The following is a 57282-nucleotide window of genomic DNA, read 5'->3' on the forward strand; positions in this document are numbered from 1 at the left end:
CTTGTTCTGCACCGGATGTCCTCCTGGGGGTTGGCCAGGAAGAGACGCGGCCCTGGGGGGGGGGGAGGGGGGGAGGAAGGGGGGGGGGGGGGCACGCGCGCGTCCCCCCGCTTCGCCCTGTCCTACTGCGGGTCCGCGCCCACCGCCACCGGCCGGGACGGGTCCGAGGACCACTCGGACCAGGAACCGACGTACAGGGCCGCCGGGATGCCCGCCACCGCGAGCGCCAGGACCTCGTGCGCGCCGGAGACGCCCGAACCGCAGTACACGCCCACCTCGGTGTCCGGCGAGACACCGAGGGCCTTGAAGCGGTCGCGCAGCTCCGCGCCGGGCAGGAAGCGGCCGTCGGGGCCCACGTTCTCCGTGGTCGGCGCCGACACCGCGCCCGGAATGTGCCCGCCGACCCGGTCGATCGGCTCCACCTCGCCCCGGTACCGCTCCCCCGCGCGCGCGTCCAGCAGGACGCCCGTACGGGCCAGCGCCGCGGCCCCGTCCGCGTCCAGCAGGCCCACCGCGCCCGGCTCCGGGGTGAAGTCGCCCTCGGGCACGGTGTGTTCCCCGGTCTCCAGTTCGCCCTGCCAGGACGGCAGACCGCCGTCCAGGACCCGCACGTCCGGGTGACCGGTCCAGCGCAGCAGCCACCACGCGCGCGCGGCAGCCCAGCCCTGTCCGCCGTCGTACACGACGACCGGACGGGACCTCGACACGCCCGCGCGGCGCATCGCCGCGCCGAACTCCGCGAGGTCCGGCAGCGGATGCCGGCCCCGGGGCCCGGGTGCGGAGGCCAGCTCCCGGTCCAGGTCGACGTAGACCGCGCCGGGCAGATGCCCGGCCGCGTACTCGGCCCGGCCGTCGAAGGCGGGGGCGCCCGCCGCCTTCGCCAGGCTCAGCTGCCAGCGGACGTCCAGCAGCACGGGCGGGGTCTGCGCGGTCAGCTCGTGGGCCAGATCGGTTGCGGTGATGATGGCTGTCATGGCGTCCATCCATACGCCAGGGGTGGCCTCGGCGTCCAGGTCCGGCTACTCTGCTCCGCCGACACCTCGATCACGAGGCGTAGGGGATCGAGCACGTGCTGTACAGCCGAACAGGCAGCCGCCGGCCATCCTCAGGAGAGCGGCGAAAGACGGCAGATCTGGCATTCTCCCGGATACACCGCCGGGTCGCGGCGCGGTAGGGCCCGCGGCACCGGAGAGGATGCGGGCACCGGCACGGGCGGACACGCGAGCCGCGTGGACACCCCTTCCGGGGAGCGGAAGCGACACGGCCCCCACGAGGGGCCGAGGAGAGAGTGATCGATGACCGAGGCACGGGAGTCGGCCGGTCCGCACGCGTGGTGCGTGCCCGGCGCACCCTGCTGGGTGAGCCTGATGGCGCACGGGCTGACCGCCACCGAGGAGTTCTACGGCGAGCTGTTCGGCTGGGAGTTCCGGCCGGGCCCGCAGCAGCTCGGCCCGTATGTGCGGGCGCTGCTCGACGGGCACGAGGTGGCCGGCATGGGCCAGCTGCCGCCGGATTACCGGCTGCCGATCGCCTGGACGCCGTACTTCGCCTCGGACGACGTGGACCGGACGGCGGACGCGGTCCGGCTGTGCGGGGGCACGGTCGCGGTCGGCCCGCTGGACGCGGCCGACGCCGGGCGGATGGCCATCGCCGCCGACCCCTCCGGGGCGGTGTTCGGGATCTGGCAGGGCTCCGCGCATCTGGGCACGGCGATCACCGGGGTGCCCGGCACACCGGCCTGGAACGAGCTGCTCACCTTCGAGACCGAGGGCGTCGCCAAGTTCTACGAGACGGTGTTCGGTTACGAGGAGGAGCCGATGGTCTCCCCCGGCTTCGACTACGTCACGCTGCGCGTCGGCGGCCGTCCGGTGGCCGGTCTGCACGGCGTGGGGCACGCCCTGCCCCGGGACCGGGGCCCGCACTGGCAGACGTACTTCGAGGTCGCCGACACCGACGCGGCGCTGCGGCAGGTCGCCGGCCTCGGCGGCCGGGTGCTCAGCCCGGCCCACGACAGCGCGCACGGCCGGGTCGCGACGGTCGCGGACCCGGAGGGCGCGGTCTTCTCGGTGCTCCAGAACCCGCGCTGAGCCGCTGCGCGATCAGGCCGGCTGGACCGGCAGGACGTCCGGGGAGAGGGCCGCCGCGTGGGAGGACGCGGCGGTCATCCGGCGCCGGTGATGGCGGCGGCACAGCACCTCGTAGCCGACCTCGCCGGCGGACTGGTTGACGTCGCCCACGACCACCTGGGCGCCCTCGACCACCATCGCGCCGCCGACCGTGCGGGCGTTGTGCGTGGCGCGGGCGCCGCACCAGCACAGCGCCTCCACCTGGAGCACCTCGATGCGGTCCGCCAGCTCGACCAGCCGCTGCGAGCCGGGGAAGAGCTTGGAGCGGAAGTCGGTGGTGATCCCGAAGGCGTAGACGTCCAGCCCGAGATCGTCCACCACGCGCGCGAGCTGGTCGATCTGCTCGGGGGCGAGGAACTGCGCCTCGTCCGCGATCACGTAGTCCACCCGGCCGCCCTGCGAGAGGTGGTCGACGATGTACGCGTACAGGTCCTGGTCGTCCGCGACCTCCACCGCGTCGGTGACCAGCCCGAGCCGCGAGGACAGCTTGCCCTCGCCCGCGCGGTCGTTCCGAGTGAAGATCATGCCGACGAGGCCGCGCGCGGAGCGGTTGTGCTCGATCTGGAGAGCCAGCGTCGACTTCCCGCAGTCCATCGTTCCGGAGAAGAACACCAGCTCGGGCATGAGGAGTTGAGCACCTTTCGGTGAGAGGTCACAGCGGTGGGAAGGGTCAGGAGCGTACTTCGAGCAGCGGGACGAACTGCTCGGCGGGCGTCATCGAACCGTGGTTGCCGACGAGCGCGGACTCCTTCGGCTCCCGCTCGGAGGCGATGATCAGCACGTCGTCGTGCGCGGCCGCGATCACATCGCCGAGGCGCGCGAGGACCCGGTCGTCGACCCGCGGCCCGAACCAGCCCGCCGCGACCGCCTCGTCCCGCGAGGCCACCCAGAACTGCTCGCCGAGCACCTCGCGCCAGCAGGCCAGTACGTCGTTCTCGGCGCCCGGCACCGCGTACACATGCCGTGCCCGGCCCTCCCCGCCCAGCAGGGCGACCCCGGCGCGCAGCTCCCAGTCCGTGTCGAAGTCGAGGCGGTGCTCCTCGTCGAAGGGCACGTCCACCATGCCGTGGTCGGCGGTGACGTAGAGCACGCTGCGCGGCGGCAGCTGCTCGGCCAGGCGCTGGGCGAGCCGGTCCACGCACATCAGCTGGCCGCGCCAGGTGTCGGAGGCGACGCCGTAGCGGTGGCCCGCGCCGTCCAGCTCGGAGTAGTACGTGTACACCAGCGAGCGGTCCCCGGCGGCGAGTTGCGCGGCCGCGAGGTCCATGCGCTCCTCACCGGTGAGCCGGCCGTGGAAGGTGCCACCGCTGAGCGCGACCTTGGTGAGCGGGGTGTTCTCGAACAGCGGCGAGGAGACCTGGGCGGCGTGCACCCCGGCCTCGTGGGCCAGCTGGAAGACGGTCGGGTACGGCTGCCAGGGGCGCGGGTCGGTGTACGGCTGCCAGCGGAGCTGGTTCATCAGCGCGCCGGTGGCCGGGTTGCGCACGGTGTAGCCGGGCAGGCCGTGGGCGCCCGGCGGCAGCCCGGTGCCGACGGAGGCGAGGGAGGTCGCGGTGGTCGCCGGGAAGCCCGCGGTCAGCGGGCGGCCGGTGCCGCCGCGCGAGCCGGCGAGCAGGGAGGTCAGGAAGGGGGCCTCGGCGGAGTGCGCACGCAGCTGCTCCCAGCCGAGCCCGTCGATCAGGAAGACGCAGACCCGGTCGGCCGCGGTCAGCTCCGGGATGGTCGCGGTCAGGCCGGGCACGCCCATCCCGGCGGCCAGCGTGGGCAGCAGGTCGGCGAGGGAGCCGGTGCCGTACTCGGGCAGCGGTGCGGTGTCCAGGGCGAGCGGTTCCGGGTGGTCCCAGGCGGAGAGCTGGGACATCAGCGGGCGATGTCCGCGGTCGCCTCCGAGATGGCCTGCGCGAAGGCGAGCGCCTGGCGCACCGTCTCCGGGCCGTCCCCCGCCTCGCTGACGCGCAGGCTGAGGTCGTCCGCCGTGGAGCTGCCCGTGTAGCCGTGGTCGGCGTCGCAGTTGGGGTCGCCGCAGGCCGCGGGCTCCAGGTCGAGGCGGTTGACCGCGCCCCAGCCGATGGTCAGCACGACCTCGCGGGGCAGGGTGCCCGGGGTGTACTGCTCCGGGTTCGCGACGACACGGCTGACCACGACCGACGAGATCCGGTCGAGCTTCACGGACTCGGTGGAGGTGGTGGCGTACGGCGTCGGGGAGGTGTTGTCGGCGGCCTGCTCGTCGGTGTGGCTGACGATGAAGCGGTTGGTGCTGAGGACCAGCACGGTGACGTGCCGGCGCACCTCGTTCTGGTCGAACGTGGTCTCCTGGTGGACCAGGTACGACCGGATGGGCTCGCCGCCCACAGCGGCCTCCACCGCCTCGGCCACGAGGGCCGGGTAGTAGCCGCTGCGCTCGATCGCCGCGCGCAGCCCCTGGGTCGTCGTACTGGTCTTGGCCATGGCGTCCATCCTAGTCCGTGGGCAAGGGGGGTCCGGGACAGTCGTACAGACCCGGGGCGGGCCGCGCGGGCGCGCTCCGGGGCCTCGGGGCGGTTCCCGGCGGCTCCCCGGAGAGCCTCGCCGGCCGTCCCGGTCGCGGGCGGCGGGTCAGTACGCCGGCAGTGTGCGCGGGCCGAGGTCGTCGCGGGCGGGGGGCGGTGCGAGCCGTACGGTGGCGCCGAGGACGCTCGCGCCGTGCGGGGCGACGACGACCGGTTCCAGGGTGACCGCCACCACCTCCGGGTGGTCGTCCACCAGCCGGGAGACGCGCAGCAGCAGCTCCTCCAGCGCGGGGGTGTCCACGGGGGTGGACCCGCGCCAGCCGAAGAGCAGCGGGGCGGTGCGGATGGACCGCACCAGGGAGGCGGCCTCCCGGTCGGTGACCGGGATCAGCCGGTGCGCCATGTCCCCGAGCAGCTGTGAGGCGGCCCCGGCGAGCCCGAAGGACAGCACGGCCCCGGCCGCCGGGTCGATCACGGCGCGTACGACGGTGTCGACGCCGCGCGGTGCCATGCCCTGCACCACCGGGCGCAGCTCCTCCGGCGCTCCGAACAGCTCGGTCAACTCGGCGTACGCCCGGCGCAATTCCTCCTCGCCGGCGAGGTCCAGCCGGACCCCTCCGAGGTCCGCGCGGTGCCTGAGGTGCGGGGCGGTGGCCTTCAGGGCGACCGGGTAGCCGAGGGTGCGGGCGGCCTCGGCGGCGGCGTCCGGGGTGGGCGCGGGCAGCGCCCGGCGCACGGGGATGCCGTACCTGCCGAGCAGCTCGCAGGTCTCCGCCTCGGAGATCGTGAGGCCCTCCCCGCGCGCGAGCAGCTCCCCGATGAGCCGGGCGGCCCCCTTCTCGTCGATGTCGTCGTATTCGGGCACCTTCCCGGGATCGGCCGCCTCCCGCCGCCACTGCGCATACCGCACGGCCTCGGCGAGCGCCCGCACGGCACGCTCGGCGGCGGGGTAGGCGGGAATGAGACGGCCGTCGTCGGGGAGGACCGGGCCGGGCGGGGGGACAGCTGGGCCGGCCGGGGGAGGCGCATCCGCGACTGGGCTGGGCGGCGCAGCCGCTCCGGGGGTGGGCCGCGCATTCGTTCCCGTGGTGGGCGGCGCGTCCGCCGCCGGGGTGGGCCGCGCATTCGCTCCGACGGTGGGGGGCACACCTGGTCCCGCGGTGGGCCACGCTTCCGCTCCCGCGGTGGGCGGCGCACCTGGTTCCGCGACGGGCGGGCGGCCGGAGGGACGGCGGGGCTCCTGGGCGACGCGCTCGGCGCCGGGGGGCTCGGATGCGGTGCTCGCGGCACCGGCCTCGGTGCCCTGCCCCACTGCCACGGCCCGCGGCGCGGTGCCGGGGGCCGATGAGGCGGCCTCGGTGCCGGGTGCCGGTGTTGCGGGTTGGGGGGCCGTGCTCGTCGCGGCCGAGAGCGCTTCCGCCAGGCCGCCCAGTTCCACGTGCACCACCAGGACCGGCTTTCCCGGCACCGCGGCCGAGGCCGACCTGAGTGCCTCCGCCAGCTCCGCGTCCCCCGGCGACCCCTCACCGATCGCGGGGATCGCCGTCACCACGACGGAGTCGACCGTGTCGTCCGCCAGCGCGGCGCCCAGCGCCCGGTGGAAGTCCTCCGCCGTCGCCGCCGTGGTCAGGTCCACCGGCCGCGCCGGCCGCAGCCCCTCCGCCAGACAGCGGTCGTACGTCAGCACGCCCAGCGACTCGGAGTTGCCGAGGATCGCCACGCGCGGGCCGGCGGGCAGCGGCTGCCGGGCGAGCAGCAGGCCCGCGTCGACCAGCTCGGTGATGGTGTCGACGCGGATCACCCCGGCCTGCCGCAGCAGCGCGGAGACGGTCGCGTACGGCAGCCGGGTGGCCCGTACCGCGTGGCCCTGCGGCGCCGTGCCGGTGCCCTGCACCACGACCAGCGGCTTGGCGGCGGCCGTGCGCCGGGCGAGCCGGGTGAACTTGCGCGGGTTGCCGATGGACTCCAGATACATGAGGACGACGTCGGTGTCATGGTCGTCGTACCAGTACTGGAGGACGTCGTTGCCGGAGACGTCGGCGCGGTTGCCGGCGGACACGAAGCTGGACACGCCCGTCACCCCGGTCACCCCTCCACCGCGCCGGTGCAGCCGGGACAGCAGGGCGATGCCGATGGCGCCGGACTGGGTGAACAGGGCGATGCGGCCGGGGCGGGGCATCTCGGGCGCCAGGGAGGCGTTCAGCCGGACGCCGGGGGCGGTGTTGATCACCCCGAAGGCGTTGGGGCCGAGGATCCGCATGCCGTACGTGCGCGCCTGCCGGACGAGCGCCCGCTGGCGTTCGCGTCCCTCGGTCCCGCTCTCGGCGTATCCGGCGGAGAGCACGACGAGTCCCTGGACGCCGTGTTCCCCGCACTCGGCGACCACCCCGGGCACGTGCTCTGCCGGTACGGCGACCACGGCGAGGTCGACAGGGCCCTCGATGTCCCGCACCGAGCGGCGCGCGGGCACGCCGTCGACCTCCTTGAGATCCTCGGGGAAGGCCCGGTTCACGGCGTACAGGCGGCCGGGGAAGCCGGCGTCGCGGATGTTGCCGAGGACGCTGCGGCCGACCCCGCCGGGGGCGCGGCCGACGCCCACGACCGCCACGGAACCGGGGACCAGGAGCCGGCGTACCGAGTGGGCCTCGGCGCGCTGTTCCCGCGCGCGCTGGACGGCCAGGGACCGGTCGGTGGGTTCGAGGTCGAACTCCAGGCGGACGACGCCGTCCTCGAAACTGCGCTTCTGGGTGTACCCGGCGTCCGTGAACACCTTGATCATCTTGGTGTTGGCGGGCAGCACCTCGGCGGCGAAGCGGCGGATGCCCCGCTCGCGCGCGACCGCGCCGATGTGCTCCAGGAGCGCGGAGGCGACTCCGCGGCCCTGGTGGGCGTCCTGCACCAGGAAAGCGACCTCGGCCTCGTCGGCGGGGGCGGAGGCGGGCATACCGTCGGCGCCGATGCGGTCATAGCGTACGGTGGCGATGAACTCGCCGCCGACAGTGGCGGCGAGCCCCACCCGGTCCACAAAGTCGTGGTGCGTGAAGCGGTGGACGTCCTTGGCGGACAGTCGTGGGTACGGCGCGAAGAAGCGGTAGTACTTCGACTCGTCCGAGACCTGCTCGTAGAAACTGACCAGGCGGTCGGCGTCATCAACGGTGATGGGCCGGATGCGCGCGGTACCTCCGTCGCGCAGCACCACGTCCGCCTCCCAGTGGGCGGGGTACTCGTACCGGCCGTGCCGGTCCGCCGAGGTCTGCATGGGCCCCAGAGTACGGCTCGCGTACGACAACGGCGCGAGGCAGTCTGTGGAGGACGAAAACCCGGACCGAGGCCGCGGTCCGGGGACACACCGGGGTGGGCGCGGGTCCGCCCCGGGCACGCTTCACGATATGGGAAACTGGTCTAGACAACCCTGAACTCCGAAGGGCAGCAACACATGGCTGAGCGCCGCGTCAACGTCGGCTGGGCCGAGGGCCTCCATGCCCGCCCCGCCTCCATCTTCGTCCGAGCCGCCACGGCCGCAGGCGTCCCGGTGACGATCGCCAAGGCCGGGGGCAACCCCGTCAACGCGGCCTCGATGCTGGCTGTCCTGGGCCTGGGCGCCCAGGGCGGCGAGGAGATCGTCCTCGCCTCCGACGCCGAGGGCGCGGACGCCGCCCTGGACCGGCTGGCCAAGCTGGTCGCCGAGGGCCTGGAAGAGCTGCCCGAAACGGTCTGAACATCGGCCCACTGAATGCCGGAGCCGCGCCGCCCTTTTCCGGGCGGCGCGGCTCCTTCGTTTTCCGCGACGATGCGAGCACACCGTAATTCGGGCAGCGGAAATACACTGCCACCGAATTACTCTTCTTTGTATACGGCGTCCGTGTTAATGCCGCAGGCTCGGCGTGTTTACGGCGTGTTGCGAAGTCCTCACACGTTCCGCCGCGGCGGAGAAACGGAGGCGGTGCGCGGCCGTGGTGCGTTCGGTGTGCAGGGCGGTGAGCGCACGCGCGCGCTCGCCGTCGCCGCGCGCCACCGCGTCCACGATCGCGCCGTGCTCCGCCCAGGAGTCCACCGGGCTCGGCGTGGCGTCCACCGTGTACATCCAGGCGATCTTGTGCCGCAGCTGGGTGAGCATCGAGGTCAGCGAGGGGCTGCCGGAGGCCTGGGCGAGCGTCTCGTGGAACCAGCCCCCCAGCGAGCGCAGATCCTCGCTGTGACCTCGCCGGGCCCGCTCCTGGCCCAGCCGGACGAGGCCGCGCAGCACCTTCAGATGGGCCTCGGTGCGCCGCTGCGCGGCCCGCGCCGCCCCGAGCGGCTCCAGCAGCATCCGCATCTCCAGCAGGTCGGCGGCCTCCTGCTCGGTCGGCTCGGCCACGCACGCGCCCGCGTGCCGGCGGGTCACCACGAAGCCCTCGGCCTCCAGGGTCCGCAGCGCCTCGCGGACCGGGACCCGGGAAACGCCGTAGCGGCGGGCCAGGACATCCTCGGTGAGGCGGCCGCCGCGCTCGTAGACACCCGCGACGATGTCGTCCCGGATGGCCGTGCACACCGAGTGCGCCGGAATACGCATGACCGACCTCCGCCTTAATCCCCGTGAAACGTCGACGATGGACGTGTGTTCCGTGACTCTATTGCAATGAGCCGGAATTTCCGATGGCGGGCCGGAATCCAGGGATATTTTTTGGACAGCGGATCAGGCGGACACTGCGAAAAACGGCGAAAGCCCCGGCCGATGGGCCGGGGCCGCCGATGCCGGGCGAGGCCGGGTCAGACGTTCACACCGTGCGTGCGGAGGTAGGCGACGGGGTCGATGTCGGAGCCGTACTCCGGGGTCGTACGGGCCTCGAAGTGCAGGTGCGGTCCGGTGACGTTGCCGGTCGCGCCGGACAGCCCGATGTGCTGGCCCGGGGTGACCTTCTGACCGACCGTGACGCCGATGGACGACAGATGCCCGTACTGGGTGTACATGCCGTCGGCCATCCGGATCACGATCTGGTTGCCGTACGCGCCGCCCCAGCCGGTGGAGACGACGGTGCCGGAGCCGACCGCGAGCACGGGCGTGCCGGTCGCCGCGTGGAAGTCGATGCCGGTGTGCGAGCCGGAGGACCACAGGGAGCTGCTGGCCTTGTAGCCCGTGGAGACGTAGGAGTGCGCTATCGGCGCGACGAAGGCGTTCAGCCGCGCGCGCTCGGCCGCGCGGGCGGCACGGGCCGCGGCCACGCGCTCCTGCTGGGCCTTCTGCGCCGCCGCCCGCTCGACCGCCTGCTGCTGCGCGGCCTCCTTCTGGGCGGCCGCCTGCGCGTCGATGTGCCGGGCGACGTCGTCGCTGACGGTGAGGACCGGGGTGAGGCCGGTCTGCTCGACGGAGTTCTCCGTGGCGAGCGCCGGAGAGGCCGCGAGGGTGCCGATGACCCCGGTGGTGGTGAGGGCCGCGACACCGGCCGCCTGAGCGGTGGTGCGCTTGACCCGGCCGGGCTTGCGGTGCTTCCCGGTGGCGCACATGAACGCCATGAAGTGGCTGTTCCTTTCCTTCCCTCTCGCCTACCGGGTTAGCTGACGGGTTCGGAGCAGGAAGGTCTCCTACGGACCCCCTCGCTCACGCGCGGGCGTCCGATTCACCCCAGGGACTGCTGTGGGTCCCCGGCTCCCCTGGCTCGCGCCGTACGGGGACTCGGCGATGGCTGTCCGGTGCCGCGGGCGCGGCGCACTGTCTACCGACGAACAGCCCGGACGACGCTAAGGGGCGGCGAAGTCAAACCCCAAACAGATCACCGTTTTTGTAGTGCATCCCACAGGGCAGACGGGCAACCTCCGCCCCAAACCGGGCATCTGGGGAACACGGTGCAACAGCCGGGAATGCCGTGGGGCCCTGACGGCCCGTAGGTCGTCAGGGCCCCACGCCCGTGCACTGCCGCCAGGCCGTGCCCGGCCGCCGCGCGGCGTTCGGCTACTCGGCCGCCACCACGGTGACTTCGCCGATGCCGAGCGCCTCGACCGGCGCCTTGATCTGCGCAGCGTCACCGACGAGCACGGTCACCAGGCGGTCCACCGGGAAGGCGTTCACGACGGCCGCCGTGGCCTCCACCGTGCCCGTCGCGGCCAGCTGCTGGTACAGCGTGGCCTGGAAGTCGTCGGGCAGGTGCTGCTCGACCTGGTCGGCCAGGGTGCTCGCGACGGCCGCCGCCGTCTCGTACTTCAGCGGCGCCACACCGACCAGGTTCTGCACGGCGACGTCCCGCTCGGCGTCGGTCAGGCCCTCCGCCGCGAGGGTGCGCAGCACCTTCCACAGGTCGTCCAGGGCCGGGCCGGTGTTCGGGGTGTCCACCGAGCCGCTGATCGCGAGCATCGACACGCCCGTGCCGTCCGGAGCCGACCTGAGGACCTGTCCGAAGGCGCGCACGCCGTAGGTGTAGCCCTTCTCCTCGCGCAGGACGCGGTCCAGGCGGGAGGTGAGGGTGCCGCCCAGGCAGTAGGTGCCGAGCACCTGCGCGGGCCACACCCGGTCGTGCCGGTCGGAGCCGGCCCGGCCGATGAGCAGCTGGGTCTGGACGGCGCCGGGCCGGTCCACGATCACCACGCGCCCGGTGTCGTCGGCGCTCACCGGCGGCACGGGGCGCGGCTCGCCCGGGGTGCCGGTCCAGGCGCCCAGGGTGTCGCCGAGCAGCGCGTCCAGGTCGACACCGGTGAGGTCGCCGACCACCACCGCGGTGGCCGTACCGGGGCGCACATGGCGGTCGTAGAAGGCGCGCACGGCCGCCGCGTCGATCTTCTCGACGGTCTCCTCGGTGCCCTGCCGCGGCCGGGACATGCGCGAGGTCGCCGGGAACAGCTCCTTGGAGAGTTCCTTGGCGGCGCGCCGGGAGGGGTTGGCCAGCTCGTGCGGGATCTCGTCCAGGCGGTTGCGGACCAGCCGCTCGACCTCGCTCTCGGCGAAGGCGGGCGCGCGCAGCGCGTCGGCGAGCAGGCCGAGGCCCTTGGCCAGACGGGAGGCCGGGACCTCCAGGCTGAGCCGGACACCCGGGTGGTCGGCGTGCGTGTCGAGGGTGGCACCCGCGCGCTCCAGCTCGGCCGCGAACTCCTCGGCGGAATGCTTGTCGGTGCCCTCGGAGAAGGCCCGCGCCATGATCGTGGCCACGCCGTCCAGGCCGGCCGGCTCGGCGTCCAGCGGCGCGTCCAGCAGCACCTCGACGGCGACGACCTGCTGTCCGGGGCGGTGGCAGCGCAGCACGGTCAGGCCGTTGCCCAGCGTGGCGCGCTCCGGGGCCGGGAACGCCCACGGCCTGGCCTCGCCCGGCTGCGGCTGGGGGTGGAACTCCATGGTGGCGAGCTCGGTCACTTGGCCGTCTCCTCGTTCTCGTTACCGGCCTCTACGGTGGCTTCCTGCTCCGGGTCCTCGCCGCGCCCCGCCTCCTCGGTGTGCTCGGCGGACTCGGCGGACAGCGGCTCGTAGACCAGCACCGCGCGGTTGTCGGGGCGCAGCCGGGCCTTGGCGACCTCCTGGACCTCCTCGGCGGTCACCTCCAGGACGCGCTGGACGGCGGTGAGGGCGAGCTGCGGGTCGCCGAACAGGACGGCGTACCGGCACAGTTCGTCGGCGCGGCCGGCGACCGTGCCGAGCCGGTCCAGCCACTCGCGCTCCAGCTGGGCCTGGGCGCGCTCCATCTCCTCCGGCGTGGGGCCCTCCTCGGCGAACCGGGCCAGCTCCTCGTCGATGGCGGCCTCGATGACCGGCACCTCGACGTCACCGGAGGTCTTCACGTCCAGCCAGCCCAGGGAGGGGGCGCCCGCCAGGCGCAGCAGGCCGAAGCCGGCCGCGACGGCCGTACGGTCGCGGCGCACCAGACGGTTGTACAGCCGGGAGGACTCGCCGCCGCCGAGCACGGTCAGGGCCAGGTCGGCCGCGTCGCACGCGCGCGTGCCGTCGTGCGGGAGGCGGTAGGCGGCCATCAGGGCGCGCGCCGGGACCTCCTCGACGACGACCTCGCGCAGCTGCTCGCCGATGATGTCCGGCAGCGAGCCGTCGCGCGGGGCGGGCTTGCCGTCGTGGGACGGGATCGAACCGAAGTACTTCTCGACCCACGCCAGGGTCTGCTCCGGGTCGATGTCGCCGACCACGGAGAGCACCGCGTTGTTCGGCGCGTAGTAGGTGCGGAAGAACTGGCGGGCGTCCTCCAGGGTGGCCGCGTCCAGGTCCGCCATCGAGCCGATCGGCGTGTGGTGGTAGGGGTGGCCCGCCGGGTAGGAGAGGGCGGTCAGCTTCTCGAAGGCGGTGCCGTAGGGCACGTTGTCGTAGCGCTGACGGCGCTCGTTCTTGACGACGTCGCGCTGGTTCTCCATGGACTCGTCGTCCAGGGCGGCCAGCAGGGAGCCCATGCGGTCGGCCTCCAACCACAGGGCCAGCTCCAGCTGGTGGGCGGGCATGGTCTCGAAGTAGTTGGTGCGCTCGAAGCTGGTGGTGCCGTTGAGCGAGCCGCCGGCGCCCTGCACCAGCTCGAAGTGACCGTTGCCCTTGACCTGCGCCGAACCCTGGAACATCAGGTGCTCGAAAAGGTGAGCCAGGCCGGTACGCCCCTTGACCTCGTGGCGGGAGCCGACGTCGTACCAGAGGCAGACCGCCGCCACGGGGGTCAGGTGGTCCTCGGAGAGCACCACGCGCAGACCGTTGGCCAGGCGGTGCTCGGTCGCTGTCAGGCCCCCGGAGCCTGCCTCGGCTGTGGTCGTGTGACCCATGGGCATGTACGTCCCTTCGCGAGCGGAGGCGGTTGTGGAAACCGCGCTTTTCCTGCCGGTCCTGCCACTGTATGCAAAGCGTGCGGGGGCCCGGCGAAGTTCCCGCGGGACGTACGCCCACAGCGGATCACGTAGCCTGCGACACGCGCGCCGCGCGGCGGCTCACCGGCACCGGCCGGGACCGCACGGACCGGGCCGTGCCCGCGTTGTCGGTGGCACGGTCCACAATGGTCCGCGACAGATCCGTCAACCGCTTCAGCAGCACGAGCGAGCCGAGGGGTGCGCGTCCCGTAGGCGAGCGAACCGATCAGGAGGAGCCGGCAGCGATGGCCCGCCGCAGCACGAAGACCCCGCCGCCCGACGATTCGTACGAGGAGAAGATCCTCGACATCGACGTCGTGGACGAGATGCGTGGCTCCTACCTCGAGTACGCCTACTCGGTCATCTACTCGCGCGCCCTGCCGGACGCCCGTGACGGTCTCAAGCCGGTGCACCGCCGGATCGTGTACCAGATGAACGAGATGGGCGTGCGTCCCGACCGCGGCTATGTGAAGTGCGCCCGCGTGGTCGGCGAGGTCATGGGCAAACTGCACCCGCACGGCGACGCGTCGATCTACGACGCCCTGGTGCGCATGGCGCAGCCGTTCTCCATGCGCCTGCCGCTCGTCGACGGCCACGGCAACTTCGGCTCGCTGGGCAACGACGACCCGCCGGCCGCCATGCGGTACACCGAGTGCCGGATGGCCGAGGCGACGGGCCTGATGACGGAGTCGATCGACGAGGACACCGTCGACTTCACGCCCAACTACGACGGCCAGGAGCAGGAGCCGGTGGCCCTGCCCGCCGCCTTCCCGAACCTGCTGGTCAACGGCGCCTCCGGCATCGCGGTCGGCATGGCGACGAACATGCCGCCGCACAACCTGCGCGAGGTCATCGCCGCCGCCCGGCATCTGATCAAGTACCCGAACGCGGACCTGGACGCGCTGATGCGGCACGTCCCCGGCCCGGACCTGCCCACCGGCGGCCGGATCGTCGGGCTGGCCGGCATCCGCGACGCGTACGCGACCGGCCGTGGCACCTTCAAGATGCGCGCGACCGTCTCGGTCGAGGCGGTCACCGCCCGCCGCAAGGGCCTGGTGATCACCGAACTGCCCTTCGCGGTCGGCCCCGAGAAGGTCATCGCGAAGATCAAGGACCTGGTCAACGCGAAGAAGATCCAGGGCATCGCGGACGTCAAGGACCTCACCGACCGCGAACACGGGCTGCGCCTGGTCATCGAGATCAAGAACGGCTTCGTGCCCGAGGCGATCCTGGAGCAGCTGTACAAGCTGACCCCCATGGAGGAGTCCTTCGGCATCAACAACGTCGCCCTGGTGGACGGCCAGCCGCTCACCCTGGGCCTGAAGGAGCTGCTGGAGGTCTACCTCGACCACCGCTTCGACGTGGTCCGCCGGCGCAGCGAGTTCCGCCGCGGCAAGAAGCGGGACCGGCTGCACCTGGTCGAGGGTCTGCTGACCGCGCTCGTCGACATCGACGAGGTCATCCGGCTGATCCGGTCCAGCGACAACTCCGCGCAGGCCAAGGAGCGCCTGATGCAGCGGTTCTCGCTGAGCGAGGTGCAGACGCAGTACATCCTCGACACGCCGCTGCGCCGGCTCACCAAGTACGACCGCATCGAGCTGGAGGCGGAGAAGGACAAGCTCACCGCGGAGATCGCGGAGCTGACCCGGATCCTGGATTCCGACGCGGAGCTGCGCAAGCTGGTCTCGGCCGAACTGGCCGCGGTGGCGAAGAAGTTCGGCACCGACCGGCGTACGGTGCTGCTGGAGTCCGCGGGTGCCCCGACGGCCACGGTGCCGCTCCAGGTGGCCGACGACCCGTGCCGGGTGCTGCTGTCCTCGACGGGCCTGCTGGCCCGTACGTCGACCGCCGAGCCGTTCGCGCAGGAGGAGGGCGCCAGGCGGGTCAAGCACGATGTGATCGTCTCGGCGGTCCCGGCGACCGCGCGGGGCGAGATCGGCGCCGTGACCTCGGCGGGCCGGCTGCTGCGGATCAACGTGGTCGACCTGCCGCAGCTGCCGGACACCGCGGCCGCGCCGAACCTCTCGGGCGGTGCGCCGCTGGCGGAGTTCGTCTCCCTGGAGGACGACGAGACGGTGGTCTGCCTGACCACGCTGGACGAGTCCTCCCCGGGCCTCGCGCTCGGCACCGAGCAGGGTGTGGTCAAGCGGGTGGTGCCCGACTATCCGTCCAACAAGGACGAGTTGGAGGTCATCACGCTCAAGGAGGGTGACCGGATCGTCGGCGCGGTGGAGCTGCGCACCGGCGAGGAGGACCTGGTCTTCATCACGGACGACGCCCAGCTGCTGCGCTTCCAGGCCTCCATCGTCCGTCCGCAGGGCCGCCCGGCGGGCGGTATGGCGGGCGTCAAGCTCACCGAGGGCGCGAAGGTCATCTCCTTCACGGCGGTCGACCCGGCCACCGACGCGGTGGTGTTCACCGTGGCGGGCTCGCGCGGCACGCTGGACGACTCGGTGCAGACGACGGCCAAGCTGACCCCGTTCGACCAGTTCCCACGCAAGGGCCGGGCCACGGGTGGCGTGCGCTGCCAGCGGTTCCTGAAGGGCGAGGACTGTCTGGCGCTGGCCTGGGCCGGCCCGGCTCCCGCGCGCGCGGCGCAGAAGAACGGTTCCCCGGCGGAGCTGCCGGAGCTGGACCCGCGCCGCGACGGCTCGGGCACCTCGCTGCCGAAGACGGTGTCGGTGGTGGCGGGGCCGGTGTTCTAGTACGCCTCGGCGCCGGCGTTCTGGTACGCGTCGGCGCCTGGCTCCTCCTCGGAGCCCTGCACATAGCGCAGGACGCCCCACATGCCGTGCTCGTCGGCGTGTGGGGCGTCGTTCACGCACCCCTTAAGCTCCTTGCCGAGGGCGTCCGTCTCGATGCCGGAGCCGATCAGCACGAGCTTGCTGCCCCGGGCGTCCCCGGCCGGCCAGGGCTCGGGGTAGAAGCGCAGGAACCGGCCGACGGCGTGTACGGCGTACCGGTTGCGGGTGTCGTACGGCCCGAAGTCGACATAGCCCTTGATCCGGTACAGCCCGTCGGGCCGGCTGTCCAGGAAGCGCATGAGCCGGCGCGGCTCCATCGGCTGCTCGGAGGCGAAGGACAGGCTGTCGTAGCCGGTGTGGAGATGACCTGCGTGCTCCTCGTCACCGGTGTGTTCGTGCAGGTCGTCGAAGGACAGCTGCCCGATCCGCTCCTCACTGGGCCGGCAGTCGAACAGGAACTCGGGGTCGATGCGCCCATAGGTGGCGGGCACGACGGCGGCACGGTCGGTGAGCGAGCGGACGAGGCCGAGGACGCGGTCGGCATCGGTGGCCCGGTCGAGCTTGTTGACCACGACCAGGTCGGCGAGGGCGAGATGCCGGTCGATCTCGGGGTGCTGCGCGCGCGTGCCGTCGAACTCGGCGGCGTCGACGACCTCGACCAGGCCGCCGTAGACCACCCTGGGGTGCTCGCTGGCCAGCACCATCCGCACGAGTTCCTGGGGCTCGGCGAGCCCGCTCGCCTCGATGACGATCACGTCGATGCCGGCCGCGGGCGCGGCGAGCCGGTCCAGGTAGACGTCGAGTTCACTCGCGTCGACGGCACAGCACAGGCAGCCGTTGCCGAGCGAGACGGTCGAGTCGCCGAGCGCGCCCGCGACGGCCATCGCGTCGATCTCGATGGCTCCGAAGTCGTTGACGATCGCCCCGATCCGGCTGCCCCCGCTGCGGTGCAGCAGATGGTTGAGGAGGGTGGTCTTGCCGGAGCCGAGGAAACCGGCGAGCACGACGACCGGGATCTGCTGCGGGCTACGGCTCTGCTCCGGGCTGCGGCTGCTGTCCTGGCTGTGCGTGCTGTCCTGGCTGTGCGCCAAGCTGTTCCCCAATGGGCGACCTCTCCTCTGTCTCCTGCGGACCGGCTGCCGGTCCAGGATAGGAGGGCGCCGGGGACGTGGGTCCTGTGCACCCTGAAGGAGCCTGAGCGCGCTGGGCGTCAGCCTGCGGCGGGGACCGCGACCGGCGGCTCCGGGCCCACATACCGCGCCACCGGGCGGATGATCTTCGGGTCGGCGGCCTGTTCCAGGATGTTGGCGCTCCAGCCCACGACGCGACCCGCCGCGAAGGTGGGGGTGAACATCTCCCGTGGCAGGCCGCACAGCTCCATGACGACGCCGGCGTAGAACTCGACGTTGGTGTGGAGTTCGCGGCCCGGCTTCAGCTCGGCGAGGATCGCCTCGACCCGGTGCTCGACCTCGACGGCGAACTCCACCCGCGCCCCGCCGAAGCCCAGGGCGATCTCGCGGAGCATCCGGGAGCGGGGGTCCTCGGTCCGGTAGACGGCGTGGCCGAAGCCCATGATCCGGTCTCCGGCGAGCACCCGCTCGCGGATCCAGGGGTCGATCCGGTCCGGGGTGCCGATGGCGTCCAGGGTGTCCAGGGCCCGGCTGGGCGCGCCTCCGTGCAGCGGTCCGGACAGGGCACCGACGGCACCGGTCAGGCAGGCCGCCACGTCGGCGCCGGTGGACGCGATGACACGGGCGGTGAAGGTTGATGCATTGAACCCGTGGTCAATGGTTGAGATGAGGTATTGCTCGACCGCACGGGCCCGTCGCGGCTCGGGGTCCGACCCCGTCAACATGTACAGGTAGTTGGCCGCGTACGAGAGGTCCGCCCGCGGTTCGACCGGTTCGAGGCCCTGGCCGAGGCGGTACAGCGCGGTGAGCAGCGTGGGTACGGCCGCGCACGCGACCAGCGTGTCGGCCCGGCGCCGGTCGGCGTCGAGGTCGTAGACAGGCCGGAAGCCGTGTGCCGCGCCCAGCAGGGACAGCGCGGTGCGCAGGCCCGCCAGCGGGCCGGAGAGGCGGCTCGCCGCCGCGATCGCGGGCAGCGCCGCCCCGACCTCGTCGGGCAGCCGGCGCAGTGCCGCGGTCTCGGCCGCGAAGGCGGCGCGGCCCTCGGCGTCCGGGAGCCGGCCGTGCACCAGGAGATGCCAGACGTCCTCGAAGCCGCGGCTCTGCGCGAGTTCGACGGCCGAGTACTGACGGTAGTGGTAGAAGCCCTCGCGTCCGCGGACGTCACCGATCTCGGTGTCGGTGACGACGACGCCGGCGAGGCCGCGCGGTACGTCGACAAGAGGGGTTGCAGCCCTGTTGATGGCCATGATTCTCCTCCCTAAAGTTGATTCGACTGTCCACGCTTGACGCTTTTTCTGTCAATGTTGATTCAATCAACGTACGACTATCAACCCGTGCAGAGGCGACTACGGTGACCCCCATGCGCGATCACGAAACCGCTCCCGGCCGCGTCGGCCGCCGGCTGACCACCAAGGAGACCGCCGAACTGCTCGGCGTGAAGCCCGAGACGGTGTACGCGTACGTGAGCCGCGGGCTGCTCAGCAGCAGACGCGAACCGGGCGGCCGCGCCAGCACCTTCGAGCCCGCGGAGGTCGAGGCCCTCGCCCGGCGCCACCGGCGGGAGAGCGCGGGCACCCCGGGCTCGGGCGGCGACCTCTCCGTCCGGACCCGGATCACGCTGATCGACCAGGACCGGTACTACTTCCGTGGCGTCGACGCCACGGAGCTGGCCGCACACCACACCTACGAAGAGGTCGCGGAGTGGGTCTGGACGGGCCGGCTCACCCCCGGGGTGGCCTTCTCCGCGCCCGAGGCGACCGTCAGGGTCGCCCGCCGCGCGGTGAACGCCCTGTCCGAGCACGCCTCCCCCATCGACCGGCTGCGGGTGGCGGCGATCGCGGCGGCTGCCGAGGACCCGCTGCGCTTCGACCTCTCCGAGGACGCCGTGCTGAACACCGCGCGGACCCTCATTCCCACGCTCGTCGCCGCGCTGCCGCCGGTGCTGCGCGACCACGCGGACGGCGCCCCGCTGGCCCACCGCCTGTGGAGCCGGCTCACCGGCCACGCCCCCGACGAGGCCTCGCTGCGCGTGCTGGACACCGCGCTCGCCCTGCTCATCGACCACGACCTGGCCGCCTCCACCCTCGCCGTACGGGTCGCCGCCTCCGCCCGGGCGCATGCCTACGCGGCCGTCTCGGCCGGGTTCGGCGTCCTGGAAGGCCCGCTGCACGGCGCCGCGAGCGGGCTCGCCCACCGGCTGCTGCTCGACGTGCTCGACCAGGGCACCGCCGTGCCGGTGATCGCCGACGAGCTGCGCGCCGGCCGCCGCGTCCCCGGTCTCGGCCACCGGCTGTACGCGGGCGAGGACCCGCGCGCGCGGGTGCTGTTCGGCCTTCTGGAGCAGCTCCCGCGCGCGGAGCCGGCCCTGCTCGCGGCCCGCGACATCGTCGCCACCACCGCCCGCCACCGGCCGCTGCACGCCAATGTCGACCTGGCCCTGGCCGTCTTCACCGCCTCCTCCGGCATGCCCGCCACGGCCGGCGAGACGATCTTCGCGGTCGCCCGCACGGCGGGCTGGATCGCGCATGCGCTGGAGGAGTACGGCGAGCGCCCGCTACGCATGCGCCCCGTCGGTCACTACGTCGGGCACCGCCCGCCGCAGCCCCTGCCGGAGTAGGCGTCCCCGCGCCCGCGGGAGCCGCCCGCGCAGGACACGGGCACGGCCGGAAGTCGCCGCGGGGAAAGTCAGGTTAGGCTCACCTGTGTGAGTAGGTGTGCGATCGTCTCCCGGAGCCTTGACGAGCCGGTGTCCGGTACAGCGGCCACGGCGACGACGTGGCTGCTGCTGGAACAGCCGGGCCCGTGGGGTGCCAAAGCGCTCACTTCGAGCCATCTGGACCCTGCGCTGGGCCGGGCGCTGGAGGCCGCGGCCGAGGGAACGGGCGTGCGTGTCGCCCTGATCCGGCACCCGGGGCGGCACGCCGACCCCGGCACTCCCCCGGTGCGGCAGGTGTTCGCCGCGCACACCGTCCCGGGTCGGGTGTGGGTGCAGAGCGCCACCACCCGTGATCCGGGCCGGCTGCTCGGCCTCGACTTCCGCGCGCTCGGGGCGGGCGACCACCGTTCCTTCGCAGCGGCGCTCGGCGGACGGCCGTACACCGGCGACCCGCTCGCGCTCGTGTGCACCAATGGCAAGCGCGACCGCTGCTGCGCCCTGCTGGGACGTCCGCTCGCCGCCGAACTGGCCGCCTCGGGTGTCCGCGGGGTCTGGGAGGTCACCCATCTGGGTGGACATCGCTTCGCGCCGACGGTGCTCGTCCTGCCGTACGGCTACGCCTACGGCCGCGCCGAGGCGCACACCGTCAAGGCGGCGCTGCACGGCGCCCGGGACGGGCGCGTGGTCCTCGAGGGGTGTCGCGGGTGCTCCGCCTGGGAGCGGCCCGGCCAGGCGGCCGAGCTGGCCGTCCGGTCGGCGGCGGACGAGTACCGGGCGGGCGTGCTGAGCGTCGTACGGACCGAGGGCACCGCCCCGCACTGGGAGGTCACCGTCGAGCACGCGGACGGGCGCCGGTGGCGGGTCACCGTGGCACAGGGCGCCGCGCTGCCGCCCCGTCCGGAGAGCTGCGGAGCGGCGGTGCTCGGCGCTCCCGCGCGGATGGACGTGATGGCGGTACGCGAACTGCGGCCGACCGCGCTGGCGAGCTGACAGGCCGGCTCTTCCCGGCATGGGGCAGGAGATCCACGCCACACCCTCTGGGTGCGTCGGGGCTTGCCACGTACCGTCGTTCCATGAGCCCCACTCCCCCCGTACGCCGGCTGCGTCTCGGTCTGCCCCGGCGGGTGTTCTCGCAGGTGCTGCTGATGCAGGTGGCGATCGCGGCGGGGGTGGCGGTGCTCGCGACCGGGCTGTTCCTCGCGCCGCTGAGCAAACAGCTCGACCACGAGGCGATGCGCCGCGCGCTGGCCATCGCGCAGACGACCGCCCAGGACCCGCAGATCGCCGCCGGCGTACTGACCACCCCGCCGAGCAGAAACGGTCCTGTGCAGCGGGAGGCCGAGCGGATCCGGCATGCCACGCACGCCGAGTACATCGTGGTGATGGACCACCACGGGGTGCGCTGGTCGCACCCGACCCCGGGGCAGATCGGCCACCACGTCTCCACGAGCCCGCATGACGCCCTGGCCGGCCAGGAGGTCATGGAGATCGACAAGGGCACCCTCGGCCGCTCGGCACGCGGCAAGGTGCCGCTGTACGACGCCCGGCACCGCATCGTCGGCGCCGTGTCGGTCGGCATCGCCTACGACAGCGTCCGAGCCCGGCTGATCAGCGCGATACCGGGGCTGTTCGCCTACGCCGGCGGTGCGCTGGCGGTGGGCGCGCTGGCCGCCTGGCTGATCTCCCGCAGGGTCCAACGGCAGACCCGGGACCTGGCCTTCTCCGACATCTCCGCGCTGCTCGCGGAGCGCGAGGCGATGCTGCACGGCATCCGGGAGGGCGTGGTCGCCCTGGACCGCGGCGGCCGTATCCGGCTGCTGAACGACGAGGCCGGACGGCTGCTGGGCATCGGTGACGAGGCGGTCGGGCGGACCCCCGACGAGGCGCTGGGCGCGGGCCGTACGACGGATGTGCTGGCCGGCCGGGTCACCGGCACCGACCTGGTCACCGTGCGCGGCCAGCGCGTGCTGATCGCCAACCGCATGCCCACCGGCGACGGCGGCGCCGTGGCCACCCTGCGTGACCGCACGGAGCTGGAACAGCTCGGGCGCGAACTCGACTCCACGCGCGGGCTGATCGACGCCCTGCGCGCCCAGGACCACGAGCACGCCAACCGGATGCACACCCTGCTCGGGCTGCTGGAACTCGAGATGTACGACGACGCCGTGGAGTTCGTCGGCGAGGTGGTCGGCGACCATCGGGTCACGGCGGAGCAGGTCACCGAGAAGATCCAGGACCCGCTGCTGGCCGCACTGCTGGTCGGCAAGGCCACCGTGGCCGCCGAGCGCGGTGTCGCCCTCTGGGTGACCGACCGGACCCGGTTGCCGGACCGGCTGATCGATCCGCGGGGCCTGGTCACCGTCGTGGGCAACCTCGTGGACAACGCCCTCGACGCGGTCGCGGGCACCCTGCACGCGCGCGTGGAGGTCGAACTGCGCGCACAGGGCCGGACGGTCGTCCTCCGGGTGCGCGACACGGGCCCCGGCATCCCGCCCGAACAGCGGGAACTCGTCTTCACGGAGGGCTGGTCGACCAAGCAGCCGCCGGCCCACGGCAAGCGAGGCATCGGGCTCTCCCTGGTGCACCGGCTCGCCGAGCGGCAGGGCGGCAGCGCGGTGGTGGGCACGGCGGACGGCGGCGGCGCGGAGTTCACCGTGGTCCTGCCCGAGGCACTGGCCGAACCGGAACTGGCACCCGCGGGGCTCGACGAACCCCTCAAGAGTGCCGCCGTCGCCGAGGAGGAGGCGTGATGATCGAGGTCCTGGTCGTGGACGACGACACCCGGGTCGCCCAGGTGAACGCCGCCTATGTGGAGAAGGTGCCCGGCTTCCATGTGGCCGGCGAGGCGCACAACGCGGCCGAGGCGCTGCACCAGGTGGAGACACTCCCACAGCTGGACCTGGTGCTCATGGACCACTATCTGCCCGACGAGACCGGTCTCGCGGTCGTCCAGGAGATGCGCCGGCGGGGCCACCAGACCGACGTGATCATGGTGACGGCGGCGCGGGACATGTCCACCGTGCAGGCGGCGATGCGGCACGGGGCGGTGCAGTACCTGGTGAAGCCGTTCGCCTTCGCCGGCCTGCGGGCCAAGCTGGAGGCGTACGCCGGGCTGCGGCGCACCCTCGACCGGGGCGGCGAGGCGGAACAGGCGCAGGTGGACCGGATCTTCGGGGCGCTGTCCGCGCCGGCGGAGCCCGACCTGCCCCCGGGGCACTCCCCCACGACGGCCGATCTGGTGCGCCAGGCGCTGATCCATGCCTCCGGGCCGCTGTCCGCGCAGGAGATCGCCGCGCGGACGGGGGTGAGCCGGCAGACCGCCCAGCGCTATCTCAAGCTCCTGGAGCGCACCGGACGGGCCCGGCTGACCCTCAAGTACGGCGACGCGGGCCGCCCGGAACACCGTTACGTGTGGGCGGCCCGCGTCTGAGCGCGGCTCAGGATCCGACTACTTGGCGGCCTTGACGAACTCGGTCGTGTACGTCTTGCTCAGGTCCACCTTGGCGTTCTGGATGTTGGTGTTGAACGCCTTGAGGACCTTCTCGACGGTCTCGGGGCCGTTCTGGGGCATCACGCCGTCGTCGGTGAACATCGGCAGGGTGCTCTTGATGGCCTGTGCGTAGAGCGTCTTGTTGCCCTGGGAGTAGTCGGCGGGCATCTTGGCGGCGATCTCGTCGGCGCTGTGGGTGGACATCCACTTGAGCGTCTTGACGAATGCATTGGCCAACTTCTGGACGGTGTCCTTGTGCCCGTTCACCCAGTCCGTCTGCATGTACAGACTTGACGACGGGTACGGTCCGCCGAGCGCCTCCTGCGACCCCTCGGGGGTGCGCATGTCGATGAGGACCTTGCCCGCCTTCTTGTCCAGGATGGTGGCGACGGTCGGGTCGGTGGTCATACCGCCGTCGATCGCCCCGTTCTGGAGGGCGGCGATGAAGGTCGGACCGGCGCCCACCGCGACCGGGGTGAACTCGCTGACCTTCACGCCGTTCTTCACGGCCAGGTACTTGGTGAGGAAGTCGGTCGAGGAGCCGAGCCCCGTCACGCCCAGCTTGCGGCCCTTGAAGTCCTTGGGGCCCTTCAGCTCGCCGGCCGCCTTGCCGGAGACCACCTCGACCTCGCCGGGCGCGTGGGAGAACTGCACCACGGACTCGACCGACTTGCCCTTCGTCTGGAGGTCGAGGGTGTGGTCGTAGAAGCCGACCGCCCCCTGGACCTGGCCGGAGACGAGCGCGGTCTCGGCCTGGACGCCGGCGGGCTCGCTGAGGAGCTGGACGTTCAGGCCCTCGGCCTTGAAGTAGCCGAGCTGCTGGGTGAGCATCGCCGGCAGGTAGATGACCTTGTCCAGGCCGCCGACCATGATCTTGACGGTCTCGCCCTTGCCGCCGCCGGTGTCGGCCGTGGTGCCGGCCGCGTCGTTGGCGCAGGCGGTGAGCGTGGTGAGGGCGAGCAGGCCGGCGGCCAGCGAGGCGTGTCTGGCGGTCTTGCGCATGCGGTTCACGTCCTTGTGAGAGGGCGGTGCGGGGAGGAGGTGGGGGCGGCGATGGGAGCCGGTCAGTCGCCGGAACGGGCGGGCTTCCAGCGGAAGATGCGGCGCTCGGCGAAGGTCAGCAGTCCCTCGGCGACGAGGGCGACGACCGCGAGGATGACCATGGCGGCGTAGACGCCGGCCGCGTTGAAGGTGTTCTGCGACTGCGAGACGAGCAGGCCGATGCCCTTGGTCGCGCCGATGTACTCGCCGACGATGGCGCCGATGAGCGCGAAGCCGAAGCTGACGTGGAGGCTGGTGAAGATCCAGGAGGTGGCCGACGGGATGACCACCTGAAGGGTCACCCGGCGGTCGCTGGCGCCCAGGATGCGGGCGTTGGCCACCAGGTTGCGGTCCACCTCGCGGGCGCCCTGGAAGGCGTTGAAGAACACCGGGAAGAAGACCAGCACCACGGCGGAGGCGACCTTGGAGGAGGGACCGAGCCCGAACCAGATCAGGAAGATGGGTGCAAGGACGATCCTGGGGATCGAGTTGAGCACCTTGATGTACGGACCAAGGACCTCGGCGAGCAATCTGATCCGCCCGAGCGCAATGCCGAGCAGTACACCCGCGATCACACCGATGACCCAGCCGAGCAGTGCCTCGTAGAGCGTGTACCAGACCTGCTCGCCCAGGGAGCCGAGGGCGGTGCCGTGCATCACCCAGGTCCAGATCTGGTCCCAGATCTTCGTGGGCATCGAGAAGTTGAACGGGTCGATGACCTTCGCCCGGGACAGCCCCTCCCACAGTCCGAGGCCGGCCACCAGGAGCAGCACGCGTACCACGGTGACGAGCGCCTTGCGGCGGCGGGCGGCCTGGGCGCGGGTCTGTGCCCGGTCGGGGACCTTGGCCGTTTCGACGACCGCGGGCTTGAGAACCTCAGGCGACACGGGCGGCACCCCTCTCACGGGTGATGCGGACCTCTTCGCCGAGCGACTCCCAGATCTCGCGGTAGATCTCGATGAACCGCGGCTCCAGCCGCACCGACTCAACCTTGCGCGGCCGGGGCAGGTCGATGGAGAAGACCTGCTTGACGGTCGCGGGCCCAGCGGTCATCACGACGACCTTGTCGGCCAGCGCGATGGACTCCTCCAGGTCGTGGGTGACGAAGACGACGGAGGCGCCCGTGCCCTCCCACAGCTCCAGCAGCTCGTCCGACATCAGCGCCCGGGTCTGCACGTCGAGCGCCGAGAAGGGCTCGTCCATCAGCAGGATCTCGGGGTCGTTGACGAAGGTGGCGGCGAGGGCGACGCGCTTGCGCTGACCGCCGGAGAGCTGGTGCGGATAGCGGTCCTCGAAGCCGGCGAGCCCGACCCGGGCCAGCCAGTCGCGTGCCTTCTCCTTCGCCTCCGCCTTGGGCACCCCGCGGAAGCGCAGGCCTGCCATGACGTTGGACAGGACCGTACGCCAGGGGAAGGTGGCGTCCTGCTGGAAGACGAAGCCGACCTTGTCGCCGACGCCGTCGACCGGCTCCCCGGCCACCAGCACCTCGCCTTCGCTGGGCTCCTCCAGACCGCTGACCAGGGTCAGCGTGGTGGACTTTCCGCAGCCGGTCGGGCCTACGACGGCCACGAACTCGCCGCGCTCGACGGTGAGGTCCAGACCGCGCACCGCCGTGTGCAGTCCCCCGGACGGGGTTCTGAAGGTCTTGCTAGCGCCCCGCAGCTCGATGGCGGGGCTGGTGTGTGCGCTCATGGCCCGGGACGGTAGGTGTGAGCGCGGCCACGACAGCAGTCTTGTGAGCACAAGCTGTTCTTTTGCTCGCAAGAACCTGTTGTGCTCATTTTGCTCGCGCTACAACTGCGGAGCACGAAACACGGGCTTAACGCTCGCCGGCCTTGAAGGAGAGGCCTGATGATTGACGTCCTGGTGGTGGACGACGACTTCCGCGTCGCTGAGATAAACGCAAAATACGTGGGGAAGGTTCCCGGCTTCCGGGTGGCCGCCCGCGCGCACAGCGCCGCCCAGGCGCTGGCCGCCGTCGAGCGCGGCGCCATCGACCTGGTCCTGCTCGACCACTACCTGCCGGACGGGACCGGCCTCGAACTCGTCCACCGCATGCGTGAGCAGGGCCACGGCACGGATGTCATCATGATCACGGCGGCCAGTGATGTGGCGACCGTCCAGCAGGCGATGCGCCTGGGCGCCCTGCACTACCTGGTCAAACCGTTCACCTTCGCGGCGCTGCGCACCCGCCTGGACTCCTACGCCGCACTGCGCCGCACGGTCGACCGCGTGGGCGGCCGGGGCCTGACCGGCCAGGAGCAGGTGGACCGCATCTTCGGCGCGCTGCGCACCGCCCCCGCCCCCTCCGCGCCCGGCCTGCCCAGCGGCCACTCGGAGCCCACGACAGACCTGATCTGCGGCATCCTGCACCGCGCCGGCCATCCGCTGTCGGCCCACGAGGTCGCCGCCCGCACCGGCCTGAGCCGCTCCACGGCCCAGCGCTACCTCCGCCACCTGGAACAGGCCGGCCGCCTCCGCCTCTCCCTGAAGTACGGCGACACCGGCCGCCCCGAGCACCGGTACGCCTGGGTGGCCCCGTAGACCCGGCGTGGGATCGCCTGGGGTGCTTGGTGAGCTACACGGCTCCGGCCCCGGTCAGCGACCGCACCTCCGTCTCGGCGTACTTGGCCTCGTCGGCGACCTCGTCCGAGGTGATCGTGCCCAGCCAGCCGGCGAGGAAGCCCAGCGGGATGGAGACGAGACCCGGGTTCTGCAACGGGAAGTACTGGAAGTCGACCCCCGGGAAGAGCGAGCCCGGACTGCCGGAGACCACCGGGGAGAGCAGCACCAGCCCGAGCGCCGGGACCAGTCCGCCGTATACGGCCCACACGGCGCCGCGAGTGGTGAAGCCGCGCCAGAACAGCGAGTACAGCAGCACCGGAAGGTTTGCGGACGCGGCGACCGCGAAGGCGAGACCGACCAGGAAGGCGACGTTGAGGTCGCGGGCGAGCAGACCGAGCGCGATGGCCACGACGCCGATCGCGACCGCCGCCAGCCGGGCCACCGTCACCTCGCTGCGCCGGGTGCCGCGTGAGCGCCGCAGCGACGCGTACAGGTCATGGGCGACCGAGGCCGAGGAGGCGAGCGTGATGCCGGCGACCACCGCGAGGATCGTGGCGAACGCGACCGCCGCGACGATCGCGAACAGCACTGTGCCACCGGTGGAGCCCGCTCCGCCGCCCAGGTCGCGGGCGAGCAGGGCCACCGCGGTGTTCCCGGCCGGGTTCGACGCGCGCACCGCGTTCGTCCCCACCACCGCCGCGGCCGCGAAGCCGAGGACGATCGTCATCAGGTAGAAGCCGCCGATCAGCCCGATGGACCACACCGCGGAGCGCCGGGCGGCCCGCGCGGTCGGCACGGTGTAGAAGCGGGACAGGATGTGCGGCAGCCCCGCCGTGCCCAGCACCAGCGCGAGTCCCAGGCTGATGAAGTCGAGGCGGGCGGTCCAGCTCCCGCCGTACTTCAGCCCCGGCGCCAGAAAGGCTCTGCCGTGGCCGCTGCGCTGCGCGGCGGCGACCAGCAGCCGGTCCACGTCGCCGTGGAAGCGCAGCAGGACCAGCACGGTCAGGGCGACCGTCCCGCACAGCAGCAGGACCGCCTTCACGATCTGGATCCAGGTGGTGGCCCGCATGCCCCCCAACGACACATAGACGACCATGAGCGCGCCGACCCCGATGACCGTCCATGCCTGGGCCGCCCCGCTGGTCCGCCCCAGCAGCAGCGCCACCAGGCTGCCCGCGCCGACCATCTGCGCCACCAGATACACAACGGACACGGTGACGGAGGCGGTTCCCGCGGCGATCCGCACCGGCCGCTCGCTCATCCGGGCGGCGATCACGTCGGCGAGCGTGAACCGTCCGCAGTTGCGCACCAGTTCGGCGACCAGGAACAGCACGACCAGCCACGCCACCAGGAAGCCCACCACGTACAGCATCCCGTCGTACCCGTACAGCGCGATCAGCCCGGTGACGCCGAGGAAGGAGGCCGCTGACATGTAGTCGCCCGCGATGGCAAAACCATTCTCCATCGGCGAGAACAAGCGGCCTCCGGCGTAGAACTCGTCCGCCGACCCCTGCCGCCGCCGGCTCACCCAGGTGGTGATGGCCAGGGTGACGGCCACGAAGCCGCTGAACATCAGCAGCGCCAAGGTCTGGTGATCACCGGTCATGAGGCGCCTCCCCGCGCTCCGCCCTGTGCTTCCCGGGTCAGTTCCTGGGTGTCCCAGCGCAGCTCCAGCGCGGCCCGGTCGCGGCGCAGCCGCGCATGCCGGGCGTAGGCCCAGGTGAGCAGGAATGTGGTGAGGAACTGCCCGAGTCCCGCGAGCAGCGCCACGTTCACCGCTCCCGCCACGGGCCGGGCCATGAGCCCGGGAGCGGTGGTCGCGGCGACCACGTAACCCACGTACCAGGTGAGGAAGGCCACGACTCCCGGCACCACGAACCGCCGGTATCTGCCGCGCACTTCCTGGAAGGCGGCGCTGCGCTGCACTTCGAGGTACACCTCGCGTGCGCGGGCCGCCGTCCCGCTCCCCTCCCCACGGGCCGACGGTACGGCCGCTGCCGGCATCCCGGTGCCGTCCAGCTCACCCCAGCCGGTGGCCAGCGCGTCGTACCAGGGGTCCTCGTACGTCATGTCGCGGGCGGGGACACCCTCGTTCTCCCGGTGCTCGGCCGATCTCCCCTGGCCGTCCCCGGCTCCGCGGGAACCACCGTTGCTTGGCTGCATGCCCAAGTGTGGACAGACCCGGAGGAGTTCCGACTATTCTTCCCCGGCTCTTCACCCCATCAGGTGATTCACCGGGTGGGCGGCCGCACCAGTCCCTTCGCATACGCGTAACGCACCGCCTGCGCCCGGTCCTTGAGACCCGTCTTGGTGAAGAGGTTGTTGATGTGTGTCTTCACGGTCGCGGTCGAGACATGGAGTCTGCGGGCGATCTCCTGGTTGGAGAGGCCCTCGGCGATCAGCGTCAGCACCTCGGTCTCCCGCGCGGTCAGTCCGTCGGGCGCGTCGGCGGCCGCCGGGGCGGGCTCGGGTCCGGGCTGTGACAGCCGCTCCAGCAACCGGGCTTGCACGCTCGGCGAGAGCCCCGCTTCCCCCGACAGCACGCTCTGCACGGCCCGCACGATCTCGTCGCCGCCCGCGTCCTTGGTCAGGTACCCCCGCGCTCCCGCGCGCAGCGCCGGGAACAACGACTCGTCGTCCGCATAGGTGGTGAGCACCACGACCTGGGTTCCCGGGTACTGGGCCCGGATTCTCCGGGTGGCCTCCACGCCGTCGCAACGCGGCATCCGCAGGTCCATCAGGACGACGTCCGGACCGAGTTCCCCGACCAGCCGCACCGCCTCCTCACCGTCTCCCGCGGCACCGACGACCTCGACCCCGGGCAGCAGCCCGAGCAGCATGACGATGCCCTCCCGGACCACCGTCTGGTCGTCCGCGACCACCACGCGGGCCGGCTTCCTCTCCCCCTCCTGCTCCGTCATACGGGCACCTTCAGCGTCACCACGAACCCCTCCTCGTCCGGCCCCGCGTCCAGCGAGCCGCCCAGCAGTTCCGCGCGCTCGCGCATCCCCAGCAGACCGTACCCACCACCGGCTGCGGTGAGTTCACCCGGCCGGCCGCCCGAGTCCCGGACGTTCAGCCTCACTTCGTGCTCGCCGTAGTCGAGGCGGACCTCCACCTTGGCGCCGTGGGCGTGCTTGCGGACGTTGGTCAGTGCTTCCTGCGCGACCCGGCGCACCGCCTGGGACGCCTCGGCCGTCAGTGCTCTGCGCTCACCCGTGACGGTGACCTCCGCGCCGTCGGTGCCGCTGACCAGCTCGCTCAGGAAGTCCTCGAGCGGAGTCAGTTCGCCGCGCAGCGCGGACAGCGCCTGCCGGGTCTCGGCGAGGCCGTCGCGGGCCATGCCCCGGGCCGCCACCACCCGCTCCAGGATCTGTTCTCGGTCCGCGCCCCGCTCGATCAGCAGCCGGGCCGCCTCCAGGTGCACGAGCTGCGCCGAGAGGCTGTGCGCCAGCACGTCGTGGATCTCCCGGGCGATCCGGGCCCGCTCCGCCAGCGCCGCCGACTCCGCCTCGGCCGCCCTGGCGGCCCGCTCCTGGGCGAGCAGCCGCTGTGCGTTGCCGCGGGCTTCGGCGTCCAGCCGGAGGACGTATCCGGCCAGTCCGAGACCGACCATGGTGGCGGCGGTGGTCAGCCACGCGTCGTTGTTCACAGTGGCGTATGCCTGGAAGGAGATCCAGGTCACCGGCAGCGCGGCGGCCATCGGGAGCCGCTCCAGCGACACGACACCGCAGCCGCACCAGATGACCAGCGCCGGGACCCGGAAGCCGGCGACCTGGGCGACGACCGCCAGCGCCACCAGGAGCAGAGCCAGGACCACCGACGGCACAAGCCGGTGCTCGAGGGTGGTGCGGAAGAACGCCACGGCGGCGGCAGCGGCCGCGATGACCACCGCGACGGCCGCCACGGTGCCCCAGCCGTGGACCTGACCGCTGGTGAAGGCGCTCCAGAGCAGCAGGCCCAGTGCGAGCCCGCGCGAACCCCAGCCGAGCACCCTCCGGGGCCTGCTGATGCCGGCGTGGCCGAGCGCCTCGCGCGATGGCCAGCGGGTCCAGACGTTCCCCGTCACACGCGCTCCTTCCCGGCCGACCGCACACCGTCACCGTACGCCGGGACAGGGCGGGCCACCGGGCCCAGGGACTGCGCCCGCCAGGCCAGGACCGCCCCGCGGACCAGCAGGGTGGCGGCGAAGCCGAGCATCAGGACCGAGCTGTCCTGGTGCAGACCGAGCGCGGTCCCGACGGCGAAGAGACCGATGCGCAGGGCGATGCCCACGCCCCACACGGCGGCGCTCGCCGTGGAGCTCTTGGCCCATACGACGCCGTCCGGCGCCGTCCAGACACGGCTGGTCCAGGCCCAGCCGGCGCCGATGGCCACGCCGAGGAGCAGCTCCACGACGAGCAGTGCGCCGGATTCGATCCGATGGTGGGGGTCGAGGATGCCGGAGTGGCTCAGCGAGAGCGCGGCGAGGACGAGGGGCACTATCCACCAGCGCCGGTCGGTGTCGATCGCGCGGGCACGGAACTGCCGCACGATCACCAGGGCGACCACGGCCACGATCACCAATGCGTTGGCGAGCCCGGACATCAGATCCTCCGTGAGCGAGAAGGGCGGTGCCGGAAGCGAGCGCCGCCGACCCTTCGAAGCTACGGAAATGCGCTGGTCGGCAGATCGGCGCACGGGTGGATCACGGGTGGATTCCCGCAGCGCCGTGTCTCCACCCCCGGGTGGAGACGCCCGGGCTGCGGGCGCCGGACCACCCCAGCGGACGCGGGGGAAAGCAGACGTCCGCGAGCCGGGGCGCAGCCGAATCCTCGATCAGCTGCGCCCGGTCGGCTCGCGGTCGTCGTCCCGGTCGGGCCCGTCGGGCGGAGCCCGGTCGGCTCCGCCCGCGACTACGCGTCGATGCGGGACCGGTCCAGCGTCGCCGCGGAGCTGGAGATGAACTCCTTGCGCGGCGCCACATCGTTGCCCATGAGCAGGTCGAAGACCTGTTCGGCGGCCTCCAGGTCGGAGAGGTTGATGCGGCGCAGGGTACGGTGACGCGGGTCCATCGTGGTCTCGGCCAGCTGGTCGGCGTCCATCTCGCCCAGACCCTTGTAGCGCTGGATGGAGTCCTTGTACCGGATGCCCTTGCTCTGGAACTCCATGAGCTTGTCGCGCAGCTCCCGGTCCGAGTACGTGTAGACGTACTTGTCCTGGCCCTTCTTCGGCTGGACGATCTCGATGCGGTGCAGCGGAGGCACCGCGGCGAAGACCCGGCCGGCCTCGACCATCGGCCGCATGTAGCGCTGGAACAGCGTGAGCAGCAGGCACCGGATGTGGGAGCCGTCCACATCGGCGTCGGTCATCATGATGATCTTGCCGTAGCGCGCCTGGTCGATGTCGAAGGTACGGCCGGAGCCTGCCCCTATGACCTGGATGATCGCGCCGCACTCGGCGTTCTTCAGCATGTCCGTCACCGACGAGCGCTGGACATTGAGGATCTTGCCGCGGATCGGCAGCAGGGCCTGGAACTCCGAGTTGCGGGCCAGCTTGGCGGTGCCCAGCGCGGAGTCGCCCTCGACGATGAACAGCTCGCTGCGGTCGACGTCGTCGCTGCGGCAGTCGGCGAGCTTGGCCGGCAGGGACGAGGACTCCAGGGCGGTCTTGCGTCGCTGGGCGTCCTTGTGCTGCCGGGCGGCGACACGGGTACGGGCGGCGGCGACCACCTTCTCCATGACGACCCGGGACTGGGCGGCGGCATCCCGCTTGGTGGCGGTCAGGAACGCCTTCAGCTCCCTGGACACCACGTTGTTCACGATGCGGCGGGCCGCGGAGGTGCCGAGGACCTCCTTGGTCTGCCCCTCGAACTGGGGCTCGGCCAGACGCACGGTGACGACCGCGGTCAGACCCTCCAGGGCGTCGTCCTTGACGATGTTGTCCTCGGCCACGCGCAGCAGCTTCTTCGCGCGCAGCACGTCGTTCAGCGTCTGGGTGAGGGCCTGCTCGAAACCGGCCACGTGGGTGCCGCCCTTGGGGGTGGCGATGATGTTCACGAAGGACCGGACGGTGGTGTCGTACCCCGTGCCCCAGCGCATCGCGACGTCGACACCCAGCTCGCGGGTGACCTCGGTGGGGGTCATCTGGCCGTGCTCGTCCAGGACCGGGACGGTCTCCTTGAAGGTGCCCTGGCCCGAGAAGCGGAGGACGTCGCAGATCGGCTTGTCGGCCGCGAGGTACTCACAGAACTCGCTGATGCCGCCGTCGAAGCGGAAGGATTCCTCGCCCTTGCTGCCCCCCTCGCCCAGGCCGAACTCGTCACGGACGACGATGGTCAGGCCGGGCACGAGGAACGCGGTCTGCCGGGCACGCTGGTGCAGGTTCTCCAGGGAGAGTTTGGCGTCCCTGAGGAAGATCTGCCGGTCGGCCCAGTACCGCACGCGCGTGCCGGTGCGGGTCTTGGGGATCTTCTTGGCCTTGCGCAGTCCGCTCTTGGCCTCGAACTTCGCATCGGCGCCGTCCGCCGCGAAGGCGCCCGGCACACCGCGCCGGAAGCTGATCGCGTGCGTGTGGCCACCGCGGTCCACCTCGACGTCGAGCCGGGCGGACAGGGCGTTGACCACGGAGGCGCCGACGCCGTGCAGACCGCCGGAGGCGGCGTAGGAACCGCCGCCGAACTTGCCGCCCGCGTGGAGCTTGGTCATGACGACCTCCACGCCGGACAGCCCGGTCTTCGGCTCCACGTCCACGGGGATACCGCGGCCGTTGTCCCGCACCTCCACGGACCCGTCGTCGTGGAGGATCACCTCGATGTGGTCGCAGTATCCGCCGAGGGCCTCGTCCACGGAGTTGTCGATGATCTCCCACAGGCAGTGCATCAGCCCGCGGCTGTCGGTCGATCCGATGTACATACCCGGGCGCTTGCGCACGGCCTCGAGGCCCTCGAGGACGAGCAGGTGCCGCGCGGTGTAGTTGGAACCGTCCCGGTCTGCTCCTGTCAGCAGCGCTGTGGACGGGACGGACGTCTCGGCGGTCACGCGGTTCGCTCCTCGCTGAATTTCAGGTGGGCCCCTTCTGGGTAAGGGGGTGGCTTCGGTTGCCGCTCAGAGGGTACCGAGGCCTGGTAGAGCCGGTGTAACGCCACCCTCGTCGAGAACTCAGACTAGTCCAGCCTCGCATGCATGTTCGATCCCTCGTTGGAGTGAAGTACATATCACGTTCCCTGGGAGGCATGAACCAATTAGGCTCCGGGCACGTCCTCATGAACAACCGGCAACCCGGCCGGGAGGACCGAGACCAAGACCGCGCGAAACCGTAAGCACACAAGAGACGCACTACGGCACATTCGCCGCCAACCGGCAGCAGACAGTCGACCCGGAAAGATTTTTTCGAGAAAGAGCCCCGAGCGGGAACGTTTTCGGGCTGGTTGGATGTTGACCCTGGTACGACAGCTCGTCGAGCTAGAGAAGAGGCGACGTGACTACTGTTCTGACCCCCGCGAGCCCGCTGACGGCCGCTGATCGATGCGACCGCTGCGGCGCCCAGGCGTACCTGCGCGTCGTCTTGCTCAGCGGCGGAGAGCTGCTCTTCTGCGCCCACCACGGTCGCAAGTTCGAGCCGGAACTCAAGAAGATCGCCGCTGAGATACAGGACGAGACGGAGCGGCTCACGGCTGTGCCGAACACCGCTTCCGAAGAAGAGCGCTGAATCTCGCATACACGACGAGCCAGCCCCGGCCCAGGCCGGTGAACGGGCGGCCGCTCCCAGAGGGGAGCGGCCGCCCGTGCTCGTGTCTCCGGATCGCCCTCAGCGGCCCTCAGGAGCGCGTGCGGGGCCGCTGCGGGCTTCCTGGGGCTGGGTCCAGCGCTCGTACGACCTCGGAGACGCGCGTGTAGACGCCGGGACTGCCCGGTTGCCCACAGCCACTCCCCCACGACACGAGCCCGATCAGCCGCCCCCCGGCCACCAGCGGGCCGCCGCTGTCGCCCTGACAGGCATCCGGGCCCCCGGCGGGCTCTCCGGCGCAGAGCATGGTGCCGGCGCGGTAGGTGCCCTGCGGGCCGCCCGGGTAGGCGCGCGCGCAGAGATCGTCGGCGAGCACGCGCACCCGTGCGGCGTGGAGATGGCTCGCGTAGGCGCCCGTACCGGTCGTGTCGCCCCAGCCGGAGACCAGTGCCTCCGTGCCCGGCGTGTAGGCGGGGTCGCCGGGTCCCGCCATGGCGACGACCGCGCTCTGCGGCAGCGGCTCGGCAAGCGTCAGCAGGGCGAAGTCGCCGGAGCTGGCCTCGGCGTCGTACCCCGGGTTGACCTGCACGTTTCGGACGGCGATCTCCTGGCCCTCGCTCGACAGCAGATCCGTGCGGCCCGCAATGACCTTGAGATCGCGCGCGCGGTGCGGCGGCTCCCCGAGGACGTCGTCGGCGAGGCAGTGGGCAGCGGTCAGCACCGTCGTAGGGGCGATCGGCACACCGCCGCAGAACTGACCCGCCCGCGTACCGCCGAACCGGTCACGACTGGACAGCGCCACGGTCCACGGGGCCTGGGAGACCTCTATCGGGAACCCCCCGACCACGACGCTGTTGGCGGCCACCGGGGCCGCGCCGACCAGGGGTATGACGGTCAGGGCGGCCGCCAGGGCCACCGGCCGGATCAGTGCGCGGGCAACGGAACGGCGCATGCATGCTCCTCACTCCGTGGTTCCGATGGAACACCCAGAGTCAGTCAGGGCGGCTCCGTGCGCAGCACGAAGGCCCGGCCCCCGCGGGGGGAACCGGGCCTTCGTCGTCGTACGGCCGCGACCTAGTCGAGGTAGTCGCGCAGCACCTGGGAACGCGAGGGGTGGCGCAGCTTCGACATGGTCTTGGACTCGATCTGGCGGATGCGCTCACGCGTCACGCCGTACACCTTGCCGATCTCGTCGAGGGTCTTCGGCTGACCGTCGGTGAGACCGAAACGCATGGAGACGACGCCGGCCTCGCGCTCGGACAGGGTGTCCAGAACCGAGTGCAGCTGCTCCTGGAGGAGCGTGAAGCTGACGGCGTCGGCGGGCACGACGGCCTCGGAGTCCTCGATGAGGTCACCGAACTCGCTGTCGCCGTCCTCACCGAGCGGGGTGTGCAGCGAGATGGGCTCGCGGCCGTACTTCTGGACCTCGATGACCTTCTCCGGGGTCATGTCGAGCTCCTTGGCCAGCTCCTCCGGGGTGGGCTCGCGGCCCAGGTCCTGGAGCATCTGGCGCTGCACGCGCGCGAGCTTGTTGATGACCTCGACCATGTGCACCGGGATACGGATGGTGCGGGCCTGGTCGGCCATGGCGCGGGTGATCGCCTGACGGATCCACCAGGTGGCGTACGTGGAGAACTTGTAGCCCTTGGTGTAGTCGAACTTCTCGACCGCGCGGATCAGACCGAGGTTGCCCTCCTGGATGAGGTCCAGGAAGAGCATGCCGCGGCCGGTGTAGCGCTTGGCCAGGGAGACCACCAGACGGAGGTTGGCCTCCAGGAGGTGGTTCTTGGCGCGGCGGCCGTCCTCGGCGATGATCTCCAGCTCGCGCTTCAGCTTCGGGGCGAGCTTGTCGGCGTTGGCCAGCTTGTCCTCGGCGAACAGACCCGCCTCGATGCGCTTGGCCAGCTCGACCTCCTGCTCGGCGTTGAGCAGGGGGACCTTGCCGATCTGCTTCAGGTAGTCCTTGACCGGGTCGGCGGTGGCGCCGGCGGCGGCGACCTGCTGGGCGGGCGCGTCGTCCTCGTCCTCGTCGGACAGCACGAAGCCCGCGCTCTCGGCGCCCTCGGGCTCGTCGCCGACCTTGGTGTCCTCGAGGACCTCTTCCTCGAGAAGCTCGACGTCGTCCTTCTTGGCGCTGGTCTTCTTGGCGGCCGTCTTCTTCGCGACGGCCTTCTTGGCGACCGTCTTCTTTGCGGTCGTCTTCTTTGCGGCGGCCTTCTTGGCGGGTGCGGCTTCCTCGGCGGAATCGGCTGCGGACGCGGAGACGGGCGCCGCGGGGGCGGCCGTGGTGGCGGTGGCCTTGCGGGTGGTCACCGTCTTCGCCGCGACCGTCTTGGTGGCGGTGCGCTTCGCCGGGCTCTTCGCTGCGACGCTCTTTCGGGTGCGCTTGGGCTCTGCTGCACTGACCATCAGCGTCACACCCTCTTCCTCAAGAATCTGGTTGAGGTGGCGCAGTACGTTCTTCCACTGAGTGGCCGGAATCTGGTCAGCTTCGAAGGCCCGACGGACATCGTCGCCGGCGATCTGCCCCTCAGCCTTTCCCCGCTCAATGAGCGCCATGACAGAGACGGACTCGGCGATCTCCGGCGGGAGCGTACGGGATGTGCTGGCCGACACGAACAACCTCTCGGAACGTTGGAAAACGGCTTCCGGCACCGTCCACTGCGGACGGGAGCCGACCACCGGCCTGGGGATGGGCCGACGGGGCGGGCGGGTACCGGGGAAGATGCACAGCGCCTGGCATGGCGTCCGTATTCCCTCCGCGGCTGTCACCTCTTAGGTCATCGCGCTGCCCCCACGAGCGTTACGCCCAATCTGCGTGGCCCGAGTCACACCCCGTAAGCGGTCAAAAGTGGTCGTACATGCACAGATGAGATCACGCAGGGTGTAGCCGCCGATCACACCCGCCGGCGCGGCGGCCCGTCATGGCGCCGGACCCCACCGGATTCCAGGATCCGGGGGGTCCGGCGACGGCCGACGCTCGGCCGGCGCCGCCATGAGACCCATCGAGGACACCGCACACCGGCGACCGCACCGCCCCGCGCGTCGCGGATCAGTGCTCGCGAGGGGCGGGAACCACGCGCTCCACCTCGGGGTGCACCGTGAGTAGCTGGCGCATGGCCGCCTCCGCCGCAGCGCCGTCCCCGGTGCCGAGCGCGTCGACGATCCGTGCGTGCTGCGCGAGGGACGCCTCGTTCGGCCGCTCACAGCCCGTGACGGGGCCACCCGAGACCTGGAGGGCGGCCGAGACGATGCCGGAGAGGTGCTCCAGCATGCGGTTGCCCGCGATCTGGATGAGCAGCCCGTGGAACTCGGTGTCGGCGCGCGAATACGTCAGCGCGTCCCCCTGCGCCATGGCGTGGCTCATGATCTCGACCATGTCGCAGAGCCGCTGCTGCACCTCCTCGCGGCCGTGCCCGGCGGCGAGGCGGGCGGCGAGCGGCTCGATGGTCCAGCGCAGCTCGCTCAGCTCGCGGCGCTGGTCGTCGCGCTGCGGCCCGAAGGCCCGCCACTCGATGATGTCCGGATCGAGGAGGTTCCAGTCACTGACCGGGCGTACTCGTGTGCCGACGTTCGGCCGGGCGCTGACCAGGCCCTTGGCCTCCAGTACACGGAGGGACTCGCGGACGACGGTGCGGGAGACCTCGAAGCGCTGGCCGATCTCCTCGGGCACCAGCGGGCGGTCCGCGCCCAGATCGCCGGAGACGATCATCTGTCCGAGCTGCTGGACGAGTTGGCCGTGCAGGCCGCGGCCACGGCTGCCCGCGGCCCGCCTGCCGACCCGGCCCAGCTCGGGGTCGCCTCCGTCCCAGGCGGGCACTCCGACGCGGTCGGCCACCGGGGCCTCCGCGTAGGGGTAACGGTCGAGTTCGCCCGGGCCGGCCAGGCCGGAATCTGCGGAACGGGCGGCGGTCATCATGGTGTGCGCAAGGGTACTCACGGATCCTTTGTCGGCGCTGCCTCCAACTCCCTTGAGGTCTTTGGTGAAAAGCACACGAAAGGGTGATCGCTCACCCCGTCGCAATTGACGCCTTATCGGAAAGAAATGGGCTTTCTGCGAGGGATTTGCGTACACGGTGAAACCAAACGAGGACGGACGGTCGTCATCGGAACCTGGTGCGCAGTGTCGTGAACAGATACGCGCACAGCAGCGCGGTCAGCGACAACGCCAGTGCGCCGCCCACGGGTTGCGCGAGGATCCGCACGGCGCCGAGGAGGTACCGGTCCCCGCCGAACGGCCACTGCAACAGGAGCACCTCGCGCATGCGCGCCGGGAAGCCGGCGGCCATCCGCACGGCCGGACCCCGCAACACCTGGTGCACCAACGGCACGACAACGACGGGCACGGCGAGGACCGTGGCCAGACCGGCCGTGGTGGACCGGAACACGCCGGCCGCCAGCACGCCGGCCCAGGCGCAGCCGATGACCAGGCAGAACCAGCCGGCGGTCAGTGACAGCCAGTCTCCGGGAACCTGCGTCAGCTCCCGTCCGTAGACGATGTAGAGCACTTCGGCGTCGCAGCCCAGGGTGAGAAAGGCCAGCAGGGCGGCGGTGACTCCGGAGACGAGGAGTTTCGCGGCCAGCAGCCCCAGCCGGCGGGGCACCGTGCCGCGGTCCGCCGCCAGCGCGGGGTGGCGGAACTCGTCCCCGAAGGCCAGCGCCCCGAGCAACCCGGCGCCGAGCGCCGCGGGCGCCAGCGGCAGCTCCCGCGGCCATGCCGCGAACAGCCGCTCCTGCGGGGTGTGCCCGAGCCTGGCCAGGAGTACGGCGGTGAGCGCGGACACCACCAGCACGGCACCGCAGGTGAGGAAGCCGGTGCCGATACCGGCGGCACGCCGGATCTCGTAGCGCAGGGGCCGGAGCGGACTGGGGGCGGGGCGGACGGAGATGGGGGGCGGAAGGGCGGAGAGCGCGTCGAGGGCGCGGACCCCGCCGGGCTGGGCTCCGCCACGGGTCGCGGACTGCCGGGGGCCGGATGCCCCGGCCTCGGGCAGAGGGGTACGGGTGGAGGGGATGCCCTTGCCGCCGGTCCGCGGCCTCGGACCCGCCGACGCGCGATCATGGCCGGGCTGCGATGGCGTGGCCGCGGGAGTGCGGTCACCACCGGACTGCGCCCCCGCCCCGGTGGCGGTCGGACCGGCCTGCGGCTCCGATTCCGCCCGGGCACGTCGACCGTCGGTCTGCGTCTCCGGGCCCGACGCGGCGCGGTTGCCAGTCTGCGCCTCCCGGCCCGACGCAGCACGGTTGCCGCCGGTCTGCGCTTCCACGCCAGAGGCGGCGCGGTTGGCTCCGGACTGCGGCTCCGGATCCAGGGCGGCGCACCCGACCTGCCCGAGCGGTTCGGGCACCGCGGCGGCACTCTCCCCGCCGGTCCGCGGCTCCGGACCCTCGACTGTCGGCCCGGCAGCGCCCGGCGACCGTGAGGGGAAGGAAGGGTGCCTGCCTCCGGCCTCCGGCGCCTGCTCCATGGCCCCCGGGCTGCCGTCGGCCTTCGGTGCCTGGTCCACCGCGGCGGTCCGGTTATCGCCCTGCGGCTCGGGGGCCGTGGGACGGATGAGGTGCGCGGTGGCGGTCACGGCAGCGGCCGGGACGGTACCAACCCCGGCGAGCACCTCCGCGGACACCGTCGGTACCCCGTCCGCGCCCAGCCTGCCCTCGCTGCTCGGTACGGCCGTGACACAGGCCGCGCCGTCCGGCTCGGCTTCCCTGCCGAGGGCTCCGGCGAGCCCTGCCCGCTCCTCGCCGTCGCTCGGTGCGCGCTCCCCCGGCCGAGTGGCGGACGCTGTTCGCCCCGCCTCGGCCGAGGAGAGACCGGCCACGGTCCGGTCCTGCTGGTGTGACGCGGCGACGGCGGCCGGGTCCGCCACCGAGAAGCCGAACACGATCTGTCCCCGCTCCGCCGGCGGGCGGACCGCCGGGGCCTGCTCCCGCTCCTCCACGGTTGCGGCGGGCGGCGCGTCCCCCTGCTCCGCGGGGCCGGACTCCGCCGCGCCCGCCCGTCCGACCGCCGCCGGAGCACCCGGCTCCGGCGCGCCCGGCACGGCCTGCTGCCGCTCGCCGGCCCGTCGCGTCCGGTCCTGCTCCTGCTTCGCGCCGCCCTCGGCGACCGCGACCGCCGCCACCCCTGCCCCCGCCCCTGGGCCCATGTCACCGACTTCATCGGCGAGTTGGTGGACGAGGATGCCGTGGCGGAATGCCATCTCACCGACGTCGGCGGTCGTACTGCCGTACACCGACAGGCGGTTGCCGCCCTCGTGCACGACCTCCACGGACCGGCGGGAGGTCCGAGCCTCCTTGGTGAGCAGCGCGGCGAGGCGGGTGGCGTGCGGGCTGCGCACGGCCACGCGCGGGCGCAGCCGGGTGCGGGCGAACTCCCTGGTGTCCTGGTCGGCGACGAGCCGGCCCCCGTCGAGCGTGACGACCCGGTCGGTCGTGCGCGCGGCCTCCTTGGGGTCGGCCGTGGTGAGCAGGACGGTGCCGCCCTGGTCGGCATGGGCCCGCAACATGCTGTGCAGCCACTGGGCCTCGCGGGCCGAGAGGCCGTCGGACGGCTCGTCCAGGACGAGTGTGTGCGGGTCGGGCAGCAGGGCGCCGGCCAGCCCGAGCCTGCGGTCCATACCGCGGGACAGGCTGCCGAGGCGTTCCTCGCGCAGGCTGACGAGACCGACCACTTCGAGGACCTCGTCGGCTCGCCGCGCGGGCACTCCGGACGCGGCGCACAGCATGCGCAGATGGCCGCGGACCGAGCGGGCCGGATGCCCGGGCACATCGCCGAGCAGCACGCCGACTTCCCGCGACGGGTGGGCGATCCGGTGCAGGGGCCGGCCTCTGAAGTAGGTGATGCCGCGGCCGGGTTGCAGTTCGAGCATCAGTCTGAGCACCGTCGACTTGCCGGAGCCGGAGGCTCCGAGGAGCGCGGTGACCTGTCCGGCGCGCGCTTCGAAGGAGACGTCGTCGACGACGGGCGGGTGCGCCTTGCGGGGGGCGCTGGTCAGTCCGAAGGCCTGGATCACCCGAAGCAAGATAGCGCGCTATGCCCGATTTTCCTGGTATGAGGCGATCTCTTGACGGGTGCCGTGCGACCGGGCCGCTTCATGTCCACCGTTCGACGCAACCGGCAGCCGGCAACCGACCCGGCACGCGCGGCCGGCCGCCGTCACCCTCAGACCTCGGGACGCAGCATCGGGGGGTTGAGCAGGGTCGCGCCGCCGGCGCGGAAGAGCTGGGCCGGCCGGCCGCCCTGCCGGGTGGTCGTACCCCCCGTGGGGACAAGGAACCCGGGCGTGCCGGTGACCTTGCGGTGGAAGTTGCGCGGATCGAGGGCCACGCCCCAGACCGCCTCGTAGACCCGGCGCAGCTCGCCGACCGTGAATTCGGGCGGGCAGAACGCGGTGGCCAGCGACGAGTACTCGATCTTGGAGCGGGCCCGCTCGACCCCGTCGGCGAGGATCTGGGCGTGGTCGAAGGCGAGCGGCGCGACGGGCTCTCCGTCCCGGCCGTAACCGCCCTGCTGGAGCAGTTCCTCGACCGGTGCCCAGCGTGCGTTGCTGGCGTCGCCTCCCGCGCGCGGTGCGGGCAGGTCGGGCGCGAGCGCGAGGTGCGCGACGCTGACCACACGCATCCGCGGGTCCCGCTTCGGGTCGCCGTAGGTGGCGAGCTGCTCCAGGTGGGCCCCGTTGTCCTGGGCCGGGGCGGCGGGGCCGTGAGCGCACAGCCCGGTCTCTTCCGCCAGTTCCCGCGCCGCCGCCTGGGAGAGGTCCTCGTCCGCCCGTACGAAGCCGCCGGGCAGGGCCCACCGCCCCTGGAACGGGGCCTCGCCCCTGCGTACCGCCAGCGCGCACAGGGCATGGCGGCGTACGGTCAGCACGACCAGGTCCACGGTCACGGCGAAGGGCGGAAAGGCTGACGGGTCGTAGGGCATGCCGTGATCATAGTCGTCTTCCTGACGATAAACACACCCTTCGGTGGTGGTTCCGCCGGGTTCCGGTATGAGGTGCAGGGTGGTCTCCTGTTCTCGGGTCGGCTCTCGTCGTACGAGGTGAGGGTCAGGTCGGCGGGTGATCACGCTCCTAGTTGGAGTCCGTCCGCCGCCTCCTCGACCATGGCGAGTCCCAGCCGGCTGATCCGTACGGCGAACGGCGCGCCCGCGACCCGGAGGCCCGCCAGATTGAGTTCGCCGAGCGGAGCGCTGCGCATCGGGCGCAGGGTGACGGTCCGGGCCGGGGTGTCGGGGCGGATACCGGCGTAGGCGGTGAGCATGAGGACCGCGGCGGCCGCTGCGGTGGCCGCCGGCCGGCAGGCGGCCGGGTGCGCGACGGGTGCGCTCCCGGCGGTGCGCTGTTCACCGGCGAACATCTCGGGCAGCCGGTGGTCGAAGTGTTCGGCGGCGTCCAGCAGTCCCTTGAGAAGTCCGCCGGCCTCCTTCTCGTAGCCGGCGGCGGCCAGTCCGGCGACCGCGACGGCGGTCTCCTGCACCCGCACGGCCCCGGTCCGGTGGCCGAAGGGATTGTGTCCCGGTTCCTTGGCGCCGAGCCCCCGCAGCCCCCAGCCCGCGTCCAGGGCGGGGCTGCCGAGCAACCGGGCGAGGTGTTCGGTCTGCGCCTTGTCGAGCAGGCCGGGGGCGAGCCGGCCCGAACCGAGCAGGCCGGTGTCAAGGAGGTGTACGGCGGCGGAGCCCAGGTGGGGAGCGGGGCGGCCGTCCGGGGCCAGGGCGGCGGCCGGGCGGCCGCCGCCGTGGTCGTCGACCCAGAACCCGGCCCGGAACACTGTGCGCAGGGCCTCGGCCCACTCCCGTAACTCCGCGGCGCCGGGTCTGTCGTACGCGTCGAGGAGATCGGCGCCGAGTAGGGCCGCGCGATGGGCGTGTGCCTGGGTCTCGCAGCGGATCGGGCCCGCGGGCTGCGGGTCGGGCAGGTAGGGGCCGTCGCCCGCGGCGGTGCGCAGCCAGGTCAGACAGCGTTCGGCCGCGGGCAGCAGTTCTCTCGTCTCCTGTTCGGGAAGCCCCCAGCGGCGGGCCTCGGCGAGCAGGGCGGGGAAGAGGAGCGTGGCCTCCGTGCCTGTGCAGCTCGGCGGCAGGAACGGCCCCGCGTCCCGCCGGGGCCCGGGGATCAGCCCGGCCTGGGGGCCCGGCCCGGTGAGCTGGGTGCGGGCCAGGGCGCGCAGAGTGCCGGCGGCGAGCCGGGTGCCGAGGGGCAGGGCCATGCGGGCTGCGGCGAGGGCCTCGGCGGGTGCCATGCCGCAGCGCCAGGGGGCGCCCGCGGCGAGATGGGTGTCGGCGGGGTGTGCGGGGTCCCGCAGGAGCAGGGCTCTGAGGTCGGCGATCGCCGTGTGCAGCAACGAGCCCGCCCGAGGGTCGTCGCCCGCCGCGCGGGCCTCGGCGAGCGGGCTGGTCGCGGCCTGCCCCGCGGCCCGCAGCGGGCCCGCGCCGTCGGGTCGCACCCGGAGTTCCACGGTGGCCGTGGCACCCGGGGGCAGGTCCAGTTCCCAGCGCAGCAGGCCGGCCGAGGCCAGGGCGTCGGCGGGCGGCGGGGCGCTGGTGACGCACGCGGCGACACCCCCCGAGGCCCAGCGCAGGCCCGAGTCGTGGACGCTGGCGGGGAGCTCGGGGCCTGCCCTGCCGGAGGCGATGACCCCGAGGTCGGCGAGGTCCGTGCCGAGGGCGACCTCGACGGGCAGCCGCAGCGGGCGCAGGGCGGCGTTGCGCAGCGTGATCCGTTCGGTGCCGTCCGCGTGGCGCGTCCGCTCCACCACGACGTCCGGGTCGGGACCGGCTGCCGGGGAGACCCGGAGCGTTCCCAGGAAACGGGCGCTGTCGGCACCGGCCATCCTGGCCTGCACCGCGAGCGGCTCGCGGCCGGCCACGCGGACCTGGCACCGGGAGAGCAGCCGCCTTCCGCCTCGGTAGAACCCGTCCAGACCCCGGCCGTCCAACTGGCCCGACTCACCGGAGACGGCGAGGCCGGGCAGGGCGACGCAGATCAGCGCGGTGTGTGTGGGCGGCAGCGCGGGCACCGCGCGGGTGCCCGGTGCGGGGTGGGCCGACGGGGCTTGGGCGGGCCTGCGGAGTCCGCCGGGGGGTGTGGGCCCGGGCCCGGTGTGTGCTGCCCGGCTGTCGAAGCGGGGTCCCGGCCACGGTTGCGGGGGCGGCCGGAGCGGGGCGCCGCTGCTCTGCGGAGCGGTGGTCTCCGGCGCGGTGCCGGCACCGTCCGCGGGAAATGGCGCCCGCCTGCCTGGAGGCGGGCGTCCGTCGTCGGCGGAGGGCCGCGTCGGCTGCTGGTGCATGAGTTGGCTTCTTCTGCGCTCGGTCCGCTGCGGACGTGCCGGGCGGCCGGTGGGACGCCCCGGGGGACAAGGGTCGTACGGCGGCAGAGGCCGTCCAGGCGTTCCGCCACTCAGGTGAACGGCAGCGGACTCGTCCGGGTCACGGCTCGGGCGAAGGAAGCCGGACGAATGGCGGGGTGCGGGGAGCACACAGGCAGCGCGGCACGAGGGGAGCACGGAGGCGCTGAGCCGGTGCGCGCGGGCGACCGATGGGGCGCCCGGGAGCCGGGGGTTGCACGCGACCAGCAGCACGTCCAAGAGGCCGCGGGGGGCGACCAGCAGAGCACCCAAGAAGCGGCGGCTGCGGGAGGTCTGTGGCGAGGTGACGCCCCGACGGCACGGCAGCACCGTCGGCAGGGTCTCCGGCATATGGGGGTTGTGCCCGGCCGACAGGATCCTCGGGACGCGCAGGCTTCGGACGGCCGACAGGAGCCCAGAGGCGCGGGCTCCGCCGGCGGCCGACAGGAGCCCAGAGGCTGGGGCTGCGCCGACGGCCTGCCCGTGCGGGCCGGCCTTCCTCTGCGTGCTCCGGATTCCGTCCTTGCCCCACCGGACCCTCATCCGTCTCCCTCCGGCGTGCGGCGGCCGTCGCCGTCCGCCGAGGGGGCGATGTCGGTCGTGCCCTCGCTCCTGCCCACCGCACGCGTGTGTGTACCGCCGAGACGCCGGGTGCCGGGGCGCGAGGGTGCGGTCGGAGACGGCCGGGGGTGGGTGCCGGCCGGGCGGCGGCCGTCCGCCTCCCGGGACCGGTGGAGGCCGTCACCGCTGCCGGTGGCTCGAGCGCGGCGCCGTCGGACGGTGCCCGGTGCGCCGGCCTGCCCCTTCCGGTCGGCCCCGCCTCGTCCGCCCTGGGCGGCGGCCGGAGCGATCGGTCCCGTCAGATCTGCCGGGCCCTTGGCCAGGTCCGGCTCGGCACCCGTGCCGGCCGCCCGGATGGCCGCCCCGGACGCGGTGTCCTCGGGCGCCGGCGGCTCCAGGCGGGCCCGGTCCATGGACGGCTCGGGCTCCGCGCCGTCGGCCGGTGTGCGCTCCTGGCGTTCGGCGCGCAGGCAGCGGCGGACGGACTCGGGGTCGAGGCCTTCGTTGCAGGCCTGGTGCAGCAGGCGGGCGAAGAGATAGTCGGGGTCCGCGCCCAGTGCCATGGCCAGGGCTTCGCGTGCCTCCAGTTCGTCGCCCGTCGACCAGGCGACCCAGCCGGCGAGGGTCAGCGGCGCGGCGGCGTGCTCGCCGTACGGGCCGACACAGCGGCGGGCGAGGGCGCGCCAGAGCCGCAGGGCCGGGGCCGCCTCCTCGCCCTCCATCCACGCGGCCGCCTTGTCGCGGGTGGTGCGGTCCTGGAGGCCGAGGATCAGCGTCGCCGCCTCGTCGTCCGAGAGCAGGTCGTCGTCGCGCAGGTCCGCCGGGTGGATACCGGACACGGGTGTGGCCGAGGCGTAGCGGTGGATGATCCGTTCGGCCAGGGCGAGGGTCTGCGCGGCGACGGCCGGGCGGGTCGCTTCGTCGAGGATGCGGGGGACGAGGGTCAGGCCGGCCGCGTCCAGGGCGATCTCCTGCTCCAGGGCGGCGCTGCTCTGCCAGGGTTGCAGCCGGGCATGCAACTCCTTGAGGGTGCCGCGCACTTGGATGCCGGCGTAGGTGGCGGCCGCCGCGAGGACGGAGGTGCCGGGGAGGCCCATCGGCGAGCCGTCCTCGGGGCAGCAGCCCGGGATCGGGCAGCAGTACGACCAGAAGCGGCCGTCGGAGATGCAGAGCGCCTCGGCGACGGGCACGTCGAGGTCTCCGCACGCGGTGCGCATGAGGTCGGCCAGCTTCCCGAGTCGTCGCTTGACGTCCCGGCCCGACTCGCCGGGGCCCGGTTCCTGGCAGACGTAGGCCACCATCTGCTCGGGCCTGGCGCCTCGCCGCTCGCTGCCGGTGACCAGGCCGTGGGCGAGCTGCCGGGCCGCCGCCGGCCAGTCGGCCTCGTCGGCGGGGATGCCGAGCCTGGCCCGGCCGCCGAGCGTGCCGCGGCCGCCGCGGTCGTGCAGGGCGACCAGCACCATGCTGTCCTCCGGGCGGTAGCCGAGGAGATAGGGGAGGGCGTCGGCCAGTTCGGCCGGGGTGCGCAGGGTGACCTGTGTCTCGTGCGTGGAGGGTCCGGCCAGCGGCTCGGAGCCCGGGATGTCGCTGTTTCCGAGGGGTCCGGTGGTTTCGCCGTGATTCGTCATGCGCCGACAATCTCGCGGATCTTGAGATTCCGCTTGGGCCTGTGGATAAGTCGAATCAGGGACACGACAAGCGCCGGGCGGTTGTCCACAGCCGTGACCGGGCCTGGTGGCTGATTGTCGGTGGCATCGGGTTGCATGGAGCCATGGACGACCTGGAACTGCGCGCCGAAGCCGATGCCATCCTCGCCGAACTCGTCGGGGACCCGGGAGGCTCGGCGCGGCTGCGGGAAGATCAGTGGCAGGCGGTGGCGGCCCTGGTGAAGGAGCACCGGCGGGCCCTGGTGGTGCAGCGCACCGGCTGGGGCAAGTCCGCGGTGTACTTCGTCGCCACCGCCCTGCTGCGCCGGCGCGGCAGCGGCCCGACCGTGATCGTCTCGCCCCTGCTGGCCCTGATGCGCAACCAGGTCGACTCGGCCGCCCGCGCCGGGATCCGGGCACGCACCATCAACTCGGCCAACCCGGAGGAGTGGGACTCCATCCACGCGGAGGTCGAGCGCGGTGACGTGGACGTTCTGCTGGTGAGCCCGGAGCGCCTGAACAACCCCGAGTTCCGCGACCAGGTCCTGCCCAAGCTGTCCGCGGCGACCGGGCTGCTGGTGGTGGACGAGGCCCACTGCATCTCCGACTGGGGCCACGACTTCCGGCCCGACTACCGGCGGCTGCGGACGATGCTGAATGAACTCCCGCCGGGCGTCCCCGTGCTGGCCACGACCGCCACGGCCAACGCACGCGTCACCGCGGACGTCGCCGACCAGCTCGGCACGGGCGGTACGTCGGGCGCCCTGGTGCTGCGCGGACCGCTGGACCGGGAGAGTCTGAGTCTCGGTGTGCTGCGGCTGCCGGACGCGGCACACCGGATGGCGTGGCTGGCCGACCACCTGGACGAGCTGCCGGGCTCCGGCATCATCTACACCCTGACCGTCGCGGCCGCCGAGGAGGTCACGGCCTTCCTGCGGCAGCGCGGGCACACGGTCGCCTCGTACACCGGCAGGACGGAGAACGCCGAACGGCAGCAGGCCGAGGAGGACCTGCTCGCCAACCGGGTCAAGGCGCTCGTCGCCACCTCCGCACTCGGCATGGGCTTCGACAAGCCCGACCTCGGTTTCGTGGTGCACCTGGGCTCGCCCGCCTCCCCCATCGCCTACTACCAGCAGATCGGCCGGGCCGGCCGCGGTGTCGAGCACGCCGAGGTGCTGTTGCTGCCGGGCAAGGAGGACGAGGCGATCTGGGAGTACTTCGCGTCGCTCGCCTTTCCCCCCGAGGACCTGGTCCGGCGCACCCTGGACGTCCTCGCCCGGGCGGACGGAACCATGTCGCTGCCTGCTCTGGAACCCCTGGTCGAGCTGCGTCGTTCCCGTCTGGAGACGATGCTGAAGGTGCTCGACGTGGACGGAGCGGTGCGCCGCGTCAAGGGCGGCTGGACCGCGACCGGACAGCCCTGGTCGTACGACGCGGAGCGTTACGCCTGGGTGGCCCGGCAGCGCGCGGCCGAGCAGCAGGCGATGCGCGAGTACGCCACCACGACCGGGTGCCGGATGGAGTTCCTTCAGCGTCAGCTGGACGACGAGGGCGCCAAGCCCTGCGGTCGCTGCGACAACTGCGCCGGGCCGCGCTTCACCGTCGACACGTCCGCCGTGGCCCTGGACGCCGCGCGCAGCGACCTGGGCCGCGCCGGGGTGGAGGTGGAGCCCCGCCGGATGTGGCCGACCGGGCTGCCGGCCATCGGCATCGACCTCAAGGGCCGTATCCCGGCCGGCGAACAGGCCGCGCCGGGCCGGGCTCTCGGCCGCCTCTCGGACATCGGCTGGGGCAATCGGCTGCGTCCTCTGTTCGCGCCTCAGGCGGCGGACACTCCCGTACCGGACGACGTGGCACGAGCCGTGGTCGGCGTCCTCGCGGACTGGGCCAAGGGCCCCGGCGGCTGGGCGTCCGGGGCCCCGGACGCCCAGGAACGGCCGGTGGGTGTGGTCACCGTCGACTCGCGCAGCCGTCCTCTGCTGATCCGTTCCCTCGGGGCCCGGATCGCCGAGATCGGGCGGCTGCCGCTGCTCGGCTCCGTGGAGTACGCCGAGGACGCGCCGCGGGTGCCACGCAGCAACAGCGCACAGCGGTTGAAGGCCCTCGACGGGGCGCTTACGGTGCCGCCCGGCCTGGCGTCGGCCCTGGCCTCGGCGCAGGGTCCGGTGCTGCTGGTCGACGACTTCACAGAGACGGGCTGGACCCTCACGGTCGCGGCGCGCCAGCTGCGCAGATCCGGTGCGCGCGCGGTGTTGCCGCTGGTCCTCGCGGTCCAGGGCTGACCCCGCGACAGTCGGCGGCGGCCTGAGGTGCTGTGCCGAGGCGCCTCAGGCGTCGTCAGCCGGCTCTGTGGGTAGGGATATAAGCCCCGCACCATCAGATAACAGACGGTGGCCCCAATTGCTCGTTGCCGCATCCACGTTCGACAGGAAGAATTGAGATCCGCTCCCTGCACGGTTCGTCCGTGGTCCGGTTGGGCTTCGCTGCGGCGCGGGCTCCCCCGAATCCGACCTCGCCCCCAGTGTGGGCGCGTAGCCGAAGGGAGGAACGTGACCTTCGGATTCGCCTCGTCCTCGGCGGCCTCGTTGACGACGTCAGCGTCCGCCGCCTCCGCCAGTCGCCTGCTCGAGCCGGCCGAGTGGGCCGCCGCCGGAATCCCCCTGCTGCGCAACCCCCGTGAGGTCGTCAGCGGGTTGCACGCCCGCCATCACCCGCAGCCGTCCACGGCGATCGTGGCCGTGCTGGATCCGGATGAACGGCTGTGTGCCAGCGCTTCGTTCACGCGCCGTACCGCGCCGGCCGACGGGTGGATGTTCCGCAACGCGCTGCTCGCCCAGCTGCGCCGGATCATCCCGCACGACCTGCGCCGCCGGGCGCCGGTGCGCACCGCCGTCCTGCTCTACTGCCGTGAGGGCGAAGGACATTGGACGGAGGAGGACGGGGCCTGGATGTGGGGGCTGCGCGACGCCTGCACGCTGCACGGGCTGCGCTGCGGTGCCTACATCACGCTGACCCAGGACGGATGGCAGGTGCTCGGTGAGGGGCGCGGTGGCCGCCGTCCCCACGCCCACTCCGCGCCGGAGCCCTTCGCCACGTCGGAGGCTCCGCCGTCCGCACCGCGCACCGGCGGCCCGATGTCCGAGGTGCTGCGCCGCGCGGCGGCCCGCTGAGGGACACCGCACCGGGCTCCGGGCGGCCGTACGGGACCAGGAGGTCCTGCGGAAGGGCGGGGTGGCCGGGTCGTGAGCCCGCCGCCGTGCACAGCCACCCGGTACGGGCGTCCGGCCCGGCCGGCATCGGCACACCGTGCCCCGCGGCTTCGCCGCTCGCAGCCGGGCGGGGTGAACCGACCGACACACAGGGGCCGGACGTGCCGCCCCGGGCCGCGCGGACCGGCACAGCACGTGTCAGTGCCGTACCCGGGCTCCGCACGACCACCCGGGCGTATCGCCGGGATCCGCGGGCGGACCCGCCGGAGCGGAGCAGCCGCCCGGCGTCCGGGCACGCGGCAAGCCGCACCGTGCGTATACCGCCGGGGCGGCCCCTGCGGCACCCCGGCACCCCGGGGTGCCGGGAGCGGCTCAGACGCCGGCGCCCAGCACCGAGTTGATCTGCTGCGGGTCACCGCAGACGATCAGCAGCGCACCGGCCCGGGCGTGGGCCAGCGGAAGCGCGGTGGCAGCTGCGGAGGCGGGGCCTCCGTTGACCGCCACGACGACCACGGGGCGGGAGGCGGCACGGGCGGCGTGGGCGCCGTCCGCGTAGAAGACGTCGTCACCGGCGTCGTGCTGCGCCCAGTAGGACGCCTCGCCGAAGGACAGCTCGTGCTCGGCCCACGGGTGCTGGGCACCGGTGGTGAGCACGAGGACGTCGCCAGGCGCGCGACCCGAGTCCAGCAGCAGGTCCACCGCCTCGTCGGCGGCGTCGAGCGCACCCTCGGCCGAGGCCGGGATCAGCTGGATCTGCGGGGCCGCAGCGGCGGCGGGAGCGGCCGGACCGGACGGGCCCGGATTGGCCGGAGCCACGTCACGCGGAGTGCGCTGCACCGGCGGCGTCGGCCGCAGGGGGCCGGGACGACCGGGGCGGGCCGGAGCCGCGGGGCGGGGGCCGGGTACGGGGCGGGGGGTCGGCGCGGTGCGGCCACTGGCCGGCGTGGCGCGGGGACCCTGGGCACTCTCGTGAATCTGAGGCTCCTCGGGAATGAGAGGCATGAGCTGATATTTATCAAACGTTGGTGCGGCGCGGATGGCCGGGTGGCACATCAGTGCGAGCGGAACCGGTCAGAAATCGAAGCCGAGCTGACCTGCGATTTCCGGAACGCTTCCGTCCGCCCAGTTGCGGGCCTTCTTGAGGTGCCGCCACTGAGGCAACGCATCAAGATACGCCCACGACAAGCGGTGGTGCGGGGTGGGCCCCCGCTCCTCCAGTGCGGCCTTGTGCACGGGCGACGGATACCCGGCGTTGTCCGCAAATCCGAAGTCTGCATGGTCGATACCCAGTTCGGCCATCATTTTGTCGCGCTGAACCTTGGCGATCACCGACGCCGCCGCGACGGCCACGCAGGACCGATCGCCCTTGATCACCGTACGCACCCGCCAGGGGGCACCGAGATAGTCGTGCTTCCCGTCGAGGATGACGGCCTCGGGGCGGACCGGCAGGGCGTCCAGGGCACGGACCGCCGCGAGCCGCAGGGCAGCTGTCATCCCCAGGTCGTCGATCTCCTCCGGGGAAGCATGCCCCAGCGCATAGGCCGTCACCCAGGTCCGGAGGATCTCGGCGAGCTCCGTGCGCCGCTTGAGCGTCAGCAGCTTGGAGTCGGTCAGGCCCTCGGGCGGCCGGCGAAGTCCGGTGATCGCCGCGCAGACGGTGACAGGCCCGGCCCAGGCGCCGCGCCCCACCTCGTCGACACCGGCAATGACCTTGGCTCCGGTCGTGGCGCGAAGAGAGCGCTCGACGGTGTGAGTAGGAGGTTCGTACGGCATGGCGCCCTTAGCGTACGCCGCCGGGATCGGCCCGCGACACCCCGGTCTCCCCACCGGTTCCGAGAGGGCCGGAGCGGACTCCGGGAACGCTCGGAACGGCAGCGGAAGGGGCGTCGGCCCACCGGTCACACCCCTGCGGTCGCGCGTCAGCGCATTCGCTGGTGCACACATTTAGACGGCGTGCCGTCACGGCCGTAGCGGCGACAGGAAACCGTCTGCCGCGCGCCTCGGAGGGGCCAAATACGCTTACCGCACAGGGATTTAGTCAGGGCACCCTGGACGCGCCCCCCCACCGCCCCTAGCGCAGTCCACTCCCATTCATCGCATTCGTGAACCCGCATGTCCGGAGTTCACCCGTCGGAGCCCGTCGGTACCCAGTCCGGAAGTGCCTCGGTCCGCTCCGTCCATTCGGCCGGCGGCGCTCCGGCCTTGGTCGCACCGAGGATGCCGCCCATGATCGCGCAGGTGGTGTCCACGTCCCCGCCCACCTGAGCGGTCGTCCAGAACGCCGTCTCGAAGTCGCCGAGGTGCCGCGCCGCGGCCCAGAGGGCGAAGGGAACGGTGTCGTGCGCGCTGGTACGCCGTCCACAGCCGAGCACGGCCGCGACGGTGGCCGCGTCGCCGTAGTCCAGCATGTCCCGGGCGCGGCGCAGCCCCTGGCCGACCGCGCTCTTGGGCACCAGGGCGACGACTCCGTCGAGGAGCACCTCCGGGGTGGGCGGGCCGTCCGGCGAACCGGCCAGCGCGGCGGCCGCGGCCACCGCCATGGCCCCGACCACGGCCTCACGGTGCTGGTGCGTGGGATACGCGGAGATCTCCGCCTGGTGGACGGCCTGCTCGGGGTCGTCCGCGTACCAGGCGCCCAGGGGGGCGATCCGCATGGCCGCCCCGTTGCCCCAGGAGCCGTGGCCGTGGAAGAGCCCGGCGGCCAGCTCCCGCCAGTCCTCGCCCTCGCGGACCAGCCGGAGCAGCCGGTTGACCGCAGGGCCGTAGCCCCGGTCGAAGTCATGGTGCTCGGCGAACGAGCGGGCCAGCGCGTCCTGGTCGATGCGGTGGTGAGCGGCGAGGACGGCCACCACCGAGCAGGCCATCTCGGTGTCGTCCGTCCACTGCCAGGGACCCGCGGGCAGCTCGTGCCGCTTCAGCAGGGAGTGGTTCGCCGGAACGAAGAACTGGGAGCCCAGGGCGTCCCCCACGGCCAGGCCGCGCAGGCTCGCCAGGGCGCGCTCCAGGCGCCCGAGGGTAGAGAGGTCAGCGGTCATCGCTCTGCCACTTTATCCGCCAATCCAGTAGGGCACCGGCTCGCGCCAGCGTTGAAACGGCCGATCAAGGGTGTACCTGCCGTCGTCTCCCAGAACGAGCATGCGCATCTCGGCGTTCCCGGGGTTCGACAGCGACTCGAATTCGGAGACGGTCCAGTGGAACCAGCGCATGCAGAACAGCCGCATCGCGAGCCCGTGCGTCACCAGGAGCACGTTCGGCGGATGGTCGGGGGCCTCGAAGCTGCGGAACAGGCTCTCCAGGAAGCCGCCGACCCGGTCGTACACGTCGGCACCGGACTCTCCCTGCGGGAAGCGGAAGAAGAAGTGGCCGTACGCGTCGCGGTAGGCCTTCTGCAAGCGCACGTCGTCGCGGTCCTGCCAGTTGCCCCAGTCCTGCTCGCGCAGTCTGGGCTCCTCGCGGACGCGTATCAGCTGCGGGTCGAGGTGGAAGGCGCGGAGCGTCTCGTGGGTACGGCGGTACGGGGAGACGTACACGCTGACGCGTTCCCGGCCGAAGAGTTCGCGGAGCGTCTTGCCGGTCTCCTCGGCCTGCCTCCAGCCGCGCTCGGTCAGGGCGAGCGCGTGGTCGGGCTCCCGCTCGTACACGGAGTCGTCGATGTTGCCCGTTGACTCGCCGTGCCGGACAAGGACGATGCGCCGTGGTCGTGCCATGCCAAAACCCTAGATCGAACGGCGCATGGTCGAGCACTCGTACGGGGTCCATACGGCGTAGGTCACACCGACGCAGCGTTGGATTTTCCAACCTCCGGGGTGGCTGCTCAGACCGTCCAGGTCGGCTCCAGGTCCACGATGTCACCCGAGAGGGCGGCGATGTCCGCCTCGGTCTGGGCCCGCAGGGCGAGGCGCTCCACGCGTTCGGTGCGGTACTTGCCGTGCTCGGCGGCCGACCGCCACATCGACAGGATCAGGAACTCATGCTCGGGCGCCTCGGCGAACATGCCGCGGATCATGCCGGGGGAACCGGCCATCGCCGGGTTCCAGACCTTCTCCTGCATGAGGGTGAAGTGCTCGACGCGCTCCTCGTGCACCCGGCACAGGGCCACCCGGATCAGGTCGGTGTCGGTGAAGCGCGGCTCGAAGCCCGTCTTCACGTCGAAGCGGTACTCGAAGAGTTTGGTCTGGGCGTCCTTGAACGTGCCGGACTGGGCGGCCGCGAGCCGGTCGTGCGAGCGGGCCATGAAGGAGTCGTAGAAGGCACGGCTCTCCCAGAAGGCGAAGATGTGCGCGACCCCCGGCCGCTGCCGGCTCCACCCTCCGCCCTGTCCCCTGAAACCCGGCTCCCCCGGAAGCCCCGCCCATTTCCGCTGCCCCCGCTCGAAGCCGCGGCGGTCCACCACGGTGCAGCGAATCCACTTGACCAGCACCGCGCCATCGTAAGGCCACCGGGCGTGGCGTCGGTCACGCTCCGGCGGAGATCGCCCGCGCGTGCGCCCCCGCGCGCGTGGCACGATGGACAAGCAGCCCTGGCTTCACGGGAGTTGGGGGACGAGGGAGCCCGCAGGGGGAAGGGGAGGCCTGGTGACCGGCTTCAGCAAGGGAATCCGCAAGGTCGAGGTCGGGGTGAAGTGGGATCCCAGTCCCGCGGGTCAGCCGCCCACCGATCTGGACATCATCGCCGCGACGTTCGTCTCGGGCGACGCCTACGGGCCACCGGCCTATCTGGTGCACTTCGACAGCCGCTCACCGGACGGCACCATATTCCTGGACCGGGACAGCACGGACGGCAGGGGCTTCGGCTGGGACGAGGTCATGACCCTCGAACTCGACCGCCTGGACGGCCGGTACGCGCGCGCGGTGGTCGGTGTCGTCATCCAGCAGCGCTACGGACGCCGGACGTTCGCCGAGGTCCTTAACCCCGCTTTGCGTGTCCGGGAGGGCTACACGGTACTGGCGGCGGACGACTTCGGGTCGGTTGCCGACGCGACGGCGGCCACGATCGCCGAGTTCGTACGGGACGAGTCCGGTGACTGGGCCTTCCGTCCCGGGGTGCACGGCTTCTACGAGGACCCGGCTGCCTTCACCCGGGTGATGGGCCGGGCGCACCAGCCCTGACGCCGAGGCCGCGCACGGGTAAGGGGCGCCGGCCATGGCCGGCGCCCCTTACTTCAGGAACGGCGTGTCATCAGCTGCAACCGCTGGTCGAGCCGCAGCCCTCGCAGATGTAGCAGGAACCGGCCCGCTGCATCTTCGTACCGCAGGAGAAGCAGAGCGGGGCGTCGGCCTGGATGCCCAGCTGCATCTCCACCAGTTCGGCGCTGGTGTGCGCCTGCTTTGGGGCGGGCTGGGCCGCCTCGGTCTCGGCCTTCGGCGTGGCGACCGCCTTCAGCTCCTGGGTCCGCGGCGCCGACTGGGCCAGGCCCTCGACGTCGACCTCGTCGTCGGCCGGCTCGTAGGAACCGGTCTCCAGGTGACGCTGACGCTCCTCGGCGGAGTGGATGCCGAGCGCGGAGCGGGTCTCGAAGGGCAGGAAGTCCAGCGCCAGGCGGCGGAAGATGTAGTCGACGATCGACTGCGCCATCCGCACGTCCGGGTCGTCCGTCATGCCGGCCGGCTCGAAGCGCATGTTGGTGAACTTCGAGACGTACGTCTCCAGCGGCACGCCGTACTGGAGGCCGACGGAGACGGCGATGGAGAAGGCGTCCATCATGCCCGCGAGGGTGGAACCCTGCTTGGACATCTTCAGGAAGACCTCGCCGAGACCGTCGTCCGGGTACGAATTGGCGGTCATGTAGCCCTCGGCACCGCCGACCGTGAAGGACGTGGTGATCCCCGGGCGGCCCTTCGGGAGGCGCTTGCGCACCGGGCGGTACTCGACGACCTTCTCGACCTTGGGCTCGACGGCCGCGGGCTGCTCGGCCTTCTTCTCCTCGGTCTCCTTCTTCTTGGCCGAGAGCGGCTGGCCGACCTTGCAGTTGTCGCGGTAGATCGCGAGCGCCTTGACGCCGAGCTTCCAGGCCTCGAAGTAGATCTCCTCGACCTCCTCGACGGTCGCCGTCTCCGGCATGTTGACCGTCTTGGAGATGGCGCCGGAGATCCACGGCTGGATCGCGGCCATCATGCGGACGTGGCCCATCGGGGAGATGGCGCGCTCGCCCATGGCGCAGTCGAACACCTCGTAGTGCTCGTGCTTGAGGCCGGGGGCGTCGATCACATTGCCGTTCTCGGCGATGTGGGCGACGATCGCCTCGATCTGCTCCTCCTGGTAGCCCAGGCGGCGCAGGGCCTGCGGCACGGTGCCGTTGACGATCTGCATCGAGCCGCCGCCGACCAGCTTCTTGAACTTCACCAGAGCCAGGTCGGGCTCGACACCGGTGGTGTCGCAGGACATCGCGAGACCGATGGTGCCGGTCGGGGCGAGGACGGACGCCTGGGAGTTACGGAAACCGTTCTTCTCACCGAGACGGACGACGTCCTGCCAGGCCTCCGTGGCGGCGGCCCACACCGGGGTGTCCAGGTCGTCCATGCGGACGGCCGTGCCGTTGGCGTCGGCGTGCTGCTGCATGACGCGCTTGTGGGCGTCGGCGTTGCGGGCGTAGCCGTCGTACGGGCCGACGACCGCGGCCAGCTCCGCGGAACGGCGGTAGGCCGTGCCCGTCATCAGGGAGGTGATGGCGCCGGCCAGGGCGCGGCCGCCGTCGGAGTCGTACGCGTGGCCGGTGGCCATCAGCAGGGCGCCGAGGTTGGCGTAGCCGATGCCGAGCTGACGGAACGCGCGCGTGTTCTCGCCGATC

General features: G+C 72.4%; 45 protein-coding genes and 1 riboswitch (1 of these 46 only partly in view). Of the genes, 12 read left to right on the forward strand and 33 right to left on the reverse strand.

Features of this window, described 5'->3' with window-relative positions; all coding sequences use genetic code 11:
* Window positions 1–122: 122 nt before the first annotated feature.
* Window positions 123–974, reverse strand: a complete 852-nt coding sequence (locus ACZ5CZ_RS30435; RefSeq protein WP_468947510.1) for a sulfurtransferase — start codon at window positions 972–974, stop codon at window positions 123–125.
* Window positions 975–1295: 321 nt separating this feature from the next.
* Here ACZ5CZ_RS30435 and ACZ5CZ_RS30440 point away from each other — a divergent pair, with 321 nt between their 5' ends.
* Window positions 1296–2087 carry a VOC family protein gene (locus tag ACZ5CZ_RS30440; RefSeq protein ID WP_467543140.1) on the forward strand — a complete coding sequence of 264 codons (792 nt, stop codon included), beginning with the start codon at window positions 1296–1298 and terminating at the stop codon, window positions 2085–2087.
* Between the two features lie 12 nt (window positions 2088–2099).
* On the opposite strand, the gene ACZ5CZ_RS30445 is transcribed toward ACZ5CZ_RS30440, so the two are convergent.
* The 4 genes from ACZ5CZ_RS30445 to ACZ5CZ_RS30460 form a co-directional block, all read right to left on the reverse strand.
* A complete protein-coding gene (locus ACZ5CZ_RS30445; RefSeq protein WP_385840451.1) occupies window positions 2100–2750 on the reverse strand; it encodes a thymidine kinase in 651 nt (216 codons plus the stop codon).
* 46 nt (window positions 2751–2796) lie between these two features.
* Complete coding sequence (locus tag ACZ5CZ_RS30450; RefSeq protein WP_385840450.1) at window positions 2797–3987, reverse strand: alkaline phosphatase family protein; 1191 nt, start codon at window positions 3985–3987, stop codon at window positions 2797–2799.
* Window positions 3987–4583 (reverse strand): DUF5998 family protein, encoded by a 597-nt coding sequence (locus ACZ5CZ_RS30455; RefSeq protein ID WP_385840449.1) that lies wholly within the window; start codon window positions 4581–4583, stop codon window positions 3987–3989. The genes ACZ5CZ_RS30450 and ACZ5CZ_RS30455 overlap by 1 nt, the downstream gene beginning before the upstream one ends.
* 138 nt (window positions 4584–4721) lie before the next feature.
* Window positions 4722–7874, reverse strand: coding sequence for a bifunctional acetate--CoA ligase family protein/GNAT family N-acetyltransferase (locus ACZ5CZ_RS30460; RefSeq protein WP_468947511.1), 3153 nt, complete (start codon window positions 7872–7874; stop codon window positions 4722–4724).
* A gap of 177 nt (window positions 7875–8051) precedes the next feature.
* Here ACZ5CZ_RS30460 and ACZ5CZ_RS30465 point away from each other — a divergent pair, with 177 nt between their 5' ends.
* Window positions 8052–8333 carry an HPr family phosphocarrier protein gene (locus ACZ5CZ_RS30465; RefSeq protein ID WP_030563197.1) on the forward strand — a complete coding sequence of 94 codons (282 nt, stop codon included), beginning with the start codon at window positions 8052–8054 and terminating at the stop codon, window positions 8331–8333.
* Between the two features lie 147 nt (window positions 8334–8480).
* On the opposite strand, the gene ACZ5CZ_RS30470 is transcribed toward ACZ5CZ_RS30465, so the two are convergent.
* The 4 genes from ACZ5CZ_RS30470 to ACZ5CZ_RS30485 all read right to left on the reverse strand — a co-directional run bounded on the left by ACZ5CZ_RS30470 (window position 8481) and on the right by ACZ5CZ_RS30485 (window position 13333).
* The gene (locus tag ACZ5CZ_RS30470; protein WP_385840447.1) at window positions 8481–9167 is read right to left on the reverse strand and encodes a GntR family transcriptional regulator; all 687 of its coding nucleotides are present in this window, start codon (window positions 9165–9167) and stop codon (window positions 8481–8483) included.
* Between the two features lie 197 nt (window positions 9168–9364).
* Complete coding sequence (locus tag ACZ5CZ_RS30475; protein ID WP_385840446.1) at window positions 9365–10108, reverse strand: M23 family metallopeptidase; 744 nt, start codon at window positions 10106–10108, stop codon at window positions 9365–9367.
* 12 nt (window positions 10109–10120) lie between these two features.
* Window positions 10121–10284: riboswitch (cyclic di-AMP (ydaO/yuaA leader) on the reverse strand.
* 260 nt (window positions 10285–10544) lie between these two features.
* A complete protein-coding gene (locus ACZ5CZ_RS30480; RefSeq protein ID WP_385840445.1) occupies window positions 10545–11933 on the reverse strand; it encodes a M16 family metallopeptidase in 1389 nt (462 codons plus the stop codon).
* Complete coding sequence (locus ACZ5CZ_RS30485; RefSeq protein WP_385840444.1) at window positions 11930–13333, reverse strand: M16 family metallopeptidase; 1404 nt, start codon at window positions 13331–13333, stop codon at window positions 11930–11932. The genes ACZ5CZ_RS30480 and ACZ5CZ_RS30485 overlap by 4 nt, the downstream gene beginning before the upstream one ends.
* 320 nt (window positions 13334–13653) lie before the next feature.
* Here ACZ5CZ_RS30485 and ACZ5CZ_RS30490 point away from each other — a divergent pair, with 320 nt between their 5' ends.
* Window positions 13654–16113 carry a DNA gyrase/topoisomerase IV subunit A gene (locus ACZ5CZ_RS30490; protein ID WP_468947512.1) on the forward strand — a complete coding sequence of 820 codons (2460 nt, stop codon included), beginning with the start codon at window positions 13654–13656 and terminating at the stop codon, window positions 16111–16113.
* Here ACZ5CZ_RS30490 and ACZ5CZ_RS30495 read toward each other — a convergent pair.
* Entirely contained in the window at window positions 16110–17168 is a 1059-nt protein-coding gene (locus ACZ5CZ_RS30495) for a CobW family GTP-binding protein (RefSeq protein ID WP_468947599.1), read from the reverse strand. The genes ACZ5CZ_RS30490 and ACZ5CZ_RS30495 overlap by 4 nt on opposite strands.
* A 194-nt stretch (window positions 17169–17362) precedes the next feature.
* Window positions 17363–18529, reverse strand: a complete 1167-nt coding sequence (locus tag ACZ5CZ_RS30500) for a citrate synthase/methylcitrate synthase (protein WP_468947514.1) — start codon at window positions 18527–18529, stop codon at window positions 17363–17365.
* A 113-nt stretch (window positions 18530–18642) separates the two neighbouring features.
* Between ACZ5CZ_RS30500 and ACZ5CZ_RS30505 the strand changes: the two genes are divergently transcribed.
* From ACZ5CZ_RS30505 to ACZ5CZ_RS30520, 4 genes are all read left to right on the forward strand, one after another.
* The gene (locus ACZ5CZ_RS30505) at window positions 18643–19899 is read left to right on the forward strand and encodes a citrate synthase (RefSeq protein ID WP_385840441.1); all 1257 of its coding nucleotides are present in this window, start codon (window positions 18643–18645) and stop codon (window positions 19897–19899) included.
* Window positions 19900–19986: 87 nt separating this feature from the next.
* The gene (locus ACZ5CZ_RS30510; RefSeq protein WP_468947516.1) at window positions 19987–20928 is read left to right on the forward strand and encodes a sucrase ferredoxin; all 942 of its coding nucleotides are present in this window, start codon (window positions 19987–19989) and stop codon (window positions 20926–20928) included.
* A gap of 83 nt (window positions 20929–21011) precedes the next feature.
* Window positions 21012–22688: an ATP-binding protein gene (locus ACZ5CZ_RS30515; protein WP_385840439.1), complete on the forward strand. Its 1677-nt coding sequence runs from the start codon at window positions 21012–21014 to the stop codon at window positions 22686–22688.
* Window positions 22688–23368, forward strand: a complete 681-nt coding sequence (locus ACZ5CZ_RS30520; RefSeq protein ID WP_468947518.1) for a response regulator — start codon at window positions 22688–22690, stop codon at window positions 23366–23368. Before ACZ5CZ_RS30515 ends, ACZ5CZ_RS30520 begins: the two co-directional genes overlap by 1 nt.
* 18 nt (window positions 23369–23386) lie before the next feature.
* On the opposite strand, the gene ACZ5CZ_RS30525 is transcribed toward ACZ5CZ_RS30520, so the two are convergent.
* The 3 genes from ACZ5CZ_RS30525 to ACZ5CZ_RS30535 form a co-directional block, all read right to left on the reverse strand.
* A complete protein-coding gene (locus tag ACZ5CZ_RS30525; protein WP_385840437.1) occupies window positions 23387–24430 on the reverse strand; it encodes an ABC transporter substrate-binding protein in 1044 nt (347 codons plus the stop codon).
* Window positions 24431–24492: 62 nt separating this feature from the next.
* Window positions 24493–25356, reverse strand: coding sequence for an ABC transporter permease (locus tag ACZ5CZ_RS30530; RefSeq protein WP_385840436.1), 864 nt, complete (start codon window positions 25354–25356; stop codon window positions 24493–24495).
* Complete coding sequence (locus ACZ5CZ_RS30535) at window positions 25346–26161, reverse strand: ABC transporter ATP-binding protein (protein ID WP_385840435.1); 816 nt, start codon at window positions 26159–26161, stop codon at window positions 25346–25348. Before ACZ5CZ_RS30535 ends, ACZ5CZ_RS30530 begins: the two co-directional genes overlap by 11 nt.
* 159 nt (window positions 26162–26320) lie before the next feature.
* Between ACZ5CZ_RS30535 and ACZ5CZ_RS30540 the strand changes: the two genes are divergently transcribed.
* Complete coding sequence (locus tag ACZ5CZ_RS30540) at window positions 26321–27013, forward strand: response regulator (protein WP_385840434.1); 693 nt, start codon at window positions 26321–26323, stop codon at window positions 27011–27013.
* A 34-nt stretch (window positions 27014–27047) separates the two neighbouring features.
* On the opposite strand, the gene ACZ5CZ_RS30545 is transcribed toward ACZ5CZ_RS30540, so the two are convergent.
* The 6 genes from ACZ5CZ_RS30545 to ACZ5CZ_RS30570 form a co-directional block, all read right to left on the reverse strand.
* Window positions 27048–28640: a solute symporter family protein gene (locus ACZ5CZ_RS30545; RefSeq protein ID WP_468947521.1), complete on the reverse strand. Its 1593-nt coding sequence runs from the start codon at window positions 28638–28640 to the stop codon at window positions 27048–27050.
* On the reverse strand, window positions 28637–29197 hold the full coding sequence (locus ACZ5CZ_RS30550; protein ID WP_385840432.1) for a DUF485 domain-containing protein: 561 nt from the start codon (window positions 29195–29197) through the stop codon (window positions 28637–28639). Before ACZ5CZ_RS30550 ends, ACZ5CZ_RS30545 begins: the two co-directional genes overlap by 4 nt.
* 68 nt (window positions 29198–29265) lie before the next feature.
* Window positions 29266–29955, reverse strand: coding sequence for a response regulator transcription factor (locus ACZ5CZ_RS30555; RefSeq protein ID WP_468947523.1), 690 nt, complete (start codon window positions 29953–29955; stop codon window positions 29266–29268).
* Window positions 29952–31103, reverse strand: coding sequence for a sensor histidine kinase (locus tag ACZ5CZ_RS30560; protein WP_468947524.1), 1152 nt, complete (start codon window positions 31101–31103; stop codon window positions 29952–29954). Before ACZ5CZ_RS30560 ends, ACZ5CZ_RS30555 begins: the two co-directional genes overlap by 4 nt.
* Window positions 31100–31621 (reverse strand): DUF1453 domain-containing protein, encoded by a 522-nt coding sequence (locus tag ACZ5CZ_RS30565; protein ID WP_468947526.1) that lies wholly within the window; start codon window positions 31619–31621, stop codon window positions 31100–31102. The genes ACZ5CZ_RS30560 and ACZ5CZ_RS30565 overlap by 4 nt, the downstream gene beginning before the upstream one ends.
* Before the next feature lie 308 nt (window positions 31622–31929).
* Window positions 31930–34053: a DNA gyrase/topoisomerase IV subunit B gene (locus tag ACZ5CZ_RS30570; protein WP_385840428.1), complete on the reverse strand. Its 2124-nt coding sequence runs from the start codon at window positions 34051–34053 to the stop codon at window positions 31930–31932.
* 439 nt (window positions 34054–34492) lie between these two features.
* On the opposite strand from ACZ5CZ_RS30570, the gene ACZ5CZ_RS30575 reads away from it, so the two are divergent.
* On the forward strand, window positions 34493–34723 hold the full coding sequence (locus ACZ5CZ_RS30575; RefSeq protein WP_171114502.1) for a DUF7455 domain-containing protein: 231 nt from the start codon (window positions 34493–34495) through the stop codon (window positions 34721–34723).
* Window positions 34724–34832: 109 nt separating this feature from the next.
* Here ACZ5CZ_RS30575 and ACZ5CZ_RS30580 read toward each other — a convergent pair whose 3' ends face one another.
* The 7 genes from ACZ5CZ_RS30580 to ACZ5CZ_RS30610 all read right to left on the reverse strand — a co-directional run bounded on the left by ACZ5CZ_RS30580 (window position 34833) and on the right by ACZ5CZ_RS30610 (window position 47268).
* Entirely contained in the window at window positions 34833–35693 is an 861-nt protein-coding gene (locus tag ACZ5CZ_RS30580) for a serine protease (protein ID WP_468947529.1), read from the reverse strand.
* Between the two features lie 122 nt (window positions 35694–35815).
* Window positions 35816–37357 carry an RNA polymerase sigma factor gene (locus ACZ5CZ_RS30585; RefSeq protein WP_468947530.1) on the reverse strand — a complete coding sequence of 514 codons (1542 nt, stop codon included), beginning with the start codon at window positions 37355–37357 and terminating at the stop codon, window positions 35816–35818.
* A 436-nt stretch (window positions 37358–37793) separates the two neighbouring features.
* A complete protein-coding gene (locus ACZ5CZ_RS30590; RefSeq protein ID WP_385840425.1) occupies window positions 37794–38681 on the reverse strand; it encodes a FadR/GntR family transcriptional regulator in 888 nt (295 codons plus the stop codon).
* A gap of 163 nt (window positions 38682–38844) precedes the next feature.
* Entirely contained in the window at window positions 38845–41754 is a 2910-nt protein-coding gene (locus ACZ5CZ_RS30595; RefSeq protein WP_468947532.1) for an ATP-binding cassette domain-containing protein, read from the reverse strand.
* 149 nt (window positions 41755–41903) lie between these two features.
* Entirely contained in the window at window positions 41904–42662 is a 759-nt protein-coding gene (locus ACZ5CZ_RS30600) for an NUDIX hydrolase (protein ID WP_385840423.1), read from the reverse strand.
* 140 nt (window positions 42663–42802) lie between these two features.
* The gene (locus tag ACZ5CZ_RS30605; protein ID WP_468947533.1) at window positions 42803–44752 is read right to left on the reverse strand and encodes a glycogen debranching N-terminal domain-containing protein; all 1950 of its coding nucleotides are present in this window, start codon (window positions 44750–44752) and stop codon (window positions 42803–42805) included.
* 866 nt (window positions 44753–45618) lie between these two features.
* On the reverse strand, window positions 45619–47268 hold the full coding sequence (locus ACZ5CZ_RS30610) for a DUF4192 domain-containing protein (protein WP_468947535.1): 1650 nt from the start codon (window positions 47266–47268) through the stop codon (window positions 45619–45621).
* 143 nt (window positions 47269–47411) lie between these two features.
* Between ACZ5CZ_RS30610 and ACZ5CZ_RS30615 the strand changes: the two genes are divergently transcribed.
* Both ACZ5CZ_RS30615 and ACZ5CZ_RS30620 read left to right on the forward strand, forming a co-directional pair.
* On the forward strand, window positions 47412–49568 hold the full coding sequence (locus tag ACZ5CZ_RS30615) for a RecQ family ATP-dependent DNA helicase (protein ID WP_468947537.1): 2157 nt from the start codon (window positions 47412–47414) through the stop codon (window positions 49566–49568).
* 267 nt (window positions 49569–49835) lie between these two features.
* Window positions 49836–50456, forward strand: a complete 621-nt coding sequence (locus tag ACZ5CZ_RS30620; protein WP_385840417.1) for a hypothetical protein — start codon at window positions 49836–49838, stop codon at window positions 50454–50456.
* Window positions 50457–50867: 411 nt separating this feature from the next.
* Here the strand turns inward: ACZ5CZ_RS30620 and ACZ5CZ_RS30625 are convergent, their stop codons facing one another.
* From ACZ5CZ_RS30625 to ACZ5CZ_RS30645, 5 genes are all read right to left on the reverse strand, one after another.
* Window positions 50868–51497 carry a hypothetical protein gene (locus ACZ5CZ_RS30625; RefSeq protein WP_385840416.1) on the reverse strand — a complete coding sequence of 210 codons (630 nt, stop codon included), beginning with the start codon at window positions 51495–51497 and terminating at the stop codon, window positions 50868–50870.
* 69 nt (window positions 51498–51566) lie between these two features.
* Window positions 51567–52268, reverse strand: a complete 702-nt coding sequence (locus ACZ5CZ_RS30630; protein ID WP_385840415.1) for a ribonuclease HII — start codon at window positions 52266–52268, stop codon at window positions 51567–51569.
* 350 nt (window positions 52269–52618) lie between these two features.
* Complete coding sequence (locus ACZ5CZ_RS30635) at window positions 52619–53530, reverse strand: ADP-ribosylglycohydrolase family protein (RefSeq protein ID WP_468947539.1); 912 nt, start codon at window positions 53528–53530, stop codon at window positions 52619–52621.
* 12 nt (window positions 53531–53542) lie between these two features.
* Window positions 53543–54202, reverse strand: a complete 660-nt coding sequence (locus tag ACZ5CZ_RS30640) for a histidine phosphatase family protein (RefSeq protein ID WP_385840412.1) — start codon at window positions 54200–54202, stop codon at window positions 53543–53545.
* Window positions 54203–54309: 107 nt separating this feature from the next.
* Window positions 54310–54915 (reverse strand): YdbC family protein, encoded by a 606-nt coding sequence (locus ACZ5CZ_RS30645; protein ID WP_385840411.1) that lies wholly within the window; start codon window positions 54913–54915, stop codon window positions 54310–54312.
* A gap of 154 nt (window positions 54916–55069) precedes the next feature.
* Here ACZ5CZ_RS30645 and ACZ5CZ_RS30650 point away from each other — a divergent pair, with 154 nt between their 5' ends.
* Window positions 55070–55603, forward strand: coding sequence for a TerD family protein (locus tag ACZ5CZ_RS30650; protein ID WP_468947542.1), 534 nt, complete (start codon window positions 55070–55072; stop codon window positions 55601–55603).
* Between the two features lie 70 nt (window positions 55604–55673).
* Here ACZ5CZ_RS30650 and ACZ5CZ_RS30655 read toward each other — a convergent pair whose 3' ends face one another.
* Window positions 55674–57282, reverse strand: the 3' portion of a protein-coding gene (locus ACZ5CZ_RS30655; protein ID WP_468947544.1) for a vitamin B12-dependent ribonucleotide reductase. Its footprint extends 1283 nt past the window's final position; 1609 of the gene's 2892 nt are visible here — the last part of the coding sequence; its start codon lies off the right edge, out of view — the gene reads right to left on this strand; the stop codon is at window positions 55674–55676.

The organism is Streptomyces sp. NPDC031418, from assembly GCF_055581605.1.

Excerpts from the sequence above, each read along its gene's own strand:
- ACZ5CZ_RS30435 (WP_468947510.1), bottom strand. The coding sequence starts at position 974 with ATGACAGCCATCATCACCGCAACCGATCTGGCCCACGAGCTGACCGCG.
- ACZ5CZ_RS30440 (WP_467543140.1), top strand. The coding sequence starts at position 1,296 with ATGACCGAGGCACGGGAGTCGGCCGGTCCGCACGCGTGGTGCGTGCCC.
- ACZ5CZ_RS30445 (WP_385840451.1), bottom strand. The coding sequence starts at position 2,750 with ATGCCCGAGCTGGTGTTCTTCTCCGGAACGATGGACTGCGGGAAGTCG.
- ACZ5CZ_RS30450 (WP_385840450.1), bottom strand. The coding sequence starts at position 3,987 with ATGTCCCAGCTCTCCGCCTGGGACCACCCGGAACCGCTCGCCCTGGAC.
- ACZ5CZ_RS30455 (WP_385840449.1), bottom strand. The coding sequence starts at position 4,583 with ATGGACGCCATGGCCAAGACCAGTACGACGACCCAGGGGCTGCGCGCG.
- ACZ5CZ_RS30460 (WP_468947511.1), bottom strand. The coding sequence starts at position 7,874 with ATGCAGACCTCGGCGGACCGGCACGGCCGGTACGAGTACCCCGCCCAC.
- ACZ5CZ_RS30465 (WP_030563197.1), top strand. The coding sequence starts at position 8,052 with ATGGCTGAGCGCCGCGTCAACGTCGGCTGGGCCGAGGGCCTCCATGCC.
- ACZ5CZ_RS30470 (WP_385840447.1), bottom strand. The coding sequence starts at position 9,167 with ATGCGTATTCCGGCGCACTCGGTGTGCACGGCCATCCGGGACGACATC.
- ACZ5CZ_RS30475 (WP_385840446.1), bottom strand. The coding sequence starts at position 10,108 with ATGGCGTTCATGTGCGCCACCGGGAAGCACCGCAAGCCCGGCCGGGTC.
- ACZ5CZ_RS30485 (WP_385840444.1), bottom strand. The coding sequence starts at position 13,333 with ATGCCCATGGGTCACACGACCACAGCCGAGGCAGGCTCCGGGGGCCTG.
- ACZ5CZ_RS30490 (WP_468947512.1), top strand. The coding sequence starts at position 13,654 with ATGGCCCGCCGCAGCACGAAGACCCCGCCGCCCGACGATTCGTACGAG.
- ACZ5CZ_RS30500 (WP_468947514.1), bottom strand. The coding sequence starts at position 18,529 with ATGGCCATCAACAGGGCTGCAACCCCTCTTGTCGACGTACCGCGCGGC.
- ACZ5CZ_RS30505 (WP_385840441.1), top strand. The coding sequence starts at position 18,643 with ATGCGCGATCACGAAACCGCTCCCGGCCGCGTCGGCCGCCGGCTGACC.
- ACZ5CZ_RS30515 (WP_385840439.1), top strand. The coding sequence starts at position 21,012 with ATGAGCCCCACTCCCCCCGTACGCCGGCTGCGTCTCGGTCTGCCCCGG.
- ACZ5CZ_RS30520 (WP_468947518.1), top strand. The coding sequence starts at position 22,688 with ATGATCGAGGTCCTGGTCGTGGACGACGACACCCGGGTCGCCCAGGTG.
- ACZ5CZ_RS30525 (WP_385840437.1), bottom strand. The coding sequence starts at position 24,430 with ATGCGCAAGACCGCCAGACACGCCTCGCTGGCCGCCGGCCTGCTCGCC.
- ACZ5CZ_RS30535 (WP_385840435.1), bottom strand. The coding sequence starts at position 26,161 with ATGAGCGCACACACCAGCCCCGCCATCGAGCTGCGGGGCGCTAGCAAG.
- ACZ5CZ_RS30540 (WP_385840434.1), top strand. The coding sequence starts at position 26,321 with ATGATTGACGTCCTGGTGGTGGACGACGACTTCCGCGTCGCTGAGATA.
- ACZ5CZ_RS30545 (WP_468947521.1), bottom strand. The coding sequence starts at position 28,640 with ATGACCGGTGATCACCAGACCTTGGCGCTGCTGATGTTCAGCGGCTTC.
- ACZ5CZ_RS30550 (WP_385840432.1), bottom strand. The coding sequence starts at position 29,197 with ATGCAGCCAAGCAACGGTGGTTCCCGCGGAGCCGGGGACGGCCAGGGG.
- ACZ5CZ_RS30555 (WP_468947523.1), bottom strand. The coding sequence starts at position 29,955 with ATGACGGAGCAGGAGGGGGAGAGGAAGCCGGCCCGCGTGGTGGTCGCG.
- ACZ5CZ_RS30565 (WP_468947526.1), bottom strand. The coding sequence starts at position 31,621 with ATGTCCGGGCTCGCCAACGCATTGGTGATCGTGGCCGTGGTCGCCCTG.
- ACZ5CZ_RS30580 (WP_468947529.1), bottom strand. The coding sequence starts at position 35,693 with ATGCGCCGTTCCGTTGCCCGCGCACTGATCCGGCCGGTGGCCCTGGCG.
- ACZ5CZ_RS30600 (WP_385840423.1), bottom strand. The coding sequence starts at position 42,662 with ATGCCCTACGACCCGTCAGCCTTTCCGCCCTTCGCCGTGACCGTGGAC.
- ACZ5CZ_RS30610 (WP_468947535.1), bottom strand. The coding sequence starts at position 47,268 with ATGACGAATCACGGCGAAACCACCGGACCCCTCGGAAACAGCGACATC.
- ACZ5CZ_RS30615 (WP_468947537.1), top strand. The coding sequence starts at position 47,412 with ATGGACGACCTGGAACTGCGCGCCGAAGCCGATGCCATCCTCGCCGAA.
- ACZ5CZ_RS30625 (WP_385840416.1), bottom strand. The coding sequence starts at position 51,497 with ATGCCTCTCATTCCCGAGGAGCCTCAGATTCACGAGAGTGCCCAGGGT.
- ACZ5CZ_RS30630 (WP_385840415.1), bottom strand. The coding sequence starts at position 52,268 with ATGCCGTACGAACCTCCTACTCACACCGTCGAGCGCTCTCTTCGCGCC.
- ACZ5CZ_RS30635 (WP_468947539.1), bottom strand. The coding sequence starts at position 53,530 with ATGACCGCTGACCTCTCTACCCTCGGGCGCCTGGAGCGCGCCCTGGCG.
- ACZ5CZ_RS30640 (WP_385840412.1), bottom strand. The coding sequence starts at position 54,202 with ATGGCACGACCACGGCGCATCGTCCTTGTCCGGCACGGCGAGTCAACG.